This is a genomic window from Dyella sp. SG609 (assembly GCF_012275375.1).
GTDB lineage: Bacteria > Pseudomonadota > Gammaproteobacteria > Xanthomonadales > Rhodanobacteraceae > Dyella_D > Dyella_D marensis.
Genome location: NZ_JAAZQJ010000001.1, coordinates 454,776 through 512,446, shown reverse-complemented (window position 1 = coordinate 512,446; position 57,671 = coordinate 454,776). Strand labels below are relative to the sequence as shown.

The following is a 57,671-nucleotide window of genomic DNA, read 5'->3' as shown; positions in this document are numbered from 1 at the left end:
GAAGCGATGGGCGGCGCGCCGCGCGCGGACGATGGCGGCATCGTGCAGACGCTGGGTCGCCGCTCGTTTCTCGCCACGCGGCTGTTCGCCGGACGCGAGGTGGCGGCGCAGGCGGAAGGGCCGCGCTATCGACTGGAACCGGCCGGCCTGCTGCATGTGGAAGCGGGCAAGCCCGTCGCGCTGTACGTCGAGCAGACCCTGGTGGTCGACAACGCACGCGAACAGCCGCCGCTGGTCGACCACGCCGACGCATGGCGGCGCAACCGCGCACGCTGGGACGGCTACCTCGCCTTCGCCGACAGCGCCCACTTGCCCGGCGTGAGCGACGGCGACGCCCGCCGCGTCGCCGCCAAGGCCGTAGCCACCCTGCTCGCCAACTGGCGCGCCGCACGCGGCGACCTCGGTCACGACGGCGTAATCCCTTCGTATTCCAACCCCGACTTCAACGGCTTCTGGGCCTGGGATTCGTGGAAGCACGCCGCCGCTCTCGCGCGCTTCGCACCGGATCTCGCCCGCGACCAGATCCGCGCCATGTTCGACCGCCAGCGCCCCGACGGCATGGTGCCGGACTGCGTCTACCTGGACACCAAGGACAACAACTGGCGCAACACCAAGCCCCCTCTCGCCACCTGGGCCGTGCTGGCGGTGCACGACGCTACTGCCGACCGCGCCTTCCTCACCGAGATGTACGGCAAGCTCGCCCGCTACCACCGCTGGTGGTGGACCGCCCGCGATCACGACCACGACGGCCTGGCCGAATTCGGCTCCACCGACGGCACCCGCATGGCCGCCGCCTGGGAAAGCGGCATGGACAACGCCGTGCGCTTCGACGGCGCAAAGATGCTGCCGAACGGCCCCGGCGCGTGGTCGCTGGACCAGGCCTCGGTCGACCTCAATGCCTATCTGTATCGCGAAGCCATCGACCTGGCGCGTATCGCCGAAGTGCTCGGCAAGGTGGACGACCACGCCGCGTGGATGAAGGAAGCGGAGCGCATCCAGACCGCGGTGCGCACACGCATGTTCGATCGCGAGCACGGCTATTTCTTCGATATCCACCTGAGCGACCGTTCGCCGGTGCGCGTGTATGGCGCCGAAGGCTGGACGCCGCTATGGGCCGGCCTTGCCGATGCTACGCAGGCGCGTGCGGTGAGCCAGGTGATGCTCGATCCGAAGAAGTTCGCCACGCGCATGCCGTTTCCCACACTGGCGGCGGACGATCCGCACTTCTCGCCGGTCAAGGGTTATTGGCGCGGCCCGGTGTGGCTGGACCAGGCGTATTTCGGCGTGGAAGCGCTGCGGCGTCATGGCTACGCGCAGCAGGCGGATGAGATGGCGCGGCGATTGGTGCTCAATGCACGCGGTTTGACGGCGCAGGCACCGTTTTATGAGAACTACGATCCGTTGACCGGCAACGGCTACCAGTCGCCGAATTTCAGCTGGTCGGCGGCGGCGTATGTGTTGATGCTGACGCCGGCACGGAAAGCGCCGTAAATGCACCTCCAAGCGCACCGTAACGTTGGGGTTCGCCTGCGGCTCACCCCAACCTACGCCTAAGCGCGCCTTTGTAGCTACGTTTCGGCGAGCCCCGGCCCCTCACCCTGCCCTCTCCCCGGAGGGGAGAGGGGTGTAGTGGTGAGGTAGGCAGGAACGAAGAACCAAAGCCGGCCCCAGTCCCTGAACATCCTCTCGGCCACGGCACGTTGAAGCACCCGCTACGTAAACGCACTGCCGTTTCGTGTAGACCCAGGTTAATCCGGTTACCGCAGCCGCCCACCGCTCCTTCTAGTCGCGTCGCGAGCCGTTGCTCTTAGGCCATTCTCTCTTTGGTTACTTTCTCTTTGGGCCAGCAAAGAGAAAGTAACTCGGGCGCCGGCAGGCGTCCGAAATGCCCGCTGCATAAGCGGCCAAGTCGCGACAACCACACCTAGTCGCTACTGGATCCCGGCCTACGCCGGGATGACGAGTAGCGAGGCCCACGCCAGGATGACGAGCAAAGAGTCGCGCCCCGCGAAAAACATCACACCGGCAACGCCGTCGTCCTCTTCACCGTACGCAACGCCAACGTCGACTGCACCCTCACCACCCCAGGCAACTGCGTAAGAATATCCGTATGAATCCGCTCAAAATCCGCGGAATCCGCATACACCACCCTGACCATGTAATCGGCGGCGCCAGCCAACAAACAACACTCCGTCACCTCCGGATGCCGCTGAATCGCCGCCTCGAACGCATCCAGCGCCGCCCGCCCCTGCTGATCCAGCGTCACCAGCACGAACGCCGTCCCGGCCAGCCCCGCGGCCTTCTCATCCAGCAGCATCACGTAGCGCGAAATCAGCCCGCGCTCCTCCAGCAGCTTCACCCGCCGCAGGCAGGCCGAGGGAGAGAGATTGATGCGGGTGGCCAGCTCCAGATTGGTCAGGCGGCCGTCTTCCTGCAGCAGCTTGAGGATGGCGCGGTCGCGGTCGTCGAGGCTTGGATCGAGGCTTGGCATAAATATCCGGACATTTGGCCATTCGTCGAATCAGGTTCGACATCTTAGCGCCAACCCTGCCCAAATGAGCGAGAAATTGCTCATCGCACCGATCATACTGCTGTGCTTCCGGCGCCCGTGCCGGAGCCAGTCGCCACCTCACTCCCAAGAGAGATTCCCAGCCATGCGCATCGGTGTACCGAAAGAGATCAAGAACCACGAATACCGCGTCGGCCTCGTCCCGTCGTCGGTGCAGGAACTGGTACACCACGGGCACGAAGTGCTGATCCAGGCCGGCGCCGGCCTGGGCGCCGGGCTGACCGACGCCGACTACGTCGCCGCCGGCGCCAGGATCGTCGACGGCGCGGACGCGATCTTTGCCGAGGCCGACATGATCGTGAAGGTGAAGGAGCCGCTGGCCGTGGAGCGCAAGAAGCTGCGCAAGGGCCAGATCCTGTTCACCTACCTGCACCTGGCGCCCGATGCCGAGCAGACCCACGACCTGATCGCCTCCGGCGCGGTCTGCATCGCTTATGAAACCGTCACCGCCGCCAATGGCGCGCTGCCGCTGCTGACCCCGATGTCCGAGGTCGCCGGCCGCCTCGCCCCGCAGGTGGGCGCGCATTCGCTGGAGAAGGCCCAGGGCGGCCGCGGCGTGCTGCTCGGCGGCGTGCCGGGCGTGCCGGCGGCGGAAGTGGTGATCCTGGGCGGCGGCGTGTCCGGCACCCATGCGGCCACCATTGCCGTGGGCATGGGCGCCAAGGTCACCGTGGTGGACCGCTCCGCCGACGCGCTCAAGCGCCTGGCCACGCAGTTCGGCACCTCGATCTCCACCGTGTTCTCCACCCGCTCGGCCATCGAGGAACTGGTGCGCCGCGCCGACCTGCTGATCGGCACCGTGCTGGTGCCGGGCGCCGCCGCGCCGAAGCTGGTGACCCACGACATGGTGCGCACCATGAAGCCGGGCTCGGTGATCGTCGACGTGGCGATCGACCAGGGCGGCTGCGTGGAAACCTCGCACGCCACCACCCATTCCGACCCGACCTACGTGGTGGACGGCGTGGTGCACTACTGCGTGGCCAACATGCCGGGCGCCGTGGCGCGCACGTCCACCTTCGCGCTCAACAGCGTGACCCTGCCCTTCACCCTGGCCCTGGCCAACAAGGGCTGGCAGAAGGCGCTGGCCGACGACGCGCACCTGCGCAACGGCCTGAACGTGATCGACGGCAAGGTGGTGTGCGAGCCGGTGGCCCAGGCGCACGGCCTGCCGTATGTGAAGGCGGAGACCGCGCTGGGCCTGTAAGCCGCGCGTTGCACGCAACACCCGAAAGACGGCGCCGCGAGGCGCCGTCTTTTTTTGCGCTGCGCGGCGCTACATGAACGCCCGGCGCGGCGGCGCGGAACCGCCCCTGAACTCCTCCCCCGCAGCGGTCAGCGCGGCGCCTCCCGCGCCGTTCTCATCACCGCAACGACGCCGCTGACGAGGAGTTGCCATGTCCTTCGCATCGAACCGCATTCCGTTCCGCACCCGCCTGTCGCACAGCCTGCTCGGCCTGGCCCTGCTGGCCGGCGGCGCCGCGGCGCTGCCCTCCACCGCGACGGCCGGCGTGTTCGTCTCCGTCAACATTGCCCCGCCGCCGCTGCCGGTCTACGTGCAGCCGCCGATCCCCGCGCCGGGCTATCTGTGGGTGCCGGGCTACTGGGCCTACGACGACGACGGCGGTTATTTCTGGGTGCCGGGCACCTGGGTGGAACCGCCGTACGCCGGCGCGCTGTGGACGCCGGCCTGGTGGGGCTGGAGCGGCGGCGCGTACGTGTTCCATACCGGCTACTGGGGGCCGCGCGTGGGCTTCTACGGCGGCATCAACTACGGCTTCGGCTACACCGGCGTCGGTTATGCCGGCGGCTACTGGAACCGCGACCGCTTCTACTACAACCGCAGCGTCAACAACGTCAGCACGCGCATCACCAACGTCTACAACAAGACGGTGATCAACAACGTCACGGTGAACCGCACCAGCTACAACGGCGGCCCAGGCGGCATCGCCGCGCGCGCCAATGCCCAGGAGCTGCAGGCCGCGCGCATGCAGCACAGCGGGCCGGTGGCGGCGCAGCGCCAGCAGATGAGCATGGCGGCGCAGAACCGCGAGCTGCGCGCGAGTGCGAACCATGGTGCGCCCGCCATCGCAGCGACGCCGCGTGCCGGTGCGTTCGCCGCGCGTGAAGCGATGCCCGCGCATGCGGCGATGGCGCCGGCCAACCTCCAGGCGCACGTGCCGCATGCCGCGCTGCCGTCGGCCTCCTTCGCGCCGCATGCCAACCGTGCGCCGACACCGCAACCGCGTGGCCTCGACATGGCCTCGCCACGGCCGGCGCAGCCGATGCACAACACCGCACCGGCTTATCGCAACGAGGCGCCGCAGCGCGCTTCGTATGCGGGTGAGCGGGAAATGCCGCGCGCGCAGCCGTCACATGCCTATGCGCCGCAGGCGTACCACGCGGCGCCGATGTCGGCTTATCGCCCGCAGCAGGGTGGCGGGCATGCGCAACCGGCGGCGCATGCGCAGGCGCCGCGGGGGCATGAGGAATCGCACGAAAAGCACTGAAGCGCTGAACCCCCTCTCCCCGCTGGGGAGAGGGTTGGGGTGAGGGGGGCCTACGGAGCGATGAAGCAGAAGCGCAAAGCCGAGCGACGCTTCGTAGATATTCTGACGCGAGCACCCGCCCCTCATCTGCCTGCCGGCATCTTCTCCCCGGCGGGGAGAAGAGCTCGAGTTTGAACTTACGCCTTCATCACCGCCCCAAACGACGGCGGCCGATCCCCCGGCGCCGCGCCAAACTGCTTGTTCGGCACCTTCCCCATCTGGAACACCAAGGTACCGCCAGCCGCCAGATCCGCATGCGCGATCCAGCTCTTGCTCCACGGCTTGCCGTTCCACGTGACGGACTGGATATAGGGGCTGTCCGCCGCATTGCCCTTGGCCTCCACCACCAGCTTCTTGCCGGCGATATCCACTTCCGCGCGGTCCAGCACCGGGCTGCCGAATACGTAATGCGTGCTCACCGGGTCCACCGGATACAGGCCCATCGCGCCGAGCACGTACCACGCGCTCATCTGCCCGCAATCCTCGTTGCCGGCCAGGCCGTCGGGGTCGGCGCGGTACATGTCGGTGAGCAGCATGCGCACGCGCGACTGCGTCTTGTAGTGCGCGCCGGTGTAGGCATACAGGTAGGCCATGTGATGCCCCGGCTCGTTGCCGTGCGCGTACTGGCCGACCAGGCCGGCGATATCCGGCGGGGCATCGGCCGGCAGTTCGGAGCTGGTGGTGAACAGTTCGTCCAGCTTGCGCTCGAACGCGGGCTGGCCGCCGAACAGTTCCATGTAGCCGTACAGGTCGTGCTGGTTGAGGAAGGTGGCCTGCCAGGCATTGGACTCGGTGAAGTCGCGCCACTGCTTGCTGTGGCCGATGCTGCGCGGATCGAACGGTTCCAGCCACTGGCCGTTCTCGCCGCGCGGACGCATGAAGGCCACGCTCTTGTCGAACACGTTGCGGTAGTTGCGCGAGCGCTTGCGCAGCGCTTCCGCGTCGTCCTTCGCGCCGGCGGCGTCGGCCAGGTGCGACAGCGCCCAGTCGTCGTAGGCGTATTCCAGCGTCTTGCTGACGGCTTCCCATTCCTTGTCGGCGGGGATGTAGCCGAGCTTGCGGTAATAGGCCAGGCCGCGATAGTCGTCCTCCATCGCGCGCTTGCGGAACAGCGGCCAGGCCTGCTTCGGGTCCACTCCGGCAAAGCCCTTGGCCACCGCCTCGGACACCACCACCGCGGAGTGGTAGCCGATCATGCAACCGGTCTCCACGCCCTGCAGCGGCCATACCGGCGGGCCGTCGGGGCTTTCCGCCGCCATGCGCAGCAGGCCGTTGACCAGGTCGGGCACGCGCTCGGCCTGGAACAGCGTGTACAGCGGATGCGCCGCGCGGTAGGTGTCCCACAGCGAATAGGTGCTGTAGTTGTGGCTGCCCTCGGGCAAGTGGTGGATCTTCAGGTCCATGCCGCGGTAGCGGCCGTCCACGTCGCTGAACAGCGTGGGCGCGAGCATGGTGTGGTACAGCGCGGAGTAGAACACCTTCTTGGTGTCTTCCGATGCGGCATCCACGCGGATGCGGCCCAGTTCCTGCTCCCACGCCGCTTCCGCGGCATGGCGCGCGCCGTCGAAATCCCAGCCCGGCACTTCCGCATCGAGATTGCGCAGCGCGCCGTCGATATCCACGCCGGAAATGCCCACCTTCACCAGCAGCGGCGCCTGCCCCGGCTGCTTGTAGTGCAGCGTGGCCTTCAGATTGGTGCCGCTGGCATCTTTCGCACCGGCCAGCGGCGCATCGTTGTTGTAGAGCACCGCGCTGTCGAACGGACGCGAGACTTTGAGCGCGAAATGGATATAGCGGCCATTCGCCCACTGGTGCACGCGGCGGCTGCCGACCAGGGTGTCCTTGCCGACCAGGCGCAAGCTCGCGTCGCTGACCTTGGTCGGCTTGGCCGGGTCGTCGTGGAAGCCATGCGCGAAGTCGATCAGCAGATGGCCTTCGTCCTTGCCGCGGAAGGTGTAGCGGTGCAGGCCGGCGCGCAGCGTGGCGGTCAGCTCGGCCAGCACGTCGTAATCCTTCAGCTGCACCTGGTAATAGCCGGGATGCGCGTGCTCGGTGGCGACGTCGTAGCGCGAGCGGTAGCCGCGCGTGGCCGGCTGGCCCTGGCGCGACGGCGAGGGCGTATTGGTCGGCGGCACGCCGTCGTAGCGCGAGCGGTAATTGGTGCCGCGGTATTCGCGGTCGCCCGGCTGCAGGCGCACGGGACCGGTGCACGGCATCACCAGCACGTCGAGCATGTCGGCCGCGCCGGTGCCGCTCAGGTGCGTATGCGAGAAGCCCATGATCGAGCCGTCGCCCTGGTGGTAGCCGGACGAGGCGTCCCACTGCGCGTCATAGGTGTCGGGGCTGAGCTGCACCATGCCGAACGGCAGCGACGGTCCGGGAAAAGTATGGCCATGGCCGCCGGTGCCGATAAAGACGTCCACATAGCGCGACACGCCGGTGGCGGCTTCGCCCGCGCCGCCGCCCTTGGCGCCGGCGGCATGCGCCTGGGCGATGCCGTTGAAAGGATCGAGCCGGTTGCCCAGCAGGGCCGCGGCCACTGCGCCTTGCAGGAATCGCCTGCGTGTCACCATGGGGAAAACTCCAGAGGGGGATGGAGGGGGGGGAAAGCAGGATACGCCTCAAGCGCGCAGCAAGGCCGGTTGCCGCTGCGCCAATTCGACGATCAGTTCGCCGAACAGCGTATTGGCCCAGGCAAACCAGGACCGGGTGAAATGCGCCGGATCGTCCTGGTCGAAAGCCTCGTGCATGAAGCCGCTGCCGGCATGCGTGGTCTTCAGCCACTGCAGGCACTGGCGCGTCTGCGCTTCGTCGGTGCTGGTGAAGGCGCGCATCATGATCGACATCGGCCAGATCATGCGCAGGCCTTCATGCGGGCCGCCGACGCCTTCGGCGGCCTTGCCCGAGAAGAAATACGGATTGCGCGTGCTCCACGCCAGCTCGCGCGTGCGGCGATAGCGCGCATCGTCCACCGGACAGCAGCCCAGGTACGCCAGGCTGAGCAGGCCCGGCGCGTTCGCGTCGTCCATGAACAGCTGGTTGCCGTAGCCGTCCACTTCGTAGGCCCAGAACTCCCTGCCCTGCTCGTCGCGCATCACGCCGTACTTTTCGGCGGCCTGCTGCACTTCGTCGGCCAGCGCCTTGCACTCCTGCGCAAAGGCCGCATCGTTGAACAGGCTCTGCGTCATCGCGCCCAGCTCGCGCAGCACGTGCACGGCGAACAGATTGGCGGGAATGAACAGCGGATACAGACAGGCGTCGTCGGAGGGACGGAACATCGAATGGATCAGCCCCACCGGCCTGGCCGGGCTGCCGTAGCCGCCCAGGAACAGGCTTTCGGTGGGAATCAGCGACTGCCGCTGGAAACGGTACGGCCCCGGGCCGTCCTTGCGCTGCTGCTCGCGGAAGGTCTGCACCACCAGCCGCATCGCGGCGCGCCAGTCGTCGTCGAAGGGTTCGCGGTCGCCGGTGGCTTTCCAGTACGCCGTGGCCAGGCGCACCGGATAGCACAGCGAATCGATTTCCCATTTGCGCTCGGCCACGCCGGGGCGCATGTCGGTGACGTCGTGCTGCGCCCAGTCCAGGTTGGTCTTGGCGGTGGGATCGGGCAGGAAGGCGTTGGCGTATGGATCGATCGCGATGCATACGGCCTGGCGGCGGATCAGGCCGCGGAACAGCCGGCGCAGATCGGCGTCCTGCTTCGCCAGCGGCACGTAGGGCCACACCTGCGCCGACGAGTCGCGCAGCCACATCGCGTCGATATCGCCGGTGACCACGAAGGTGTCCGGCTTGCCGCGCAGCGTGCCCAGCTCCACCGTGGTGTCGAGCGTGTTGGGATAGCAGTTCTCGAACAGCCAGGCCAGTTCCGGATCGGCGATCCTGGCCTTGGTGCGCGCGATCACCTGCTCCACCGCCTTGCTGGTGAACTTGCGCCTGGCCAGCGGCGGACGCTTGCTGACGAAACCGCCGGCGGCGGCGCGCGCAGTGGACATCAGGCCCGGGCCGCCGACCGCGGCGGCGCCGAGCGCGAACGACATCATCTTCAATACATCGCGGCGGTTGGCATTCACGGCTTGGCGTCTCCCTTGGTGGCGCCGGCCAGCGAGCGCACGTGCAGCGCGCCGCGCAGGGCATCGATGCCGGCTTCGCTGGTGATGCGCAGTTCGCGCGTCTCGCCGGGCAGCAGGTCGAAGGCGTTGTCTTCCGGCGCGGCGTCGAGCGTGCCGAAATCCACCCACACTTCGCGTGCCAGGCGCCTCGCGCTGACCACCAGCAGGCCGCCCTGCCCGTTGTCGCGCAGCTCGGCCTTCAGGTCCGGATCCGGCAGTTTCAGTTCGATCGGCGGCTTGGCGAACAGCAGGTGGCGCGACAGCAGCCGGCCCTTGTCGTCCACCAGTTCGTACACGGCGAAGCTGCCGGCGGGGTCCGCCTTGCGCAGCAGTTCGGCGTCGGTGGGGCTGGCCACCTTGGCACTGGCCAAGGGCGCCACCTTGAGCGCCTGCTTGCTCTCGCGCAGCACCCTGCCGTCCATGCTCATCACGCGGCTGCGCAAGGTGGCCTGGAACGGCTCGGTGCGATCGGAGACCACGAACACGTCGCTACGCCCGTCGTTATGGACGGCCACCACGCGCACCGGCGCATAGAAGCGGCGGGCGTGGAACTGCAGCGCCTTCCAGCGGCCGAAGTAATCCACGCTGGACCAGGACGCACCCGGCCATACATCGTTCAACTGCCAATACAGCGAACCCATCGCCTGCGGCCGCACGCTGCGCAGATGCTCGGCGGCCAGCTCGATACCCTCGGCCTGCATCACCTGGCTCAGGTACACGAACGATTCGAAATCCTTCGGCTCGCCGTAATACTTGCGGATATACAGCAGCAGGCGGTCGTTGCCGTCGCCGTTGGCGAACTTCTGGTGCGCGCGCATCACCGGCGAGTTCGGCTCCAGGTCGCGCTCTTCGGCGAAAGCGCGCACGGTGGCCATCACCGGGAAGGACTGCAGGCCGTACTCGGACTGGAAGCGCGGCGTTTCGCTCAAGTAATGCTCGATCGGCTTGGAACCGGACCACACGCTCCACGAATGGTAGTCGCCGTCGGTGAGCTGGTTGGCCGGGCCTTCGTAGTCGGTGCTGGGCGAGCTGGCCCAGTACGGCACGTCGGGCGCGTTCTCGCGCACCACGCTGCGCAGGGTCTCGCCGAACAGCGCCTTCATGCCGCTTTCGATGCGCGCCAGTTCGTCCGGCGCCAGCGAGGCCTTGAACTTCTTGCGGTCGTCCCAGGCTTCCCAGCCGGTCTGCACTTCGTTGTTGCCGCACCAGAGCACGATGCTGGGGTGGTCGCGCAGGCGGCGCACCTGCTCCACCGCCTCGATGCGCGTGTTCTCGCGGAAGGCTTCGTCGTAGGGCGGGATGGCGCCGCCGAACATAAAGTCCTGCCAGATCATCAGGCCCAGCCGGTCGGCTTCCTCGTAGAACGCATCGCTCTGGTAATGCCCGCCGCCCCACATGCGCAGCATGTTCATGTTGGCGTCGCGCGCGGAGCGCAGGATCTGCGCCATGCGCTCGGGCGTGGCGCGGTTGGGGAAGCTGTCGAACGGAATCAGGTTGGCGCCCTTGGCGAAGACCGGCACGCCGTTGACCACGAAGGCGAAGCCGCGGCCCCACTGGTCCTTGTCGCGGCGCAGCTCGACGCTGCGCAGGCCGGTGGCGCGGCTGGCGGCGGCCAGGGTGGCGCCGTCGCGACTCAGGGCGACCTCGAAGCGGTACATGTCCTGCGCGCCGTAGCCGACCGGCCACCAGCGGCGCGGATGCTCGATGCGGATCGGCAGGCTGAGCGCGTTGTCGCCCTTGCGCAGTTCGACGTCCTGGCTGGCCTGCTGGCGGCTGCCGTCGGGGTCGGACCAGCTCACGGTGAGTTTCGCCTTGCCGGCCTGGTCGGCCTGCACGTTCGCTTCCGCGTGCAGTTCGGCCACGTCGGCGTCGACGTGCTGCTGGGCGATGTGGACATCGCTCATGCGCACGTCGTCCCAGCTTTCCAGCCGCACCGGCTGCCAGATGCCGAGGGTGACGTAGCGCGGGCCCCAGTCCCAGCCGTACTGGTAGTTGGCCTTGCGGATGTAGTTGGCGCTCTGCTTGCCCTTGGGCTCGTCGCCGAAGGCCGAATCGAACTCGCCAGGCAGCGCATACGGCTGCTTGAGCAGCCACGGCTGCAGGCGCGCGATCGGCGAATGCAGGTGCACTTCGAGCTTGTTCTCGCCGGAGCGCAGTACGCCCTTCACCGGCACGCGCCAGCGGCGGAACATGTTGTCGGCGGCGACCAGCTTGCGGCCGTTGAGGGTGACGTCGGCATAGGTGTCGAGCCCGTCGAACACCAGCTCCACATGGCCCCGCTTGAGCGTGGCCGGGTCGGCCTTGAAGCCCAGCCGGTAATCCCAGTCGGCCAGGCCGATCCACTGCAGGCGCGCCTCGTTGTCGCGATAGAACGGATCGGTGATGACGCCGGCCTTGAGCAGGTCGGTCTGCACGCTGCCCGGTACTTCGGCGGCGCGCCATTCGGCGGCTTCGGGGTGGGCCTTGGCCTCGGCCGATTTCGGCGCGATGTGGAATTGCCAACCCTGGGCGAGGGACTGTGCGCTCAGCTGCGCGGCGGCGGCGGGGCCGGTCAGAAGCAGCGACACCGCCAAGGCGGACCAGTAGGGGAACGTTGCGCTTCTCTGCATGAAAAGTTCCGATGTAGTCGTCAGTTTTCGATCTGGAATCCTTCTCCCCGTTCACCCATTTGTGCACGGGGAGAAGGTGGCGGCAGCCGGATGAGGGTACGGCCGGAGCGGCGCACATCACTCTTGCGCTCCGCCCGTACCCTCACCCCAGCCCCTCTCCCGGAGGGAGAGGGGCTAAAGCACCGGAGCGGTGCGCTTCACGCTTGCGCTCCGGCCGGCCCCTCACCCCAACCCTCTCCCCGGAGGGGAGAGGGGGTTTTAGTGCCGGGCGTCGAACACCTGGAATTCGCGGATGCGCGCGACGCCCGCGCTGGACAGGATATGCAACCGTACCTTCTGTGCCGTGACCGGCGCAAAGGTATCGATCTTCTTATGTCCGATCGCCTCGGCCCGCGCCACCGCCTTCCAGGCCTGGCCGTCCCAGATTTCCACCGCATAGCGGCGCACCGCCTGCCCTTCGTCCAGCCACTCCATCGCCAGCGTGCGGTCGAAGGTCACCGGCTTGCCGAAGTCCACTTCCAGCGTGGCGCTGCGCGCGTCGGCGGGGGCGGACCAGAAGCTGTCGCGGTTGCCGTCGAGCGCGCGCTCGGTATTCTCGTCGGTCTTCGCATGCTTGCGCGCCAGGTTGGCGGCGTCGCCGTAGCGCGCTTCCACCGCCTTGCCGAACTCTTCCAGCCGCTTGACGTCCGCTTGCGGCAGCAGGCCGTGATTGTCCGGCGCGATGCCGAGCATCAGCTGGCCGCCGCGGCCCACGCTGCTCTCCCAGATGTCCATCAGCTCGGGCACGCTCTTGAGCGAGGCCTCGTCGTTGGGGTGCCAGAACCAGTGCAGCTTGTGCAGCGGCGTGTCCACTTCCACCGGGCGCCAGCGCTCGTAGCCGTGGCGGTCGATCACGTTCCAGTTCTCGTAGCGGATATGGCCGTCTTCCTGGCCCACCCAGCGCGCGTCGCCGTATTCGAACAGCGCCATGTCGGCGAATACCACCGCATTGGGCTGGTAGGTGCGCAGCTCCTCGATATAGCGCTTGAAATCGTAGACGTGGCCGGCGCTGCCGGCGCCGTCCAGCCACCACTCGGCGAGCATGCCGTAGTTCTGCACCAGCTCGCCCAGCTGGGCCACGTAGTAGTTGTCGTAGGCCTTGGAGTCGGCATAGCGCGGCTCGTGGCGGTCCCAAGGCGACAGATAGATGCCGAACTCCAGCCCTTCCTTGGCGGCGGCGTCCGAGGCCAGCTTCACCAGGTCGCCCTTGCCGCCCATCCACGGGCTGCTCTTCACCGAGTAGTTGCTCTGCCCGGTGGGCCACAGCGCGAAACCGTCGTGGTGCTTGGCCACCATCACCATGTAGGTGGCGCCGGCCGCGCGGCTGGCGCGCGCCCACTGCACGGGGTCCACCTTGTCCGGATTGAATACCTTCGGGTCGGCCTTGCCGTCGCCCCATTCGCGGTCGAGGAAGGTGTTGGTGCCGAAGTGCACGATCACGCCGAACTCCAGGTCCTGCCAGTGCGACTGCTGCGGCGAGGGAGTGAGGCCGGCGGCGTTCTGCGCGTGGGCGGTGAAGGCCAGGCCCGCGCCGAGCGCAAGGCAGAGGAGACGTTGCGACCACTTCGACATGTGTTGTTCCTGCTTATGTTGTGAGTTACCCGGCCGGGGCAGCCGGACCAACCGGCGGGGCGCCAGCCGGCGCCCCGCCTTCTTGCCTTAGTCGAGTTTGTATTCCACCTGCAGCGAGATCTCGCGGCCGTTGTAGTTGGCGCCCTGCAGCGTCGGGATGAACTCGAAGCCGCCCGCGTAGTACGGGATCTTGCCGACCTTGTCGAACAGATTGGTGACGGTCAGGCCGAGCCGCAGCTTCTCGTCGAAGCGGTAGCCCACGGTGCTGCTGAAGGTCACCCACGGCGAGGTGTAGGCGTGGTAGACCACGCAGGACGGATCGCCCAGCGACGGCGTGATGCCGTTGGCCAGCACCTCGCAACCGCCGTAGTGCGGCGCGCGCACGCCGCCCTGGCGTTCGCCGTACACGGTCACGTCCCACGGGCCGTTCAGCCAGTTCAGGGTGGCGCGGGTGCGCGTGGCGACGCGGTCGTAGCGGGTGTTGAGCAGCGGATCGCTGGCGTACTTGCGCAGCTTGTACGAGAGGTTGTCGGTCCAGTCCAGCGAGAAGTTGAACGCGCCCCAGTTCTGGGTCTTCCAGCGATAGCTGACGTTGGCGTCCACGCCGCTGACGTACAGCTTGTTCTGGTTGATCGGACCGGTGTAGACGGCGGTGATGTTGCCCTGCCCGTCGCGGATCACGTTGGCGATGATCTGCTTGCAGTACTCCGAACCCTGCGGATGCAGGGTGTACGGCGCGCCGCCCACCTGCAGGCCGGTGCGGCAGCCCGCCTCGTCCTTCAGCACGTCGTCCTCGCCGACGTTGTCGATGGCGTTGTCGATGCCCATGTGCCAGTAGTCGGCGGAGATCGACAGGCCCTCGACCCAGTTGACGTCCCACACGAAGCCATAGGTCCAGGCATGGCCTTCTTCCGGCAGCAGGTTCTGGCCGCCGGCGGCGTGCAAGGTGTAGTAGGTGGTGTGCTGGATGGCCGGACAGACCGCCTGGTTGGCGGCGATGCACTGGTAGTAGTCGGAGTAGATGCCCTTGGTCGACAGCGAGTCCTGCTTGTACAGGTACTGCATGTCCGGCGCGTGGAAGTTGGTGCCGTAGGTGCCGCGCAGCAGCAGGCCGGCCACCGGGCGCCACTCGATCGCCGTGCCCCAGGTGCGGGCGATGTCGGCATCGCTGGCGTCGCGGTACTTGTCCAGGCGGCCGGACAGGCTCCAGGTCAGCGTGTCCGACAGCGGCACGCGGAACTCGGTACCCGCCGACAGGCGCATGCGGGTGCCGCCGCCGGCGTTGTAGTCCTGGAAGGGGTCGCCGAAGGTGGTGGTGTTGCCGCGCGCATCGGGCGTCAGCTTGTAGCCCTGGTGGTTGGCTTCCAGCACGCCGGCGAAGCCGACCGGGCCGGCCCAGGTGTTGAACAGGTCGCCGGTGAGGTTCAGCGAGGCCTGGTCCATCCACGACACCGCGGTGTTCTGGCCGGTCACGGCGAACGTGCGGTAGTCGGCCGTGGAGATCGGATTCCAGAAGCGCTGCTGGTTGATCGTGTAGACCGGATACTCCTCGCCGCCCACCGTGGTGGTGCCCTGCTGCGGGCCGAAGAAGTAATTGAACATGCCCTGCTCGTTCAGGCCGGTGTAGCTCTCGCGCACGATGTACTTGGCGTGGCCGACGTTCAAGTCCCAGTTGAAGCGGTTGTCGAACAAGGTGCCGCGCAGGCCGGCATGGATGTCCCAGTTCTTTTCGTCGTCGTGGGTATTGCCGTAGCCGCCCATTTCGCCCGGCGTGAGCTGGCGGAAATAGTTGGTGATCACCTGGCCCGTGCCCTGGTCGTAGAACGAACCGGGGATGCCGCCCATCGGATACAGGAACGGCAGCTCGGTGTTGGACACGCCGTGGGTTTCCCAATAGCCCACCGAGCCGTAGGCCTGCAGGCCGCCGCCGAAGTCGTAGGTGCCGGACACGTAGGCGTCGCGGTCGTCGCGGCCTGGCGTCAGCACCCAGTTGCCGAACAGGTCGTTCTGCGCGCAGTAGCTGCCGAGGTCGGTGATGTTGGTGGGATCGACCGTGTTGCCGTTGGTCGCCACCGTCTGCTTGTGGTACTGGCTGAAGTTGTTCTTGAAGCCGCGCTGGTTGCAGGCGCCGGCCGGCGGCGTGATGTAGTTGCCGTTGCCGTCGGCCAGCATCAGGCCGGTGTAGCGCGGGTAGCCGAACATGCGCGCGTTCTGGTCCCAGGCGCCGTAGCCGGCGTCGGCGTCCGAATCGGTGTAGCGGCGGTCGCGGCCCCACAGCGGCGTGCGGTGGCTGCGCTGCAGGTTGTACACCACGCTCCAGTTGTCGCCCGAACGGCCGCCGACGAAGTTGATGTCGCCGAAGTCGCGTCCGCCGCGGGTGGAACTGCCGACCTGCACCTTGATGTCGTCACCCTGGTAGTTCTTCTTCAGGATGATGTTGACCACGCCGGCGATGGCGTCCGAGCCGTAGATCGCCGAGGCGCCGGTGGCCAGCACCTCGATGCGGTCGATCATGCCGGTGGGGATGTTGTTGTAGTTCTGGAAGTTGGTCTTGCCGTTGGCCGGCATCGGGTAATCGGTGACGCGGTGGCCGTCGATCAGCAGCAGGCTGCGGTTGGAACCCATGTTGCGCAGGTTGAGCTGGCGCGCGTTGACCGAGGTGCTGCCCCAGCTCGGCGGCGTTTCGGCGATGCCGGCCTGGGTGATCGAGTTCATCACCTCGAACACGGTGTTGAAGCCCTGCTTCTGGATGTCCTCGCCCTTGATGATGTTGACCGGCGCCGGTCCTTCCACTTCGGCGCGCGCGATGCGCGAACCGGTGACCACGACCTTGTCCAGCGTCTTGGCCTTCTTTTCCCCTTGCGCGGCCTGGTCCTGCGACTGGGCCTGGTTGGTGCCGGCGTCCTGCGCGTGCAGCGCGAACGTGGGCAGCAGCACCAGCGCGAGTGCGCTGGCGAGTCTGTGACGGCGTAGTGCGATGTGCGACATGGTTTAACTCCTCCCCGTTAGATGGATGCCTTCCCCCGAAGGCGTGGGCACAGCTTGTTGCTCCTGTTGCCCGGCGCGCTCCCTCAGCGCGCCAGGATTTCGTCGACGAACGTCCAGGTATGGCGGTCGTCTTCCGCCGCATGGCGGGTCAATTCGATACGCAGATAGCGTGCGCGGAACGGCCGCGAAGCCGTATAGGCCACACGCTGTATATGGGCCACATGATCGCGTTCGATCGGCTTGATCTTCACGTCGCGCAGGGTGGTCCAGTGCTTGCCGTCCGCCGAGGCGGCGAAGCGCACCTTGCGCGGCCACCAGATCCAGGATTCGTCCTGCTGCAGCACGCCCACGCTCACCTCGTGCAGCTCGGTGACGCTGCCCAGGTCCAGGCTCAGCTTGGGGTCGAGCTCCTCCCAGCCCAGCCAGGCGCCGCTCTTGAACTCGCCGCTGCCCAGCACGCCGTCGGTGAGCGTGGCGGCGCCGTGGCCGCTGTAGGCGGCGTCGGGGGCCGGATCCACGCTGGCCGCCGCGCCGAAACTGGCGCTGCGCTCCAGCTGGAACGCGCGCGGATGGTCGTAGGCGCGGCCGCGGCGGAACGGCACCACGCGCAAGGTGCCGGGCTGTTTCAGGTCCAATACATCGGTGAACGAAGGCGAGGCCGCGGTGGGCTCGCTGCCGTCGGTGGTGTAGTGGGTGACCACGTCGTCGAAGCCGCGCTGCGCGCTGACCTGCCAGCCGTCGCGGGCGGCGTTGGCGGTGACCGTGTAGTCGGCGGTGTTGCGGTCTTCCGGTCCGTACGCCACCTGCCAGGCATCCAGCCGCGGATAGTGCGCGGCCAGGCGCTGGTGGAAATCCGCATAGGCCACCGCATCGGCGCTGCCGCCGCGCCACAGGCGCTCGGCGAAGGCGAGCAGGCGCGGATACAGGCGCTGCTCGGCGTTCAGCGGATCGGCGCGCTCGCTCCACAGCGGCGCCTCGGCGCCGAGCACCAGCTTGCTCTGCGCGTAGTCGGCATCGCCGAGCGGATCGACCAGGTAGAGCTTTTCCACGCTCAGCCGCGACAGCGGCGAGTCGAGGTAGTACGGGCTGGCATTGACGACGCGATTGCCGTTGGCGAACGCCTTGTGGAAGCCGGCATCGCCGCGCCACACCTCGACCACGGCGGCGGCGTCCACCCCGCCTTCCAGGACCTCGTCCCAGCCGATCATGGTCTTGCCCTTGCCGGCCAGGTACACCTGCATGCGGCGGATGAAATAACTCTGCAGGCCCGCTTCGTTTTCCAGGCCTTCGTCGCGGATCAGCTTGTCGCAGGCCTCGCAATGGCTCCACGCGCCGGCCGGCACTTCGTCGCCGCCGATATGCACGTAGGGCGAGGGGAACAGCGGCAGCACTTCGTCCAGCACGTTCTGCAGGAACACGTAGACGTTCTCGTCCGCCGGGCAGAACACGTCGCTGAACACGCCCCAGCCGGTCTGCACGGGAACCGGCTTCTTCGCGCAGGACAGCTCCGGGTAGGCGGCGATCGCCGCCGAGCTGTGGCCCGGCATCTCGATCTCCGGAATCACCATGATGTTGCGCTGGCGCGCGTATTCGACCACTTCGCGGATCTGGTCCTGCGTGTAGAAGCCGCCGTAGCGGCTGCCGTCGGCCTCGGTGCGCCAGGCGCCGACTTCGGTGAGCTTGGGATAGCGCTTGATCTCGATGCGCCAGCCCTGGTCTTCGGTGAGATGCCAGCGGAACACATTGAGCTTGTAGTAGCTCATCAGGTCCAGCTGCTTCTCGATAAAGGACACGGGATAGAAATGCCGGCCCACGTCGAGCATGTGGCCGCGGTAGACGAAGGCCGGCGCATCCTCGATGCGCACCGTTGGTATCGTTACCTTGGCCGATCCGGAAACATCCGCCGGGAGCAGCTGGCGCAGCGTCTGCACGCCCCAGAACAGGCCCTTGTCGGTGGCTGCGCGGATCTCGATGCCGCGCGGCGTGACCTCGAGGCGGTAAGCCTCTTCGCCGGCGATCTGCGGATCGAGCTGCAGCGCGATGCGCCGGCCCCGGCTGCCCATAGGCAGATCGAGGCCCGCCTGCGCCCGCACCGCGTCATGCAGGAAGGCGGCGATCTCCTTCGAGCGCGCATCGGCCGGCGCCTCGATGGCGACCTTCTTGTCCAGCACGAAGCTGCCCTTGCCCTCTTCCACCTGCTTCGGATACGGCAGCAGCGCCAGGCCCGCATGCGCGAACGCGCACCAGGCCAGCGCCAGCGCGCCCAAGCCCAGGCGCAAGGCCTTTTCCTTCCTCATCGCGTCGCCTCCGGCAGTGCATCCCATACCTTCGGATCCTCGGCGCCCAGCACCCAGGAGCAATAGCCCTGCAGGCCATATTGCTTGACCAGGGCCACGCGGTCGGCGAAGGCGCGCGCGTCGGGCAGGAACACCCATTCGCGCATGCCGTCGCGGTAGAACCAGAACCAGCTCTCGTGCTCCACCGGGTCCCACTGGATGGTGGCGCCGTATTGCCGGGCCAGCGGGAAGGACTCGTCCGCGTCGATGTACGAGGCGGCGATGTTCGATTCCTCCTTGCCGTCGTCGCGGCGCGGGTCGGCGGTGTACCAGTGATAGCCGTAGGTGGCGATGCCGACCGAGAGCTTGTCCTTCGGCACCAGGGTGAGCGCGTATTCCAGGTGCTGCACCGTCCACGGCATGCCGCCCACCGGGCCGGGCGTGGTCCAGCGCGTGTGCTGGTCGTAGGTCATCAGGCAGATCAGGTCGGCCGACTGGCCCAGCGCCTTGAGGTCGTAGGCGCCGCGCCAGAACTTCCACATCCACTGCGCGAAACCGCCGCCGCCCGCGTAGCCGGGCGCATTCGGCACCACCGCGATGGACAGCTGCAGGCCGTGCTTGTGCAGCGCTTCCGCGGTCTGCCTGGTCATCAGGCTGAGCGCGTCGCGGTCGTTCCAGTCGATGTTCTCGAAGTCGAACTGGAAGCCGAGATAACCGTGCTTTGTACCCTGCTCCACCAGCGCGGCGATCATCGCCTTCTTCGCCGCCTCGTCGTGCAGCAGCTGGTGGAACTTGTCGCGCACGCCGCCGGCCGAAAGGATCGGCATCACCGGCATGCGATGCTGTCTGGCGATCTGCATCACCAGCGGATTCGGCTCGCCGGAGACCAGGCCGCTTTCGTCCACGTGATACCAGGTGGGCACCACCACGCCGATCTTGCCGGCGTGCGCCTCGAACGAAGCCATCGATTTGGGCGTGTCCATCAGATAGAACATCGCGCCGGGAATGCGCGCACTGGCCAGCGCCGGCAGCAATAACAACAAGGCAAGCAGTAGCAGGCGCCGCATCACGGAGCCCCCAGTTCGATGCGCAGCACGTACGCGTATTCGCCGACCGGCTTGGCCGGCAGAGTCAGGTGCAGGCCGTCGTCCTGCTGCTTGAACGCCACCGCCTTGCCGTTGGCGAGCAGAGTCACCGCCTTCACGCCGTCGCTGGCCTTGACGGCGTGGATCACCGCCTTGCCGTCGGCCGGCCAGGCCAGCTCGATCGCGTAGAGCTTGTCGCCATGTTTGGTGAAGCGGAAATCCTGCGCGGTATTGGCCTTGCTCTTGGTGTCCTGGAACGAGCCGCCGACCACTTCGGTGGGGCCTTCGCCGAACTGGCGCCAGGGCGTGGTGCCGTAGATCGCCTCGCCATTGGTCTTCAGCCAGCGGCCGATGGAGTGCAAGGTGTCCTGCGCGGCCTGCGGAATGCTGCCGTCGGCGCGCGGGCCGATATTCAGCAGCAGGTTGCCGTTCTTGCTCACCACGTCGACCAGCAGCTGGATCAGTTCCTGCGGCTGCTTGTAGGTGTCGTGCTCGACGAAGCCCCAGGAATCGTTGCTGATCGAGGTGTCGGTCTGCCAGTGCGTGGGATTGATGCCGGTGAGGCGGCCGCGCTCCACGTCGTAGGTACCGGCGCCGTCGGCGAACTCGCCGAACTTGTAGTTGACCACCACGCCGCCGCGCGTGGCGCCCTGGTTGTAGTAGTAGGCCAGCATCTTCGGCAGCGAGTTGCGGAAAGTGGGGTGGCCGATCCACCAGTCGAAGTAGATGAGGTCCGGATGGTAGTCGTCGATCAGCTCGGTGGTGCGCGCCAGCCAGTCGTCCAGCCAGGCTTGCGAGACGTAGGTGAAGTCGCCGGAAAGATTGTCGCTGTCCGGGCCGCTCATGCGCAGCTGCGCGGGGCCGTAGAACTCGGCGTACTTGGGATCGTTGACGTCGGAAGCGAACTCGCGGCCGTTGCCCATGAACCAGTCGTGCTCGGCGCGATGCGAGGAGAGACCGAAGTGCAACCCTTCGGCGCGGATCGCCTTGGCCAGCTGGCCGATCACGTCGCGCTTGGGACCCATCTTCACCGCGGTCCAATCACTGAGCTTGGAGTCGTACATGGCGAAGCCGTCGTGATGCTCCGCCACCGGCACCACGTAGCGTGCGCCGGCATCGTGGAACAGCTTGGCCCAGGCGGCGGGATCGAACTTCTCCGCCTTGAACATCGGGATGAAGTCCTTGTAGCCGAACTTCGCCTGCGGGCCGTAGGTGGCCACGTGATGGGCGAATTCCTTGCTGCCCTGCACGTACATGTTGCGCGAGTACCACTCGCTGCCGAAGGCCGGCACCGAGTACACGCCCCAGTGGATGAAGATGCCGAACTTGGCGTCGTCGTACCAGCCGGGCGAACGGTAGCCCTGAAGAGAAGCCCAGTCGGCGCGGAACGGACCGACGGCTTCGCCCCTCTCCACCTCGGCCAGCAGCGCGCGGCGCTGCGGCTCGAACTTGGCGCTGGCCTGCTCCCACAGCTCGCTGTTGCGCCGCGGGCTCTGCGTCTTGGCGGTGGGCGCGGTGGCGTCCTGCGCGTGCGCGGCAAAGCCGGCGCAGGCGCACAGCAGCGCGGCGGCAAGACGGCGGCGCGGGCGGCGCGGCTCAGTGCAGTTCGATGCGATAGGCATAGGCGTGCGGTCCAGTGGGGAGAGTGGGGAGGCGCAGATGCAGGCCGTCGGCCTGCTGCTCGAAGGGAATGTCGGCGCCGCCGGCCAGCAAGGTGACGCGGCGTACGCGCTGATCGGCGCCGATCGAATGGATCACCGCGCGGCCGTCTTTGGGCTGGCCCAGCTCGATCGCATACAGCCGGCCGCCGCGCGTGGTGAAGCGGAAATCCTCGGCGGTGTAGGGCTTGGTCTTGCTGTCCTGCATGGTGCCCGCCGCCACTTGCGTCGGGCCTTCGCCGTAGCGCTGCCAGGGGCGCGTGCCGTAGATCGCCTCGCCGTTGGCATGCAGCCAGCCGCCCACCGCGTGCAGGATCGCCACCGCTTCCGGCGGCATGCTGCCGTCGCCCTTGGGGCCGACGTTCAACAGCAGGTTGCCGTTCTTGCTGACCACGTCGGCCAGCAGGTGCACGATCTCGTCCGGGTCCTTGTAGCTGTCGTGCTCGACATAGCCCCAGGATTCGCGGCTGACCGAGGTTTCGGTCTGCCACGGCTGGGGGCGGATGTCCGCGGCCTGGCCGCGCTCGATATTCAAGGTGCCGCTGCCGGCGCGCATGCCGTCCAGCTTGTAGTTGAGCACCACGCCCTGCCCGCGCGCGGCGGCCTGGTTGTAGTAGAACGCGGCGAAGCGGGCCAGGGCGCCGCGGAAGCGCGGCTGGTCCACCCACCAGTCGAAGTACATCAGGTCGGGCTTGTAGCCTTCGACGATCTCGCCGGAACGCGCCAGCCAGTCGTCGAGATAGGCGTCCGAAACGAAGGTCCAGTCGTGTTCCTTGCCGTCTTCGCCCTTGGCGCCCTGCAGCGGATGCGCGGGGCCGTACAGCGCGGCGTAGCGCGGGTCGTTGACGTCGGCATCGAACTGGCGGCCGAACGAGAAGAACCAGTCGTGCTCGGCGCGGTGCGAGGAAAGGCCGAGCTTCATGCCTTCGGCGCGCACGGCCTTGGCGAGCTGGCCGATCACGTCGCGCTTCGGGCCCATCTTCACCGCGGTCCAGTCGCTCAAGCGCGAGTCGTACATGGCGAAGCCGTCGTGATGCTCCGCCACCGGCACCACGTAGCGCGCGCCGGCTTCGCGGAACAATTTGGCCCACGCGGCGGGGTCGAACTTCTCCGCCGTGAAGCGCGGAATCAGCTCCTTGTAGCCGGCCTGCGCGCCGTAGGTGTCGACCTGGTGCTGGTGGTAATCGGCGTACTTGCCTTCGCGTTCGTACATATGGCGCGGATACCACTCGCCCTTGTACGCGGCCACCGAATACACGCCCCAGTGGATGAACACGCCGAACTTGGCATCGCGGTACCAGTCCGGCGCGCGGTAGTGGGCCAGCGTTTCCCAGTCGGGCGAGAACGGGCCTTGCCAGGCCTGCGCGTCGACGTCCTTCAGCAACGCGGCGCGTGCGCCGTCGTAAGGCCGGTTCGCCTCGCGCCACTGCGCTTCGATGGTGCGCGTATCCGGCGTGCCGGCGGCGGCCGCGAACGAGGCTGCGGTCAGCACCAGCGCCAGCGTTTGCATGGATGCCCGCATCACTGCCGCGCCGGCTGGTCCAGGTACCAGCTGGCGGCGCCGATCACGCCGAGCTGGCCGTGGTCGACCACGCGCACCGGCACGTTGTCCAGGAACGGGCGCATCACGCCCTTGTCGAGAAAACGTTCGACGAAACGGCTGGCGCGCACGTAGCCGGCAATGCGCGAGAGAAAACCGCCGGCGAGGTAGATGCCGCCGGTGGCCTGGTACAGCATGGCCAGGTCGCCGGCGAAGGAACCCAGCCAGCCGCAGAACAGGTCCAGCGTTTCCGTGGCGCGCGGATCGCTGCCGGCGATCGCGGCGGCGGTCACGGCCGCCGGTTCCGCGCACGCCGGCGCCTTGCCCTGCTCGCGGCACAGCGCTTCGTACACGCGCAGCACGCCGGGGCCGGACAGCACGGCTTCGTAGGAGATATGCGTATCGCGCCCGGCCAGCAGGCGCATCACGTCCTGCTCGCGGCCGACGCGCGCGGCGAGTTGCATCTGGCCGGCTTCGCTGGCCAGCACCACCGGCGGCGAACCCGGCAGGCGCACCGCGGCGCCCAGCCCGGTGCCCGGCCCGACCACCACGATGGGGCCGGGCGTGGATGCGGCGCGCGCGGCGGTATGCAGCACCGGCGCACGCGCGGTGTCGATATACGGCGCCGCGTGCGTGAGCGCGACGAAATCGTTGATCAGATGGACCTGGTCCAGCCGCAGCTCGGCGGCCAGCGCCGCCGGCTCGATGCGCCAGGGCAGGCTCTCGTTGATCAGCACGCCTTCGTGCGCGCAGCCGGTGCAGGCCAGCACCAGTTCGCGCGGCCGCATGGCCAGGCCGTCGAGGAAGGCGCGCACGATGGCGGCGAAGCTGGCGTGCTCGCCGCAGCGGAAGATCCGGTACGCCTGCACCACCGGGCCGCCCGCGCCGCTGCCCGGCGCCATCAGCGCCAGGCGTGCATGGGTGCCGCCGACGTCGGCGGCCAGGAACGGAGCGCGGCTGGCGGCCGCGCCGGTCGAGCGCGCACCATCCGGAGCCGCGGTGGGACGGCTGGGGCCGCGCCCTGCCGGAGGCAACGCGCCGAGCACGCTCTCCGCTGGCCAGATGGCCCCAGCGGGCGCTGAAGTGGTTTCGTGCCGGTCCACGCCAAACCTCCCCTTACTTCCCCAGATGCCGTCGCGGCGGCGATTTCACCGGCGAGCGGAACGTCGCCGACTTCACCGGCGAACCGATGGTTCATATTTACTTAGATCGTTTCAAGTCGCGTTGCAACACAAATTTCATCTGTCTTATGCACTGGCCGATTTCCACTTGTAAATACACATTTCATAGGTGCACACTGATTCGATACCCGGCGCGGGCATTTGAGAGGGGACCTGCGCATGGGCCAAAGTCCCCGTCCGAGCCCCCGTCCAGGCCGGTGCCGGGGGCGCCCAGCGAGCGGAGTTTCTGCATGGCCGATCCAGGCATTCCCAACCCGCGAGGCGCCGAGCGGCGCCCGCCCCGGCGAGGTCCCGCGGTGTCGCGGCTCGCCTTCGGCGGTGCCCCCATCGGCAACTTGTACGCGGGAGTGGATGAAGCGAGCGCCCGCCTGGCGGTCGAGCGCGCCTGGCAGCACGGCATCCGCCATTTCGACACGGCGCCTTACTACGGCTACGGCCTGGCCGAGGAACGCCTGGGCGACGCGCTGGCCGGCGTACCGCGCGCCAGCTACACCCTTTCCACCAAGGTCGGCCGCCTGATCGAGGACGCGCCCGGCCGCGACGCGCTGGCCGACGGCTTCGACGTGGCCGGCAAGCGCGCGGTATTCGACTACAGCCGCGACGGCGTGCGCCGCGCGGTGGAAGCCAGCCTGCAGCGCCTCGGCGTCGACCGCGTCGACGTGCTGCTGCTGCACGACATCGGCGCCCTCACCCACGGCGCGCAACACCCGCGCGTGCTGCGCCAGGCGCTGGACGAGGCCCTGCCCGCGCTGGCCGAGCTGCGCGCGCAAGGCGTGTGCGATGCGATCGGGCTGGGCGTGAACGAAGAAGCCGTGTGCCTGGAAGTGATGCCGCGCTTCGAGCTGGACGTGATCATGCTGGCCGGCCGCTACACCTTGTTCGAGCAGGAACACAGCACGCGCGTGATGGCGCAGGCGCTGGAACGCGGCGTGTCGATCTTCGCCGCCGCGCCGTACAACTCCGGCCTGCTCGGCGGCGAACGGCCGGGCGATACCTACAACTACGCGCCGGCCGACGCCGCGGTGCGCGCGCGGGCGCAGCGCTTCTACGACGTCTGCGCCGAAGCCGGCGCCAGCGTCGGCGCCGCCGCCCTGCAGTTCCCGCTGTTCCATCCGGCCGTGGCCACCGTGGTCTGCGGCATGCGCACGCCGGACGAAGCCGATGCCGCCGCCGCGCGCCGCGACGCGGCGCTGCCCGCAGGGCTGTGGCCGCGCCTGCGCGCCGCCGGCCTGCTGGGCGAACATGCCGTGACGCCATGAACGCGATCGACGCCCACCAGCATTACTGGCGCGTGCAGCGCGGCGACTACGGCTGGCTCGACGACGCGCCGCACGTCCTGCGCCGCGACTTCCTGCCGTTCGAACTCAACCCGCACCGCGCCGCCGCCGGCGTGCAGCGCGCGATCCTGGTGCAGGCCGCGCCGACCGAGGCGGAAACGCGCTTCCTGTTCGAGCTGGCGCAGGCGGACCGCGCCGTGGCCGGCGTGGTCGGCTGGGTGGATGTCGAAGCGGCGGACGTCGACGCGCGCATCGCCGCCCTGGTGCGCGATGGCAACGGCCTGCTGCTCGGCCTGCGGCCGATGGCGCAGGACATCGCCGATCCGGACTGGCTCGCGCGCCCCGGACTCGACGCCGCCTTCGCCAGCCTGCAGCGCCACGGCCTGGCCTTCGACGCGCTGGTGCGCCCCGATCAATTGCCCGCGCTGCTCGCGCGCCTGGAACGCGAACCGCAACTGCGCGCCGTGCTCGATCACGGCGGCAAGCCCAGCGTCGACGGCGCCGCAAGCTTCGAAGCCTGGGCCGCGCCGATCGCCGCCCTGGCCGCGCGCACTTCGCTGTACTGCAAGTTCTCCGGCCTGCTCACCCAGCTCGCGCCGAACCTGGCCGAAGCCGCGCTGGCGCCCTACATCGAGCACCTGTTCGCCTGCTTCGGTCCCGCGCGCCTGCTGTGGGGCAGCGACTGGCCGGTGCTCACGCTGCGCGGCGACTACGCGCACTGGTTCGAGCTGGCGCGCGCCTATGTGCAGCGCCTCGCCCCCGGCCACGAGGAAGCGATCTTCGGCGGCAACGCCGCCGCGTTCTATCGCCTCGCGCCGATTACTTATCCGCACCGCAAGGAGACCACGCCATGATCGCCCGCTGCATCGACACCACGCCGGAGCTGCCGGCATGAGCGGCCGCCTCGCCGGCAAGCATGCGCTGGTCACCGCGGCCGGCGCCGGCATCGGCCGCGCCACCGCCCTCGCCTTCGCCCGCGAAGGCGCGCGCGTGCTGGCTACCGACATCGACGAAAAAGCACTGGCCGCGCTTTCCGCCGAAGCGCCGGAGCTGCGCACCGAACGCCTGGACGTGACCGACCCGGCGCAGATCGACCGCCTGGTCGCCAGCCATCCGCCCTTCGACGTACTGTTCAACTGCGCGGGCTTCGTGCACGCCGGCACCATCCTCGATACCGACGACACGGCGTGGAAGCGCTCGTTCGCGATCAACGTCGACAGCATGTTCCACCTGTGCCAGCGCCTGCTGCCGGCCATGCTGGAGCGCGGCGGCGGCAGCATCGTGAACATGTCCTCGGTGGCTTCGAGCATCAAGGGCGTGCCGAACCGCTTCGCCTATTCGACCACCAAGGCGGCGGTGATCGGCCTGACCAAGTCCATCGCCGCCGACTTCGTGTCGCGCGGCATCCGCTGCAACGCGATCTGCCCCGGCACGGTGAAGACGCCCTCGCTCGGCGATCGCGTGCGCGCGCTGGGCGGCGACGAGGACGCGGTATGGCGCGGCTTTATCGAACGCCAGCCGATGGGACGCCTGGGCAGTCCCGAGGAAATCGCCATGCTGGCGCTGTATCTGGCTTCCGACGAAGCAGGCTTCACCACCGGCACCGTGCACATCGTGGACGGCGGCTGGTCCAACTGAGGAATCGAACATGAAACTGGTCCGCTACGGCGCCCATGGCAACGAGAAACCCGGCCTGATCGACAAGGATGGCGTGCTGCGCGACCTGTCCGGGCACGTCGCCGATATCGATCCCTACGTGATCAACCGCGAAGGCCGCGCGCGCCTGGCCGCGCTCGATCCCTCCACCCTGCCCGCGGTCGAAGGCACGCCGCGCTTCGGCGCCCCGGTGGCGCCGGTGAGCAAGATCATCTGCGTCGGCATGAACTACGCGCGCCACGCCGCCGAAACCGGCCAGCCGGTGCCGGCGCAGCCGGTGCTGTTCATGAAGGCCACCACGGCGATCATGGGCCCGAACGACGACGTGGTGATTCCGCGCGGCTCCACCTGCACCGACTGGGAAGTGGAGCTGGGCGTGGTGATCGGCGAGACCGCGCGCGACGTGCCGGTCGACGAGGCGCTGGCGCACGTGGCCGGCTATATCGTGATCAACGATCTCTCGGAGCGCGAGTTCCAGCTGGAGCACGGCGGCCAGTGGGTGAAGGGCAAGAGCTGCGACACCTTCGGCCCGCTCGGCCCCTGGCTGGTCACCACCGACGAAATCGCCGACCCGCAGAACCTGCACCTGTGGCTGGAAGTGAACGGCCACCGCTACCAGGACAGCAACACCAGCGACATGGTGTTCGGCGTGGCCAAGCTGGTCAGCTACATCAGCCGCTACATGACCTTGCTGCCCGGCGACGTGATCAGCACCGGCACGCCCGCCGGCGTGGGCCTGGGCCTGAAGCCCCCGACCTACCTGCGTCCCGGCGATGTGATCGAGCTGGGCATCGACGGCCTCGGCCGCCAGCGCCAGCAAGTGCACGCCCACCCGGCCGACGCGCGCTGAGCGCCGGCCCATCTTTTTCCAACCGGCAGAGGGAGGCCGGCCGCATGGCGACACGTGCTCCGGTGAAAATCACCGCGCTAGATACCTACGACATCCGTTTCCCCACTTCGCGCCAGCTCGACGGCTCCGACGCGATGAACCCGGATCCGGACTACTCCGCCGCCTACGCCGTGCTGCGCACGGACGACCCGGCGGGCCTGGCCGGCTATGCCCTGGCCTTCACCATCGGCCGCGGCAACGACGTGCAGAAGGCCGCGCTCGATGCGCTGCGCCCCCACGTGGTCGGGCTGACGCTGGACGAAGTGACCCATGACCTGGGCGGCTTCGCCGCGCGCATGGTCGGCGACTCGCAGCTGCGCTGGCTGGGGCCGGAAAAAGGCGTGATGCACATGGCCATCGGCGCGGTGATCAACGCCGCCTGGGACCTGGCCGCGCGCCGCGCCGGCAAGCCGCTGTGGCGCTATATCGCCGAACTGTCGCCGGAGCAGGTCGTCGCCGCCATCGACTTCCGCTATCTGAGCGACGCGCTGACCCCGGACGAGGCGCTGCAGATGCTGCGCGCCGCCGAACCGGCCAAGTCCGCGCGCATCCAACAGCTGCTCAAGGAAGGCTATCCCGCCTACACCACCTCGCCCGGCTGGCTCGGTTATACCGACGAGAAAATGCTGCGCTTGGCGCGCGAGGCGGTGGCCGATGGCTTCCGCACCATCAAGCTGAAAGTCGGCCTGAGCGTGGAAGACGACGTGCGCCGCTGCCGCCTGGTACGCGAAGCCGTCGGCCCCGGCGTGGCCATCGCGGTGGATGCCAATCAGCGCTGGGACGTGCACGCCGCGATCGACTGGCTGCGCCGCCTGGAAGGTTTCGACCTGGCCTGGATCGAGGAACCGACCAGCCCCGACGACGTGCTCGGCCATGCCGCGATCCGCCGCGCCGTGTCGGTGCCGGTGTCCACCGGCGAGCACACCCACAACCGCGTGATGTTCAAGCAGCTGTTCCAGGCCGGCGCGGTCGACCTGGTGCAGATCGACGCCGCGCGCGTCGGCGGCGTCAACGAGAACCTGGCGATCCTGCTGATGGCGGCGAAGTTCGGCGTGCGGGTGTTTCCGCATGCCGGCGGCGTCGGCCTGTGCGAGCTGGTGCAGCATCTGGCCATGGCCGACTTCGTGGCGATCACCGGCCGCAAGGACGACCGCGCGATCGAATTCGTCGACCACCTGCACGAGCATTTCGACGACCCGGTGACCGTCCGCGACGGCCATTACCTGGCGCCCACCGCGCCCGGTTTCTCGGCGCGCATGCACGAGCGCACGCTGGAGGAGTACCGCTTCCCCGACGGCCCCGTGTGGCAGGAACCGGCCGCGGCGGCAGCGGGCTGAGCAGGAGCCGACGCATGGCCACGCCCATCACCAACGTACTGGACCTGCGCGAACTCGCCCGCCGCCGCGTGCCGCGGGCGTTCTTCGAGTACGCCGACCGCGGCGCCTACGACGAGCTGACGCTGCGCGACAACCGCGCCGCGTTCGAGCGCATCCGGCTCCGCCAGCGCGTGATGATGGACGTGGACCAGCGCTCGCTCGCCACCACCGTGGTGGGCCAGCCGGTGTCGATGCCGCTGGCCATCGCGCCCACTGGATTGACTGGCCTGCAGCACGGCGCCGGCGAAATCCTCGGTGCGCGCGCGGCCTTGAAGGCGGGCATTCCGTTCTGCCTGAGCACCGTGTCGATCTGCTCGATCGAGCAGGTGCGCGCGGCGGTGAACGCGCCGTTCTGGTTCCAGCTCTACGTGATGCGCGACCGCGGCTTCGCGCGCGACCTGATCCGCCGCGCCAGGGATGCCGGCTGCTCCGCGCTGATGCTCACCGCCGACCTCACCGTGCAAGGCCAGCGCCACCGCGAGATCAAGAACGGCCTGAGCGTGCCGCCCAAGGTCACCCTGCGCAATCTGTTCGACATCATGAGCAAGCCGCGCTGGGCCTGGAGCATGGCGCGCGCGCCGAGCCGTTCGTTCGGCAACCTGGCCGGGCGGATCGAGGGCACGGGCAGCCTCACCACGCTGGCGCAGTGGATCGCCAGCCAGTTCGATCCCACGCTCAACTGGAAGGATCTGGAATGGATCCGCGAGTTGTGGCCGGGGAAGTTGATCCTCAAGGGGATCATGGATGAGGAGGACGCGCGGTTGGCGGCGGCGCATGGGGTCGATGCCATTGTGGTGTCCAACCATGGTGGGCGGCAGCTGGACGGGGCGCCGGCGAGTATCGAGGTGTTGCCGCGGATTGCGGACGCAGTTGGCGATGATCTCGAAGTTTTGTTCGATGGCGGCATTCTTAGTGGGCAGGATGTGTTGAAGGCGCTTGCCTTGGGCGCGCGCGCCGGGTTGATCGGCAAGGCGTTTCTTTATGGGTTGGGGGCCATGGGGGAGGAAGGGGTGGCGCGGACGATCGAGATCATCCGGAAGGAGTTGAGTGTGAGCATGGCGCTTACGGGGCAGACGGATGTGCGCCGTGTTGGGCGCGATGTGATTTGGCGGGATCATGCTGTGGCTGCGAGGCCGATGTTTTTGCCGTTGCCGGTGGGGTGTGGGCCGCAGGGGGCGCTGTAGTCTTTGTCCGCCGTAGTCTTTGCCCGCCGTAGTCCTCCCTACTCGTCATCCCGGCGTAGGCCGGGATCCAGTAGCGACTAGGTGTGGTTGTCGCGACTTGGCCGCTTATGCAGCGGGCATTTCGGACGCCTGCCGGCGCCCGAGTCACTTTCTCTTTGCTGGCCCAAAGAGAAAGTAACCAAAGAGAGAATGGCCTAAGAGCCAAGGCTCGCGACGCGACTAGAAGGAGCGGTGGGCGGCTGCGGTAACCTGATTAACCTGGGTCTACACGAAACGACGGTGCGTTTACGTAGCGGCTGCTTCAACGTGCCGTGGCCGAGAGGATTTTCAGGGGCTGAGGCCGGCTTTGGTTCTTCGTTCCTGCCTACCTCACGCTTTCACCCCTCTCCCCTCCGGGGAGAGGGCAGGGTGAGGGGCGGCTCTAGCGACAGCATTTCTATGAAGCGGAGAAAAGCGCTTCAAGCTTTTCTCGCTCTATCCCGCTCAGCGCGAAACGTAGTTTGGCCAGGCGACGCCATCTTCAAGAGGCGGGCTGTATAGAAAATGCAGCACGCGCCGCTGCCCTACCCCGCTCGCTTTGCCGGATGCATGAACCAGCAGTGGTCGCAGTACAAGCACGCCGCCTTTGGGGACGATGCAGCGGACCCGTGGCGCACCGAACTGCGCTCTTAGTGCCTCCATGGAAAGCCTGCCGCCGCGATGGGAGCCGGGCAACACCTCAAGTGGGCCGGTTGACTGGGCATCGTCGTCCAGTTGCAGCCGCACGGCGAGAAGTTGCTCCAGCAACGCCAGTGGCGGTTGAGCGAATGTTGTGCCCTCCTTGACCGACCAGCCGGACCATCCTGGCGCGTCCACGCGCTGCTGGACCGGCACGCTCAGGTCCTGGTGCGGGGTCACCGACCAGTTGGTGTCGGGAGTCTTGGCGAACAGTGTGCACTGCACGGCGCGCGCAGCTGCGGGCAACAGCGCGGCGATGGATGGGTGTTGTTGCAGTTGCGCCGCCATCTCCGCCACCGCCGGCTCGCGCAGAAGGCGGCGCGAGCCAGCACCGGTGTGTTCGCTGGCGTCAACGATCCCGAGCAGGCGATCGCAGGCCGCCGCGGTTACGGCATCGGGAATGATGACGTAACCCTGGGCGGCGAACTCGCGCTCGCTCAATGCCAACTCAAGCGCACCGCTTCGCGCACCGGGCGTGCTGGCACCGTTGCCGTCGCCACGCCTTCCTTTGCATTCCACTTCCACGCCGGCCCTTGCTTGCCGTCCACCGTCAACGCAGCGGGCTTCTTCGCCGTATGCAGGCGCAGCTCGTATGCGCGCTTCTGCACCTGCCCCTTGAACTCGCCCTGCGCGGCGTCGATCGTCAACTCATGCGTGCCATCCTGGCCGGTGCGGTGATGCATGGTGGTGATGGCGTGGCTGCCCTTGTCGTAATCCAGCGACACGCCGTCATCCTCGTACAGCGAGAAGTTGCCGTCGCCGTCGCCGAATACGTGCAGGATCAGCGTGTCCAGCGGCTTCGCGTCCGAGTAGTCGCTCGGCGGCTGCATCGGCACAATGGCGCCGGCGCGGGCGAATACGGGTATGTCGTCGGTGGCGTAGCGGGCGGTGAAGGTGGTGTCGCCCTGATAGCGCTTGCCTTTGAAGAAATCGACCCACTGACCGGGCGGCAGATAGACCGTGCGCTGGCCGCTGGTGTCGAGCACCGGCGCCACCAGCAGGTCTTCGCCGAAGAAATACTCGTAGGGCTGCTTGTAGGCCTCCTCCAGCTCCGGATGCTGCAGGTACAGCGGGCGCAGCAGCGGCAGTGATTCGGTATGCGCGATCCAGGCGTAGGAATAGATGTAGGGAATCAGCTGGGTGCGCAGGGTGAAGTACTTGCGCATCAGCGCCAGGCCCTTGTCGCCATACATCCACGGCATGCGCACATTGCCTTCGCGCGGATTGGCGTGGGCGCTGTGCATGCGCAGCAGCGGGCTGAAGGTGCCGAACTCGATCCAGCGGGCGTAGAGGTCGAAGTCGATCTTGGCGCCGTGGAAGCCGCCGATATCGTGGCTGATGTAAGGCACCAGCACATTGCCGCCGCGCGCGGTGAACGCCACTTCGTAGGCCAGCACCGGCCATTCCGAATAGGTGTCGCCGGTGAAGAAGCCCGGATAGCGCTGGCTGCCCCAGTCGCCGTAGCGGCCGAGGATAAAACCGCGCTTGCCGGTGGCCTGCGCGCTGAAGTCGTAGAACACCTTGTTGGTCCAGAACTGCGGATTGAGGCCCGGCATGCCGGTAGCCCCGCCACCGCCGTCCACCCACCACAGATCCACGCCCTGGCGCATCAGCGGCTCGTGCAGCCGGCGCATGAAGATCTCCGCTTCGCGCTGGTTGGACAGATCGAACGCGATGGGTTCCGGCGGATGCACGTCGCGCAGCGCCACCGGCCCGCGCAGCAGGCCGCCGCCGCCGCGGCCGGGTTCCACGCGCAGGGCGATATGGATCGTCTCGCCTGGCTTGGCCACCGCGGCGACGTCGGTATAGGTCAGCCGCTGCGGCCACTGGATCTGGCTGTGCTGCAGCTCCTGGCCGTTGACGAAGATGCGGTAGCTCCGGTCCACCTCGCCGAGCACCAGGTACAGCGTCTTGGGCAGATCGGCCGGCAGGCGCACGTCGGCGCGATACCAGGACACGCCCGCATAGTTCGGCTGGCCCTGCACCTGCCAGGAGCGGTCGGTCTGGATGCTCTTCCAGCTGCGCGCATCGAAGTCGGACGCGTACCACTTGGCGTTGATACCCACGTCGCGCGGATCGATCGCGAAACGCCAGCGGCCGGAGAGGTCCAGATCGAACGACGGCCGCACCAGCGGCGGCTTGCCCAGCGCCTCCAGCACGCCGGGCGCATGGCTGTCGTCGAAGGACAGGATGCTTTCCCTGGTATTGGCGTAGCCGGGATGGTCGTTGAGTCCCAGCTTCACGCCGCGCCCGTGCAGCCAGGTGACGAAGCGGTCCGGTTGCGCGATCAGCGGGCTCCAGTCGTAGCCGCCGTCCCAGCCGTAGTTGTGCCAGGCGAAATCCAGCACCAGGGTGTCGAACGGAATACGCGCGGCGCGCAGGCGGGTGACCTCGTCCTCAAGCATCTTCTGGTTGTAGCGCTGGAACGCCGGCTGCTTCGCTTCCGCGGTGCCTGGGAAGTACTCGAAGTTGAAATCGGTGATCCACGGGCCGAGCACGTAGCGCGGGATCATCGGGATCTCGCCGCTGAGCTGCGCATATTCGCCCAGCGCCTTGCGGTAGTCGTTGCCGTAGGCGAACAGATACCAGTCCTGCCCGCTGCGCTCCTTGCGCGGCTCGATCCATTGCGAAGCCTTGTTCCACAGCGGCGTGCCGCTGTCGTCGACGAAGGCGTAGCCGCTGCGGCTGAGCAGGCCGGGCTTGGCTTTTTCCAGCTTTACCTCGATGCCGGGGATGACGTCGTTCACCGGGCTTTCCAGCGGATTGCCGGTGAGGTTGGCCTTGCTGACGTTGTCCAGCGAATAGGTCAGGCCGCCGAGGTTCTGCGCGTCGTCCGCGCCGGGGTGCCACTCGCCCGGCTTGCCGGCGGTCCAGGTCACCTTGAGGTTGTCGGCGTTGAAGGGGCCGGAATTCAGGCGGTAGCGCAGGGTCATGGCGTCGGTGCCGGCCACCAGCCAGCCCTTCTCGCGCGATACGTGCACGGTCACCGGCGCCCAGTCGCGCTTCTGCATCACCGCGGTGGGCGCATCCACGAAGCTGCCGCCGGGCGAGTACTCCATGCGCACCAGGGTCGGCGTAAGAAAAGAGAAGCGCGCATGGTCGGCCACCACCACCGGCTGGCCGGACTTCACCGGCGCCTGGGTACAGGCGGCCAGGCACAGCGAAGCCAGCAGCACCGGCCAGGCGGGCCATCTCGGACGGCGAACGAACATCTTGTACTCCCCCTGCTTCAATGTCGGCGCCCGATGACACGGTCGTAGGCGTCGGCCAGGCGCAACGTCAGGCCGGCGCCGGGGCGCGCGTGGATATCGGGCGGAAGCTAGCGCAATGGCGGCAAGGAGTGGAGAGGCGCGAGCCGCCTTCGCAGGCATCTGCTGGCCTCGTCACATTCCTGGATGCGCGGCGCGGCCTTGGAGGGAGGCCAAAAAAAACCCCCGAGAAATCCGTCTCGGGGGAAGAACGACTGCGGTATGCGTCACCGCAGGAACGCACGGGTGGACGTCACGGACCCGCGCCTCGGAGAGCGCCGCCTTGGGTGCCGGGACAGGTGCAGCATGGACAAGCGCGAAGCCGCGCGCTATGCGGCGAACTCCGAAATTGCGGCTCAGCCGCCCATACCGGGCAGCGCATCGGCGATGCAATCGCGGCTGGCCCAGCCGCCGCCCTCGCCCGCTGCCGCCTGGATGCGCGGCCGCGCGCCATCCGTGGGCGGCATGGCCGAAACGGCGCGGTTGCGCGGATCGCGTGCGCTGCGCTCGTCGATCTTCACCATCAGGCCCGCGGCGATGTCCAGCCGCGCCGCGATACGGCTGCCGTCGGCGAACTGCACCAGCACGCTGACCACCGGGCTGCGCGCGCTGTCGGTCGTGCGCAGATAGGCGAGGCTGCGCCGGGTGATGCCGAGGTCCAGCGGAATCCGGCGCAGGATGTCCGCCTGCACGTAGCCTTCGAAATAGCGGCGCTGGCGCGCGTCCTCCAGCACGTCGTAGACCGAGATGCCGGGATCGGGATAGTCGGAAACCGGAATGACCTGGCGATTGAAATAGTCCACCGCCTCCCTGGCCGAATCGACGATGCGCAGCGTATAGGTCTTCTTCCAGCCCATCGGGGCGGTGTCGTGAAAGCGCAGCAGCTGGGCGAACGCCGATTCGACTTCCGGCTCGGTCCATTTGCGCCGCACGTCGTACGGCAGCGCCTGGCCCCAGCTGCGCGCCACGCCGTACTTGTGCAGGGTGCGCGTGGAGGGATCCCCGACATAGACCTCCGACCATGCCTGGCCGTGCTCGACGCGCCCGAGCATGGCTTTCTCCTGCTCCGGCGTGCATCCGTCGCACCAGTACAGGTCCGCCGCGGGGACCGCGCCGGAAAAACACAGGCAGGCTGCCCAGGCCATCGCCGCTAGCCGGCCGATCCAGAATCTGCTCGTTCCCATGCCGATGGCCTACAACGCTCTTCCTGCTCGCCTACAGCAACGTTCCAACAGCGGTGCGCGGAAAAGCAATCGGCGCGATCCAAAACACTAGGAAATGGATAAGGGACAGCAGATTGGAAAAGCAGGAAAAATCGCAGGAAAACCTAATGTGCGAGCGGCTTTCCGGCAGGACTCATTCAGTCAATTCTGATTTCTTAGGAATATCACGCATGCTTTTCGCCGCCATGGCGGGACGCCGCCTGCCGTGCGATCGCATCCAGCGTGCCGCCCCAGTAAAAGGCCAGGTGGCGGAAGATCACTTCGGTGGGGAAGCTGTGCGCCTCGAAGTCCAGCCGGGTCTGCTCGCCCAGCGCCGTAAGGCGAAACTCGAAGACGGTGTAGCTGGAGGGCTCGTCCGGCAGCCGGGATACGGAGCTCAGGTGCGTATAGCTCAGGCGCCGTTCCGGTTCGAAGGCCAGCACCGTGCCGCGGTTCTCGAAGCGGCCGGTGTGCACGCCGCGCACGCTGACCGCGCCGCCAATGCGCCAGTCCGCGCTTACTTCGAGTTTCATGGCGGGGTCGCCCATCCAGGCGCGCATGAGCTGGGGGTGGGTGAGGGTTTCCCATACGGTGGATGCGGGGGCGTCGATGATGACGGATTCGAGGATTCGGTTTGACATGGAGTGGTCTGATATGTGGTTGAGAAATATCGTAGCGTGCTTGGTGGCATATCAGAGTTCGCCTGATTCGGGGGTGCTCGTTGTGTTTGGTGGTGGTGTCGTTTGGTTGTCGTGTTGATGTCTTCTGGTCTCGCCGTTGGCGAGGGTTTCGCCCCGCTGCCGCGGGGCGAGTTACTTTTTCTCTGCGTGCCCAGAGAAAAAGTAACCAAAAAGAGAGGGCACCCTGCTTGGCGCCCTCAGCAGCAAAGCTGCTGAGGGTCCGTGAGGGCTGGCCGGGCTTTTTGACAGGGCATCCATGCCCTGATCAAAAAGGCGAGGACGTCCTGTCCTCGCCCCCTTCGGGGCCTGATCGTCCAGCCCTCACCGCCGGCGCCAAGGGGACCCGGTAGATCAAGAGCCAAAGCGTGCAAGCGGAACGCTGCGGCTGCGCCGCATGCTCTTCGCTCGATTTTCGCCCCGCCCTCCATCCCCCTCTCCCCTCCGGGGAGAGGGTCGGGGTGAGGGGCCGGTCGGAGCGATGCGCTGAATCTCGCCGCTGCTCGATCTGAAAATTCGAAGCGATCGAAAACAAGCATCGCGCTCCAACTAACACACCGCTCTTTGAAACACCTCACTCACACCACAACTCTTCAATCTCAACGCGATTGCCATTCCCACGCACCACGCGCATCCGCAACACACCTACGCAAATCCCATCCCGCTTGTCGTCCTCACCCGACAGACACTCACACCATGCTTTGCTAGCTTGGCGAAGTTGCGTGTTGCATCACTTCGCACGCGACCATCCTGCTTCCGCCACAAAAAAGCGCGGGCCGGCAGGGCTGCAACCCGGACCGGCCCGCTGACCACAACCAACCCTTACAGGAAAGTCGATCATGGCTAGCCAGGATCATACGGCAGATATCTACACCATCCCTTCCACCGACGATTTGCGAATTAGCAATGCGACTAATCCCCTAGGTCGTCCGATTTATCTCACCGACGAGGTCGAAGATTCTCAAGAACGTTTGCTTACCCGCCTGGCCGGCATCCATATGGCGGTGAATGTCATCAACGATTTGCTCGCCAACAGCGATGCCTTCCGCGAGCGCCAGGCCAGTGGACAGTCGAATGCGCCGGGCGAATGGCCGTTGCCGCCAACCTATGTCGAAGGCTTGTTCGTCGCCGTACGCTTTCTTAGCGAATACGCCGAGTCGCTAAGCCTGGGCGCACTCTCCGAAACCCACGTCGCCGATGTCTGACGACAGGTGCGATCCATCGAGCGACTCGGTGGATCGTCCTTTTCCTATAAGGATTAGTCTGAATTTCCGGATGATCCATCCCGCTGCAGCGATCGAAAAGCCGTTCGCCGATGCGTAAGAGAAAAGCCCCGCAAGGCGGGGCTTTCTCGTACGACATGCAGGCGATCCCTTACACGGGCTCGGACTCCTCCGACTGCCGTGCCGGATCGATATTGCGCAGAAACTTCTCCACGTCGTCGGCATTGCCGACCACCGACTCTTCCGGACAGATAAACGGATAGGCCTTGTTGTCGATGATCGGCTCGATGCCGAAGAAATCGTTCAAGACCGACTCCGAGGTGCAATACGCGCCCTCCACCCAGGCCTGGTCGTTGGAATAAGCCTCGCCGACGATGAAGATGTCGGCATCGGCGCCCTTGATCAGCTGCGAGGGCTTGCGGATCTTGCGCTGCACGTCGCCGATATCGTAATGCGGCGCCCATTCGTGATAGCCGGCATTGAACGGTGGCAGCGACCAGTCCATGTAGGCCGATTCCAGCGGCTCCGGCACGGCCGTGTAGTCCGTGTTCGGGCCGAAGTGCAGCTCCGCCAGCATCTTGCGCAACATCTTCACCATCCGCGCGGGCACCTTGCGCGGCCCTTCCAGGGGCTGGGTGTCCGACGAGCTGGGGATTTCGCGCTGGCGCTTGGGGCCCAGTTCCAGCTCGTGCCAGAACGCGGTGTTGTCCTCGTCGTCATAGCTGGCCAGGATGCCGTAGACCGGCTTCTTCTTCGGCGTGGTCGCGTTGTTGCCGAAGTACACCACCATGCGGATCGGCGAATTGCTGACGCTGGGCCCGATGGTGTCGTTGCGCGAAGCCGCGGTGAGCTGCTTGACCTGCAGAATGGTCAAGGCCTGCTCGGTGATGTTCTCGATCGCCTTCACCATGTCCCCGGCCGACTCGTACGGAACCTCGATCATCGTCGCCATCGCCTTCAGCGCGGCGGCGGGGAATTTCTGCGCGCGCAGCCCGGCGATGGTGTCGGGGGTGATGGTGTAGCCGACCACCATGGCCGGATACGGCGCCGGATTGTCGATGTCGGGCGACCACCACGGCTGGTCGAAGAACATGCCGATCTTGTACGACGGCTGCATGATGGTCGCTTCGAGATAGAGGCTCACCTTCTCGTGGTTGAGCACGTCCACCTCGCCCTTGGCCGGCGCGCGGAAACGTGTGGCCTGCGCCACCAGGTCGATCGCGGCCCGCGGCATCGCCAGCCATGCGGCATCGGCCTCGCCCCCGCCCGCGGCGAGATTGGGATCGGCGCGCAGCGCCGTGGTGTAGACCGCCTTGCCGGACTTCGACAGGATCGAATGCAGGCGCGTGTCGGGGTGGTAGCGGAACTCAACGCCCTTGGCCTTGGCCAGCTTCAGGATCTCCTCGAACAGCGCATTGAACATGCCCGAGTAGCCGATCGACAGCGTGCGGTACTGGCTGCCGGGGGTGAACTCGTTGTTGATGTTGAACGACACGCCGGCATGCGTGTTGATCACGTTGGAACTGTAGCCGTTGCCGTCGGCCGCGTAGTCGTAGCCTTCCGCGCCGAGCTGATCGTAAAGCAGGTTCCAGTAGCCGATGTCCTTCAGGTAATCGCCCTGCTGGAACACGCTGGACTCCGGCAGCTTCGCGGTAATCCGCCCGTGCTGGTAGAACGAGCACCAGTCGCGCCGGGTGAAATCGGCCCATGGCTTGGTGGTGGCCAGGTCCTGCACGATGGTGAAGCCCTGGTCCGGCGTGGTGGCCGCGCCGAAGTTGTTCACCGCATACGGCGCCGGCGTATTCGAGGTGATGCCGTTCAGATAGAAATTGCGCGAGCGCAGATAGAACAGCTGGTTGTTGGTGACATTGAACGGCACCGAATACTTGTCCAGCCCCAGCAGCGAAATGACCGCGGTGACCACGCGGTGGCCCGGCGCCAAGCCGTTGTTCGGGTCCGGGAACTCCTTGGTCGGAATCCGGTTCCAGTGCGAATAGCGCATGCCGCCGAGTTCGACGTAGGAGTTGGTCTTGTCGTTGTTGTAATGCCAGGTGCAGATGCGCGCACCCGCCGCGCGGGTACCCGGATAGCGCTTGGTGAAGTCGTAGCGGCCCCAGTCGTGCAGCGCCAGGATGTCGCCCTTCTTCAGCTGCTTGGCATTGAACTTGGCCTGCTTGCACTGGCCGCTCAGCAACCGCCAGGCCGTGTAGAGGCCGGCGGCGCCGGCGCCGAAGATCGCATAGGTCTTCTGTGTCATGGTGTGTGGCTCCCTGGATGAGAGTGGCTGGCAGCGTTATTCGCTGCCGAGGCGGTACATCTGGCCGGGCAGATCCTTTTGCGGAATGACGACTTCGACGAGCACGGGCTTGTTCTTGATCCTGGCGATGCGCGGCAGCGCGGCATTGAGTTCGTCCACCGTGGTCACGCGGATGCCTTCCGCGCCGAAGGCCTGGGCCAGGGCGAGGTAGTCCCACTTGGGCAGGATGTCGAAGGCATCGAACTTGTGCTTCGGGCCGGGCTTGAACGCGGACATGTCCACGTAGACCTGCTCGATCGCATAAACCTGGTTGCTCATCACGAAGATCACCGCGTTGAGCTGGTTGCGCGCCAGCGTGGACAGCGACTGGCAGACCATCATGAAGCCGCCGTCGCCGGCCACGGTCCAGGCGCGCTTGCCGCTGCCCAGCTGGGCGCCGGAGGCCGCGCCGGTTTCGAAGCCGATGCACTGCCACGCGGCCGAGGCGATGAAGCTGCCCTGCGCCAGGCCGTAGGCATTGGTCGCCACATACATCGCCGAGCTCACGCCGTAGGTCATCACGATGTCCTTCAGCAGGTTCTTGTCCTGCAGGAACTTCATCGTGTTGGCGAAGAAACGGTTGTAGGTGATGATCTGCGGATCGACGTCGTAGACCGGGTCGGAGTTGGCCGCCCAGGGATTGGGGTACTTCGGCTGCGGCGGCGCCTTGGCCTTGATCGGGTAGGCCTTGCTCGCGACGAAGCGCGCCAGCAATGCCTCCATGAAATCCTGCATGGTGACGTCGCCGTACTTGAAATAGCCGGCGCGCACGCCGTCGGTGTCGGCCAGCACCATGCTGCCGTACTTGCTCTCGATGAAGGTGAGGTAGTCGTCGGTGATGATCGCGCCCAAGGTCAGCACGCAATCGGAAGCCATTACGATCTCGCGCACCGCCTCGATCGAGGCCGCGTCCGAGTAGGTGCCGATGAACTTGTCGCCCTGCTCGTCCAGCACGCTCTTGCCCAGGCTGGTGGTGGTGTAGAGAAAGCCGCTGGCGTCGATGATCTTCTGCAGCAGGCCGGAAAGCCCGAAGCGCAGCACCTCGACACCGGCGAAGATCAGCGGCTGCTTGGCCTGGGTGATCTGCATCCAGGCCTGGTCCACCGCATTGCGCAGCGCCAGCTCGGGGCTGCGCGTGACGCGCGGCTTGAGCGGCGTGGCCGGCGGCCGCGCGCAGGGCTGGCCCCACACTTCCTTGTAGCAGGCGATGTAGACGGGGCGCTTCTGGGTGATCGCCTCGACCAGCAGCTCGTCGATCTGTTCGGCCGCGCCCACATTGGTGCTGAGCGTGACCGCCTTGACGGTGACGTATTCGTAGATGGCGCGGTCGGAATTGAGGTCGCCGGTGGAGTGGTGGAACAGCACGTCGTACATGTCGGTGATGTCGCGCATGTCGGCGCCGGGCGTGGCGCTGATCACCACGATCGGGCTGCGCTCGACCCAGGCGCCGGCAATCGCGTTGAGCGCACTGTAGGTGCTGACGCCGAACTGCAGCGACACGGCGGCCAGGCCGCGGGTGCGCGCATAGGCGTCGGCGGCGTAGGCGGCGTCCAGTTCGTTGATGGCGCCGATCGCGGTGACGCCGTCGAAATATTCCAGCGCCTGGGTGAAGTGCTTGACGTAGTCGCCGGGTATCTGGAATACCTCGGTGACCTGCAATTGCTTGAGCCGCGTCAACAGATAATCGGCCACGGTAAAGGTGGCGGTCGAGATCGACGCCGGTGCCGTGCTGATCGAACGGGACTTGTTGGTGGTTCTGCTGCTGTCTGCCATGACGATTCCCCCTGTCTGAAGAATGGAGGCGCGCGACACGAGCCGGCCCGGCCGTGCGCCGCTTCCGTCGTTACCGCAATAAAAAGAAAATGAAACGCTTGCCGGTCGATGCATGCGTGTCGAGGCAGGTGCACTGCACCGCCTCGCGGATGGATGGAGCTATTCCGTGTTGCCCCATTCGGCATGGCTGCGCAGAACGGCCGCTTCGATCCGCTGTGGAATACGCGGAACGGCTGCCCGCAGGCGAACGGTGTCTTTCATAGAGCGCTCCCTGGACCGATCTGCCGGTCCGCCCCACTACGCTTTGAAGTGATGTGCTCCAGCCAACGTCGACGCATGGACGGGCGAGCCGGCTGGACTCCCCGAGGTGCCTCAAGACCACCACAGCACGGGGGCGACAGCCGCATGGGGGCGCCGCGGATACCTACGGACGCCGGCATGCTTTTGTTGCGGAAATCGTGGATTCAGCCCCCTGAAAACGCCCGGAGACTACAACGCTCGGGTGTGAAGCCGATGTCACGGATAAAGTGCGAAGCCGGGCTTGCGCATCGGGCGTCCTACAATGCGTGTCCGGCACAAGGCAGCGGCGCAGATCGATGCACCTGATCCTTGTATCCGCCGTGGCATCACCACCCCTTTCACCTGTCGACCCGGTTGCCATGTCCACCGAAGCCTCCTCGAATCCGCTGCAGTCCTTCACGCATCGGCGGCCGCTGCCCTTCCCCGCCGCCGAACCGCGCAGCGACCGGATGCTGCAGGCGATTCTCGCCGCGGTCGGCACGGTGGCCTCGATCGCCGCCATCGCCGCGCATCGCCATGCCGATGCCGCGCAACCCCAGGATGCCTGGACCGCGATGGCGATCGGCGCCTACGCATGGGTCTGCTTCGCGCTGGCACGCGCGGGCTATTACCGCGGGTCGGCCAGCCTCACGGTGATCGGCAGCCTGCTGCTGATCGGCATCAACTACGCCGTCTACGGACTGCAGGCGCAGCCGGACCTGCTGATGATCCACCTGCTGCCGCTGCTGCTGGCCGGCCTGCTGCTGGGCCGCGCCGCGGTGTGGTGGGTGGCGCTGGGCAGCGTGCTGTCGGTGCTGCTGGGTGCGTGGAGCGACCTGCACGGCGCGACGAATGCCGTAGCCGGCGCGGACACCTGGTCCAGCCTGTTCCTGTCCGGCATGAACTTCCTGGTACTGGCGACCATCCTGGACCGGCTGATTCTTTCCTCGCAGCGCGCCATCGCGCGCAGCCGCGAGCTGGACGCCGCCTACCGCGAACTGCAGCGCACCATGGACGAGAAGGACCAGGCCTATGCGCGGCTGCTGGAATCGCAGCGCATGGAAGCGATCGGCCGCCTCTCCACCGGCGTGGCCCACGACTTCAACCATATCCTCAGCGTGATCCTGGGCCTGGTCGCCGCGCCCGCCTCGAACGGCGGGCCGGACATGGCGCTGTCGCGCATCGAGCGCGCGGCCCGGCGCGGCACCATCCTCACCCGCCGCCTGCTCAGCTTCAGCCGCCCGCAGAGCCGCGACATGGCGGTGTTCGACCTGGGCGAGGCGATCGATGAAATGTCCGCGCTGATCGCCGCGATGTTCCACCCGCGCATCAAGGTGGAATTCGATATCTCCGCCGGCGACCTGCTGGTGCGGGCCGATCGCGACGAACTGGAACTGGCCCTGCTGAACCTGGCCAGCAACGCCTCCGACGCCATGCCGCAGGGCGGGCATTTCAGCATCTCGGCCAAGGTCGACGGCACGCATGCGCTGATCCGCATCGAGGACGGCGGCGTCGGCATGACGCCGGACGTGCTCGCGCATGCGTCCACGCCATTCTTCACCACCAAGCCGCGCGGCGAAGGCACCGGCATCGGGCTGAGCATCGTGCACCGCTTCGTGGCCGACTGCGGCGGCAGCATCGCCATGGACAGCCAGCCCGGCCGCGGCACGCGCATCGAGATACGGCTGCCGCCGACCGGCGGCGGGACGGCGGAAGCCTGAAAGCCGCTAAGAGCGCAGGCGCCGCCAGGCCGTTGCGCCGATCCCGTCCGAACGGCCGCCGGCGACCAGCACCAGCAGGCCGAGCAAGGTGATCAGGGTCCAGATCCACGGCCGCTGATACCAGGGCTGCGGGTGCACGATGGTCAGCACCGCCGGCGCCGACACCCACGGCCCGCCCACCACGCGCGCCTGCACCTCGAGCTGGTGCACGCCCCACGGCACCACCGGATACAGCAGGCTGCGGCTCTGCCCGGCATCGACCCAGTCGCGGTCCACGCCGGCCAGGCGGAAGCGGAACAGGGTTTCCTGAGGGCGCCCGAGATTGACCGCGGTGTAGCGGATTTCCAGGTTGCGCGAGAACGGCGGCAGCACCAGCTGCGGACCGGAAAGATCTAGCGCATGGCCGTTCACCGCCGCGTATTCCACGTGCGAGGTGGGCGGCGCCGGCTCGGCGCCCGGCACCTTGGCCGGATCGAGCACGCCGAAGCCCGATACCAGGGAGAACCACAGCCGGCCCTGCCCGTCGCGATAACAGGTGGCGGAACCGCCGCCGTTGATTTCGGCGGGAATCAGGCCGTCGCGCTCGGCGAAGCGCACCGATTCGATCGAAGCGGCGGCCTGCGCGGGTGAAGGCAGCACCGTGACGCCGAGATTGCCCGCCAGCCACAGGCGCCCGCGCCCGTCGGCCTCGATGCAGGACACGGTGTCGTCGAACAGGCCGTTGCTGCGGTCGTAGTACTGGATCTTGCCGTCCTTGATGCGGTTGAGGCCGCCGCCATAGGTGCCGATCCACAAGCTGCCGTCGGCATCCTCGTGCAGCGCGCGCGCAAAGCGCGAGGACAGTCCGTCGTCGACCGTCCAATGCTCGGCGACCTGCCCGCCCTGCAATCGCCACGCGCCATGGTCGCCCACGAACCAGTAGCCGCCGCGCCGCGCCTTGCTCACGCTGCCGATGCGCATGCCGCGCAGGGCGTCGATGGATTGCCGGCGGACGATGCGTCCATCGGCGCCGATATCGAGCGCGAACGTCGAACCAGCGGTCGAGACCAGATAAGCACCGTCGTCGCGCTGCCACACATTGACCGGCTCCTTGCTCGGCCAGGTGTCGACCCGCCGCACCGCGCCGTTGTCGAACAGGCCCAGCTCCCCGTTCGCGGTACCGATCCACAGGCGGCCCTGGCGATCCAGCAGCAGGCTGAAGACGCAGGAACTGTTCAGCGCAGGCTGCATCGCCACCGCTCGCGCGCGGCCATCGGCTTCCCAATGAAAGAGACCGCCGCAGGCGGAGCCCAGCCACAGCCCGCCCTCGCCATCGTAGGCAATCGCACGGCCAGCCATCGCGGTACCGAGCCTGCGCTCGCCTACCAGCCCGAACAGCGGCGCACGCACCTTGAGCAAACCGTTATGCCCGCTGCCGGCCCACAGATTGCCCTCGTTGTCCCAGGTGAGATTGGCCACGCCCGGCACCGACAGCTCGGGCGCTTCCTGCCATCCACCATGTCCGTCCTGCACCAGCACGCCACCCGTGGCCTGCGCCACCCACCAGCGCCCGTCCGGCGCCTGCGCCGCATCCCTGGGCTGCGCCACGCCCAGCGCCAGCCAGCGCTGCGTGGCCGGCGTATAGCGGTAAAGCTCGGTCTCCGTGCCGACCAGCAAGCTGTCGCCATCCAGCCGCAGCAGCCACACTGTGTGGTCGTTCGCCGGCAACGCAATGTGCTGAAGCACGCCGCCTTCGACCCGGTGCAAGCCGTTATTGCCACCGACAAACAGCGCCCCCGCCCGATCCATGACCAGCTGGTTGTCGCCGACCGGACTGGAATGCTCGCTCCAGCGCACCTCCCCGCTGACCGGATCGAGCTTCAGCAACCCCGCATTGGTCGCCGCCCAGATCCCACCATCCCCCGCCTGCAGCATCCCGTTGACCTGGCAGCTCGCGGCGCAGACCGGCAGATGCCGGAAACCGGAACGGTCGCGGATGCTCAATCCGGCGTCTTCCGTCCCGATCCACAGATTTCCATCGCGGCTTTCGAGCAGCGCGGTGATGCGATCGCTGGCCGGGGCATCGATGCGCCCCGAGCCCGAACGCGAGCGGCCATGGAAGATGGTGAAGGCGGTGCCGTCGAAACGGGCCAGACCGCCAAAGGTGCCGACCCACAGATAACCGTCGCGGGCCTGGACGATGGCGTTCACGTGCGACTGCGGCAGACCGTCGTCGCCGCTGTAGAGGCGGATGCCTACGCGGTAGTCGAAGGCCGGGTTTGCACAGACCGCAGCGCTGATTGCGAGCAAGGCGCAGACGAGCAGCAGCACGGACCAGCAGCGGCCCTGAAGCGTCCGGTGGCGGACGCTGGCGGGCTTGTTCGAGGTGGAGCCGCTGAGGGGGTGAATGTCGGTCACGTACGCGGCTCGGGGCCACTCGTTCGGGGTGAAATTGCTGGGGATAGCGTGGTGGCTCGGGGTATGGCCGTCCAGGTGAAGGGGCGATCTTGTAGCTGATCTCGGGTAAAGGAAAGGGCTTTTGGTTTGCGAACAGTGAGCGGCTGGGCAAGCCCCGGCCCCTCACCCCAACCCTCTCCCCGGAGGGGAGAGGGGGAATGACGGGCGGAGCGAAAATCCAGCGCAGAGCTCGCGGCGCAGCCGCGGCGTTCCGCTTGCACGCTTTTGCTCTTGATCTACCGGGTCCCCTTGGCGCCGGCGGTGAGGGCTGGACGAAAAGGCCCCCGCAGGGGGGCGGGGACACGATGTCCCCGCCTTTTTGATCAGGGCATGGATGCCCTGTCAAAAAGCCCGGCCAGCCCTCACGGACCCTCAGCAGCTGCGCTGCTGAGGGCGCCAAGCAGGGTGCCCTCTCTTTTTGGTTACTTTTTCTCTGGGCACGCAGAGAAAAAGTAACTCGCCCCGCGGCAGCGGGGCGAAACCCTCGCCAAAGGCGAGACACCCCAGCCTCACCCCCCCACACATTGAAGCCCCCACCCCACGGCTAAGCCGCCCCTAATACACCGACCCGATCATTTTCCCGGATACTCCACGCCACCCGCGAGCCTGGTTGCCACCGTGCACATACTTCTTATCGAGGACGATCCGCTCCTCGGCAAAGCCATCCAGCGGGCACTCGAACAGCTCGCCTACACGCTGACCTGGATCCGCGACGGCCGCGAGGCCATGGCCGCGGTGAACGACCCCTCGGTCGACCTGCTCCTGCTCGACCTGGGCCTGCCCAACCGCGACGGCTTCGAGATCCTCACCGAAGCGCGCGGCCGCCGCCTGCGCACGCCGATCATCGTGATGACCGCGCGCGACGACCTGGAATCGCGCATCCGCGGCCTGGACGCCGGCGCCGACGACTACCTGGTCAAGCCCTTCCACCTGGACGAACTGGCCGCGCGCATCCGCTCCACCACGCGCCGCGCCCAGGGCATGGCCGACAACCGCATCGAGGTCGGCCCGCTGGTGCTCAACACCGCGGCGGTGGAAGTCACCTACCAGGGCAAGAAAGTGGAGCTCAGCCGCCGCGAATTCGCCCTGCTGCAATACCTGATGGAACGCGCCGGCCGCGTGGTGCGCCGCGAGCAGCTGGAAAGCTCGCTGTACGGCTGGGACAACGAGGTGGGCTCCGGCGCGCTCGACGTGCTGGTCCACGGCCTGCGCCGCAAGCTGAGCTTCGACGCGATCAAGACGGTGCGCGGCTTCGGCTACACCATCCCGCTGGATCATCCATGAGCGCAGCGCGATGAGCGGATCGGCCCTGCGCTTTCCCAGCCTGCGCGCGCGCCTGCGCTGGATGGTCATCGCCATCCTCGCCGCGGCGATGCTCCTGCTCGGCGCGCTCAGCTACCGCTATACGCTGAAGGAAGTGCACGAGCTGCTCGACGGGCGCCTGGCCCAGTCCGCGCGCACGCTCGACGTGCTGCTGCGCACCGGCGGCATGCCGCCGGACGGACGGCCCGTGGTGGTGCCCACGCCTTCGCGCACGCCCGCCGCACACGGCAAGGGCACCCATTCCTACGAGCCGGAAGTGGGCTACCAGGTATTCGCCGCCGACGGGCGCGTGCTGGCCACCACGGCCAATCTCGACGGCATGCCCGCGCCGCGGGCGGACGACAAGGCCTTCCGCGATGTCTCCTTCGGCACGCGCCGCTGGCGCGTGTTCCAGTTGCCGCGCGGCAGCGACGGCGAATGGATCCGCACCGCCGAGCGCTACGACAGCCGCACCGAAATCAGCCAGGCGCTGTGGGTGCAGTACGGCCTGATGCTGTTCGTCGCGCTGCCGCTGCTGGCCCTGCTGATGGGCTGGGCGATCCGGCGCGGCCTCAAGCCGCTGGACACGCTGGCCCGGCGCCTGCTGCGGCGCGAACCGGGCAGCCATGCGCCGGTGACGCTGGAGAACGCGCCGACCGAGCTGCGTCCGCTGCTGGACGCGCTGAACGAGCAGATCGGCCGCCTGGAGAACGCGCTCGAACGCGAGCGCCGCTTCAGCGCCGACGTCGCGCACGAACTGCGCACGCCGCTGGCCTCCACCATGATCAACCTCGACGCCGCGATCGGCGCCCGCGAACCCGGCGCCGCCGACAGCGCATTGGCCGATGCGCGCGAATGCCTGGTCGCGCTGGCCCGCCGCACCGAACAGCTGCTGGCGCTGGCGCGGCTGGAGTCGGGCGAAGGGCGCCGCGCCATGGCTCCGGTCGATCTGGCGACGCTGGCCGGCGACGTGATCGACGAGATGGTCTCGGTGATCGCGCACAGCCAGGTCGAGCTGGTGCTGGCTCCGCTGCCGCCGCGCCTGGTGGTGCACGGCGACGAGGCGGCGCTCAGGGCCATGCTGCGCAACCTGCTGGAGAACGCGATGCGCCACGTGCCCTCCGGCGGCATGGTGGAACTGGCGCTGTCCCGCGCCGGACGGGTGGCGGTGATCGACGTCGTCGACAACGGGCCGGGCATCCCGCCCGAACGGCGCGCCGCGCTGTTCGAGCGCTTCCACCGCGAGCCGGGCACGCGCGGCGACGGCTACGGCCTGGGGCTGTCGATCGTGCAGCGCGCGGCGCAAATGCATGGCGCGGATATCCAGCTGCTCGATTCGCGCTTCGGCACGGGGCTGCATGTGCGGGTCAGCCTGCTGCTGCATGGCGACGAGGCGGCGCGGGAGCGCTAGCTGCGGCAGGTGCTTCCTGCGGTGGCCCGGTTCGCCGGGCGTGCGGACAGATCTGGCGAGTGGCATGGCCGGCGCTCCGTTGCGGACGAATAAAGCGGTCCCCCCGGAACGGGGGGACCCGCGAGCGCCCGGGGCAGAGGGGAGAACCCGGGCGTCCGCGGCCCGCACCTGCTGGGGAGCCGGTCCGGGCAGGGATAGATTGCTGCGGCGCCGGGCCTGCGTATGTAGGCGGATGCCGGCGTGCTCCGTACGGTCCGAACGCGCGTCGGCGCGCTCCGTGACTGTCATTGCGTAGGCGCGGGCCTCACCGCAGCACAGTCGGTACAACCCCGCATGGATTCGTGCTTAAGTGGCCGCACCCATCGCCCATGCGACGCGCCATGAAGATGCAGGCTCTCGCTCCGCGTATCTATGCGCCCCTGCTGGCGGCGCAGCTCGCCGTGCTGGTGTTCGAACCGCCGCACGTGCTGAGCCTGAGCTACGCGTGCGTGCTGGCGATACTCGCTTTCACCCTCTTGCTGAGCCTGCGCCGCGTGCGCCTGAGCCTGCCGCACAACCGGCCGCTGTGGGCGCTGCTGCTGGCGGCGCTGCTCAGCCAGGCTGCGGCCTTCGTGCTGCTGTTCGCCGATTCGCTGGTCAATCCCCAGGGCACCCTGGTGGCCTTCGATCCCACCTTCTATTTCTGCATGGGCAGCCTGCTGCTCACCCTCGCGGCGACCTACGACCCGGTGCTGCCCGCCTACCGCTGGACGGCATGGGTAGATGCGGCGCTGGCGATCCTGATCGCCTTGATGTTCTACGGCCTGGTGCGCGCCCTGGTGGCCGGCGCCGAAGCGCAGCCGGACAACGCCCGCGCCATCGTCTGGCTGTTCGACGGCATGGGGCTGTTCGTGGCGATATTCGCCACGCTGCGCCTGCTGGGCGCGCGCCGCCGCGACGAGCGGCGCTTCTTCATGGTGCTTACCGCGTTTGCCTGGATCGAGCTGTTCGCGCCGGCGGCGCATAACCGCTTCGTGCTCTCCAGCGAGTCGTATGTGCCGGAGCTGCTGCTGAGCGTGCCCTTCGCCGCGATCGGCCTGCTGCTGAGCCGCCGCTACGGCGACTGGCTGCGCGTCTACCGGCCGCCGGCGCGCGTACGGCACCTTGCCGGCAGCGTCAGTCCCTTCGTGCTGAGCCTGGCGCTGTGCCTGCTCGCTTTCGCCTATCTGCATCGCAGCCCCGTGCTGGCGGCGTGCGCGGTGATCGCCGGCATCGCCTCGTATGCGCTGCGCGCCGCCCTGATGCTGGGCCGGCACCTGTCCTCCGAGGACGAACTCAAGCGACTGCACCACGGCCTGCGCCGCGCGGCCCTGCGCGACGACCTGACCCAGCTGCTGAATCGCCGCGGCTTCTATCGCGCCTTCGACCGCGAATGGGAGCGCGCGCGGCAGTCCCGCACGCCGCTGGCGATAGCGATGCTCGACATCGATCACTTCAAGGCCTTCAACGATACCTATGGGCATCTGGCCGGCGACCAGTGCCTGGCGTCGGTGGCGCAGGCGCTGGCGGGGGAAGCGGCCGCCATGACCGGCGTGACGCTGGCGCGCGCCGGCGGCGAGGAGTTCGTGGTGCTGATGAGCGGCCACATGCCGCATGCGGCCGGCGCCTTGCTGGAAAAGCTGCGCGGGCGGGTCGAGGCCTTGCGCATCCTGCATGTGCGCGGGGTGCGCGGCTTCGTCACGGTGAGCGCGGGGATCGCCTCGAGCGAGCTGGCGCGTTACGAGGACGGCGAGGAAATGCTCGGCGCGGCGGACAAGGCGCTATACACGGCGAAGCGCGCGGGAAGGAATCAGGTGGTGTGGGCGGAGGTGCCGGGGACGGAGGCGATGTCGTGATGCGTCTCTGCGTCACCGCGTCACCGCGTAGGTTGGGGTGAGCCGTAGGCGAACCCCAACATGGCCAGTGCAGAGCGTATCGCATCGTTGGGGTTCGCCTGCGGCTCACCCCAACCTACGGCGGTTTCCTGAGCAAGGATTTCAATCGGCGAAGACGGGGCGCCCGCCGTCATCCCAGCGGAACTTCTGCATATACGGCGCGCGCTTCGCGGTGCATTTCCAATCCGGACCTCCATTGGCGTGGAACACGATCCAATCCGAGCCGTCGGCGCCTTTGAAAAACCCGTTGTGCCCGGTGGCGTAGACGCCATCCTTCGGCGAGCTCTTCACCACCGGCACCGGCGCCTTCGACCATGAGGAAGGCTTGAGCAGGTCAGCGTCCGTATCCGCGCTCAGCATCCCGATCGAATAGCCATCCGACCAGCAGGCGCTGGCCGAATACGTCAGGAACACCTTGCCTTCCGGCCCGGCCAGAAATTCCGGCGCCTCCAGGATCTTCCGCCCGCCCTGCATTTCCCAGGCGAACGTCGGCGCCGCGATATCCACCTGCGGCCCGGCCAGCGTCCATGGATCGCGCATCGGGGCGATCACCAGGTCGCTGTGGTCGCCGACGTAAGCCGAATACACGAAGTACAGCTTGCCGCGATGTTCGAACACCGTCCCATCGATACCGCTGAGCTTCGTCTGCAGCATGCCCTTGTCCGCCCACGCACCTTGCGTGGGATCGGCCGAGGCGTTTTCCAGCACGAACACGTGGCGGTGGGCATCGTCGTTGTGCGCCTTGTCCGCGGCGGAGTAGTACAGGTACCACTTGCCGCCGAGGAAATGCAGCTCCGGCGCCCAGATCGCCGCGGAGTTCGGTCCGCCGGCCGGCGCGCGCCATACCGTCACCGGCCGTGCATCCGCCAGCTTCGCCATGTCGCGCGTCTTCCACAGCGAGATGCGGTCGCCCTGCGTGTGCATGTAGTAGTAGAAGCCGTCGCGCTGCGTCACCCACGGATCGGGGCCGGAAGGCAGCAATGGACCGATCGGCTTGGCGGCCTGCGCGACCGGAGCCGCGAGCAGCAAGGCGAACAGCATGGCATGGCGCATCACTTGCCTTTACCTCCCGGCGACGCCGGCGCATCGCCATCCACCTGCAGATAGTCGATGTCGAGCACGTGGTCGCCGCCTTCGATATCGATCGTGTTGAAACCGGGCAGCAGCGATGCCGATACCGTCGCCAGCTGCCCATCCGTGGCCTTGTCGATCGCCGCAGGCACACGCGCACCGTTGACCATCAGCACCGGCGCGGCAGGCAAGCCGAGATCGCCAAAGCGCACGCTCAAGCGGTGTACGCCACCCGCCGCGTGCACCAGAAAACGCAAGCGCGATTCGCCCTGCCCCAGCCTCGCCTTGCGCTGGTTGGACGCCGCGGGATCGGGTACCACGGCCGCACCGGTCAGCTCGGCGTCCTCGGCCTCATAGCGGTCGAAACGCAGCGGCGCGATCGCCGACAGCATCTCGTTGCGCGACGCCTGCTCCGGCGCATCGGCCGCGGACGACGACGTCACGTGCAGGAACGAACCGTCGCCACGCGCCAGCAAGGCCTGCGTCCAGCCCGCATGGATATTGCCGCTGCGTTTCTGCACCGGCGCCCGCACCTCCCACCACGGACCACGGCCCGAGGCGTTGTTCCAGTACAAGCTGCGCCCGCCCTCGTCGCCACCGCCGCCGGCGCGCTGCGCGGAAACCACGATCACGCCCTCCGGCCCGCCTTGCGGAAACCACTGCAGCACCGGACACGCCGACGGCCAGAAGCCGGACAGCGTCATCACCGGCTCGCCATGCCGCTGCGGATCACCCCAGTCCAGTCCGTCGCGGCTGAACTTGATGAACACCTGTCCGTTGCGCGGGCCGTCGATGTTCTCGTACGTCATCGCATAGCGCTTGTCGGCCAGCCGCGCGACGATGGCCATGCCCGGCCGCTGCACGCCGCCGGGAATCGCCACGTCCCACACTTCCCTGCCCCAGCTGCGCCCGCCATCCGCCGACACCTTGTGCGCCAGCAGCTGGTTGTAGCCCTCGCCCTTGTGCTGCTCGCTGGAGTAATAGGCGACCAGGCGCCCGTCATCCAGCCGATGCACGTTGGGTTCCCACACGCCCTTGTTGTCCTTGTCCTCGGGACGCCCGCCACCTTGCACGATGGAGCTGCGGTAGCGCCAGCTCTTGCCGCCATCCGTGGACACGTACATCTGCAGGTCTTCGACATAAACCCGGCCATGCTCGTCGTTGCGCGTGGCATTGGCCGAAAGCAGCAAGGTGCCGGCCGGCAGATCGCCGGTTGCCTGCGCCAACTCCGTGATGTGCGGTTGCCAACGCAGCTGCCACTGCTTGTCGCCCGCGTGCGGCTGGTCGGTGACGTTCATCAGGAAGCGCCAGTGCGCGCCCTCGTCGCGGCTTTCCCACAGCGGAACGCCGGCCATGCCGTCCTGCTCGAACACCATCAGCAAGCGCCCGCGATCCGGGGCCTGGCCATATCCGGTGCGCACGACCGATGCGTAGCCGGTGCCGTCGGCCATGCGTTCGCCCACCACGCGTTCGTCGGCGTGCGCCGCCATCGCGGCCAGCGCCAACACCAGCGCGAACATCGTTCTTTTCATCACGACCTCCAGGAAAAAAGGCGGGCGGCCACGCCACGACGCCGCCCGCCGGGGAGGAATCACATCTTGAAGCGCACGCCCAGGCCGATGGTGCGGTCCTGGTAGCGGATGTCGCGCGGACGCGTGGTGCCGTCGCCCCACCACTGGTGCAGGTTGGCGCCGAAGATGTTCGTCGCGTTGAGCACCACGGTGAAGTTCTGGTTGACGTCGTAGCCGAGCGAGAAATCCACCTGGTTGGCGGGCTTGATCTCGTCGTTCACGCCCGCGACGGTGGGCTGGTTGAAGCCCTGGATGTAGCGGCTGCGGTAGTTGTAGGCCAGGCGCGCGGACCAGCCGTACTTCTCGTACATCAGCACCGCGTTGTAGTTGTTCTTCGAGACGTTCTGCAGCGGCGAGGCGGTGATCGGGCCGCCGATGAACTGCGGCGAGCGCGTGGAGCCCTCGATATAGGTGTAGTTGAACTGCGCGCCCAGGCCGCTCCACGGACCGGGCAGGAAGTCGAAGAACTGCTGATAAGCGAACTCCGCACCATCCAGATGGCCCGAACCGGCGCTCTGCGGCGAGTTGAGCTGGTAAGGCTGGCCGCCGATGGTGACGTCGGTGATGTAGTTCTGGATATAGCCGTTGATGTCGCGGTAGAACACGCCGCCGCTGACATAGCTGGCCGGGCCGAAATACCACTCCAGCGAGGCGTCGTAGTTGTTGCTGCGGATCGGCTTGAGGTTCGGATTGCCGCTGCTGGCCACGCCGGCGCGGTTGATCGTGCCGGGGTTGAGCGAGATCGACGGATTGAGCTGGCCGAAGCCCGGATAGGTCAGCGTCTTGGCCGCCACCACGCGCAGCTGCAGGTTGTCGCGCAGGTGCAGGTTGAAGCTGAGGTTGGGCAGGTAGACCGGCGCGCTGGTCGAAGCCGACAGCGGCGAATAGATGCCGCTGGAAGCGTCGAACGAATACGCGTCCAGATGGCGCTTCACGCGCTCCACCCGCATGCCCAGCAGGCCGTCGTACGGCAGGCCGAACAGCTCGTTGCCGTAGCCGAACTGCAGGTAGCCGGCGTACGACTTTTCCTGGATGTGATAGAAGCGGCCGGGATTCTCCGCGGCCAGGCCCGCCGGCAGGCCGTACAGCCCGCGGATCGCGTCGGCGTTGTTGACCAGGAAGTTGTAGCAGCCGCTCAGCCACGACACCGGAATCGCGTCGGTGGTCGGCTGGCTGCAGAAGTAGCCGTTCGGGAAGCGCGCCACCACCTGGTTGGCGGGGTTCGGGTTCAGCGCGATCTGGCCGGTGCCGCCCGGCGGCGGCGTGGAGATCTCCACGCTGCCGCGGTATTCGGCCTTGTGGTCGGAATAGCGCAGGCCGAAATCCATGTACTGGAAAAAATCGCCGCCCAGGTCGTAGGTGCCGTCGCCGCGCCACGCCGTCTGTTCGCCGCGCTGGTTGTTCCAGGTCTGGAACAGGCCGTTGAGGTAGTAGTTGGACGGATTGAGCTGCGGATTGCCGCCCAGGCCCCAGTTCTGCGCGCCGTTCCACACCGTGGTGATCGGCCCCTTCAGGAAGGTGTCGACGATAAAGGTCTGGTCGTGGAACGAGCTGGAATTGAAGGACAGGTCGGTGGACAGATTGAGCTTGTCGCCATGCCACTTCATGCCGATCGAGTTCTGGATGTCATGTCCCCACTGCTCGTGCGCCTGCGTGCTGGTGGCGGCATAGGTGTCGCCGGTCCACACGCCGCTGGAGGCATCGCAGATGCGCTGGCCGTAGTACGGCGAGCCGGTCAGCTGGTCGGCATAGCAATGGTTGGTGACGGACAGGCTGGACGGATTGACCACGCCCACCGGGAAGCTGAAATAGTACGGCTGGTTGTAGCGGTCCGAATCCCAGGTGTAGAGGCCTTCGATATAGACCTCGGTGTCCTTGTTCGGCTTCCATTGCAGGGCGTAGTTCGCTTCCTGGCGCTTGCGGCTGCCGATGTTGTAGTCGGCGCCCCAGCCATTGGGCGCGGAGATCAGGTCGCCGCCGGCCGTGCGGATCGGCGCGCCGTTGCCGCCGGTGAGCACCTTGGGGAAATCCGCCCATACCGCGTTGTATTCGTAGCGCTGCTTGTCGTAGCCCACGTTGAGCAGCGCGCCGAATTCGCCGATGTCGGTGTTCCAGCGGTTGCTCAGCAGCAGGCTGCCGTTGGGATCGGTATGGCCGCCGTACTTGCTGTGCGTGCCGGTGAGCGTGGCCGCCACCTTGCTGCCGTCGAAATCCAATGGGCGATACAGCTGCATGTCGACCAGGCCGGCGATGCCGCCGTCCGGCAGGCTGGCTTCGCTGGTCTTGTAGACCTGCACGGTCTTCACCGCGGTGGCCGGCAGGTTCTGGAAGGCGAAGGCGCGGCCGACGCCGCTGAAGATCTCGCGGCCGTTCAAGGTGGTGATTACGTTGGGCAGGCCGCGGATCACCACCGAGCTGGTCTCGCCCTGGAAGCCCTGCGCGATCTGCACGCCGGTGATGCGCTGCATGGCGTCGGCCACGCTGTTGTCGGGCAGCTTGCCGATGTCCTCGGCGACGATGGAATCGACCACCATGCGCGAGTCCTGCTTCAGCGCCTGCGCGCTCTGCAGGCTTTCGCGCAGCGGCGTCACCACCACGCCGGAAAGATTCACCGCGTTCTGGGTGGAGGCCTGGTCGGCGGTGCCGGCTTTCTTTTTGGCCGGCGCCTGGCCCGCGGGTGCGGCGGGTGCCTGGTCGGTGGACTGTTGCGGATCGGCGCTCTGCGCGTCGGGCCTGGTGTCGGCGGCATAGGCCGGCGCCAGCGCGGCGGCAATGGCCATCGCGAGCAGGGACAGCGGGATGCGATAGCGAGTCATGGTATGAACCTCCCCGGTTTACGGAGTCAAAGCGGCGCCGGCGCGTGCCGGCGGCATGCGTTCTGGAAGAAAGAAGGCGGCCCGCTCCAGCGGGCGCGCCGATGTGGCGCGCCTGGGGTCAGCGCGTCTTGAGCAGGCTCCCTGCCGGATACGTTGCCGCGTCCGCCGGCACGACGCCGCGCGGCGCATGCGACAGCGCACGCAGGATGTCGGCTTCGCGCTGGCGATAAGGCGTGCCGTCGCCATGCAGCAGGTCGTGGAACCACAGCGTCGGCGGCTGCAAGGTGTAGGGGCGCTGCCAGGAATCCCACGGCATGATGGTCTGCGCCTTGCCGTCGACGAAGCCCCAGTTGACCATGCCCACGTCGAGCTTCTTGGCCAGCGGCAGCACGCCGTCGATGGTCGAACCGTTGCCGCGCGCCATGTATTCGGTACAGATGAGCGGGCGGCCGTAGCCTTCCAGCTGCTTCACGCGGCGCGCGAACTCTTCCGGCCAGCCGTAGTTGTGGAAGCTGATCACGTCGGACTGCTCGACCTGGGTGCGCTCGACCGCATCGAGCTTGGCCGGATCCGACCAGTCCTCGTGTTCCCACAGGCCGCTGGTCAGCGGCTGCACCGGCGATGCGCTGCGCGCCCAGGCGAACACCTGCGGCAGCAGTTTCGCCACCAGGGCGAACTTGTCCTTCGGTTCCTTGGCGTCGTAATTGCCGCCGCCGGGATTGTTCGGCTCGTTCCACACGTCCCAGGCGAGCACGCGCTGGTCCTTGCCGAAGCTGCCGACGATATCTTTCACGTACTGCTCAAGGCGCGGGTATTGGCTGGGATCGGCCAGCGCCACGCCCGGGCTCTGCACCCAGCCGGAGTTGTGCACGCCGGGAATCGGCGGATGCTGCGGCCCCAGTTTCGGCTCCGGATCCCAGCAGGAATCGAACAGCACGAAGATCGGCTTGATATGGTGCTTGTCGGCGATGGCGAGAAACTGGTCGATGCGCTGCTTGAAACCCGCCGCATCCTGCTGCCACAGCAGGTCGTGCAGGAACACGCGCATGGTGGTCATGCCCAGCTGCTGCGCCCAGCCCAGTTCCTGGTCGATGCGCGCGGCGTCGAAGCTGCCGGCCTGCCACATCTCCAGCTCGTTGATCGCGTTGGACGGCAGATAGTTGCTGCCCAGCGGCCAGGCCTGTTTCGCATACCAGGCCTTGGCTTCGGCAGGCGTCCAGCGCGCGGTGCTTTCCCGCGCGAACGACGCGGGCGCGGCGAGCAAGGCCGCCAGTCCCAGTGCCGTCACCATCAATGCATGTTTCATGTCCAACTCCCCGTTTGCTTGGATGAGCTCCGGTCCCCGCCGGAGGTCTTGAGGTTGATCCGGGCCGCAGCGGGCAAAGCGCTCCCGCGGCGCCCTGCATGGGGGCGCCCTGGTCGGTCGCTGCGGCGGACGGTCAGTCGCCCGTCAGTGCTTGC

Annotated in this window: 37 protein-coding genes (2 of these 37 cut by a window edge); 14 read left to right on the top strand and 23 right to left on the bottom strand. The window is 67.3% G+C overall.

The features are described from left to right. On the top strand, positions 1-1,491 hold the 3' portion of the coding sequence (locus tag FHW85_RS02215) for a trehalase family glycosidase (protein WP_168647161.1). The gene continues 465 nt to the left of window position 1, outside the view; 1,491 of the gene's 1,956 nt are visible here — the last part of the coding sequence; its start codon lies beyond the left edge, outside the window; its stop codon occupies positions 1,489-1,491. Positions 1,492-2,017: 526 nt separating this feature from the next. On the opposite strand, the gene FHW85_RS02210 is transcribed toward FHW85_RS02215, so the two are convergent. Then, positions 2,018-2,491 carry an Lrp/AsnC family transcriptional regulator gene (locus FHW85_RS02210; RefSeq protein ID WP_168647160.1) on the bottom strand — a complete coding sequence of 158 codons (474 nt, stop codon included), beginning with the start codon at positions 2,489-2,491 and terminating at the stop codon, positions 2,018-2,020. A gap of 163 nt (positions 2,492-2,654) precedes the next feature. Here FHW85_RS02210 and ald point away from each other — a divergent pair, with 163 nt between their 5' ends. Both ald and FHW85_RS22160 read left to right on the top strand, forming a co-directional pair. Further along, positions 2,655-3,773 (top strand): alanine dehydrogenase, encoded by a 1,119-nt coding sequence (gene ald, locus FHW85_RS02205; RefSeq protein ID WP_167256805.1) that lies wholly within the window; start codon positions 2,655-2,657, stop codon positions 3,771-3,773. A gap of 190 nt (positions 3,774-3,963) precedes the next feature. After that, a complete protein-coding gene (locus tag FHW85_RS22160) occupies positions 3,964-5,076 on the top strand; it encodes a YXWGXW repeat-containing protein (RefSeq protein WP_210427675.1) in 1,113 nt (370 codons plus the stop codon). A gap of 176 nt (positions 5,077-5,252) precedes the next feature. Here the strand turns inward: FHW85_RS22160 and FHW85_RS02195 are convergent, their stop codons facing one another. From FHW85_RS02195 to FHW85_RS02150, 10 genes are all read right to left on the bottom strand, one after another. Next, positions 5,253-7,688, bottom strand: a complete 2,436-nt coding sequence (locus FHW85_RS02195; RefSeq protein WP_167256803.1) for a GH92 family glycosyl hydrolase — start codon at positions 7,686-7,688, stop codon at positions 5,253-5,255. A gap of 48 nt (positions 7,689-7,736) precedes the next feature. Then, positions 7,737-9,155: a glycoside hydrolase family 125 protein gene (locus tag FHW85_RS02190; RefSeq protein ID WP_168647334.1), complete on the bottom strand. Its 1,419-nt coding sequence runs from the start codon at positions 9,153-9,155 to the stop codon at positions 7,737-7,739. Between the two features lie 26 nt (positions 9,156-9,181). Continuing rightward, on the bottom strand, positions 9,182-11,833 hold the full coding sequence (locus FHW85_RS02185; protein ID WP_168647159.1) for a glycoside hydrolase family 2 protein: 2,652 nt from the start codon (positions 11,831-11,833) through the stop codon (positions 9,182-9,184). Between the two features lie 258 nt (positions 11,834-12,091). Continuing rightward, positions 12,092-13,444, bottom strand: coding sequence for an alpha-L-fucosidase (locus tag FHW85_RS02180; protein WP_167256801.1), 1,353 nt, complete (start codon positions 13,442-13,444; stop codon positions 12,092-12,094). 87 nt (positions 13,445-13,531) lie between these two features. Then, complete coding sequence (locus FHW85_RS02175) at positions 13,532-16,432, bottom strand: TonB-dependent receptor (RefSeq protein WP_167256800.1); 2,901 nt, start codon at positions 16,430-16,432, stop codon at positions 13,532-13,534. An 83-nt stretch (positions 16,433-16,515) separates the two neighbouring features. Then, on the bottom strand, positions 16,516-18,729 hold the full coding sequence (locus FHW85_RS02170; protein WP_168647158.1) for a family 20 glycosylhydrolase: 2,214 nt from the start codon (positions 18,727-18,729) through the stop codon (positions 16,516-16,518). Beyond that, entirely contained in the window at positions 18,726-19,778 is a 1,053-nt protein-coding gene (locus FHW85_RS02165) for a glycosyl hydrolase family 18 protein (protein WP_343203660.1), read from the bottom strand. The genes FHW85_RS02170 and FHW85_RS02165 overlap by 4 nt, the downstream gene beginning before the upstream one ends. Beyond that, positions 19,775-21,415, bottom strand: coding sequence for an alpha-L-fucosidase (locus FHW85_RS02160; protein ID WP_168647156.1), 1,641 nt, complete (start codon positions 21,413-21,415; stop codon positions 19,775-19,777). Before FHW85_RS02160 ends, FHW85_RS02165 begins: the two co-directional genes overlap by 4 nt. Then, positions 21,390-22,961: an alpha-L-fucosidase gene (locus FHW85_RS02155; RefSeq protein ID WP_168647155.1), complete on the bottom strand. Its 1,572-nt coding sequence runs from the start codon at positions 22,959-22,961 to the stop codon at positions 21,390-21,392. Before FHW85_RS02155 ends, FHW85_RS02160 begins: the two co-directional genes overlap by 26 nt. A gap of 11 nt (positions 22,962-22,972) precedes the next feature. Continuing rightward, positions 22,973-24,094 carry a glucokinase gene (locus tag FHW85_RS02150; protein WP_168647154.1) on the bottom strand — a complete coding sequence of 374 codons (1,122 nt, stop codon included), beginning with the start codon at positions 24,092-24,094 and terminating at the stop codon, positions 22,973-22,975. 374 nt (positions 24,095-24,468) lie between these two features. Here FHW85_RS02150 and FHW85_RS02145 point away from each other — a divergent pair, with 374 nt between their 5' ends. Genes FHW85_RS02145 through FHW85_RS02120 form a run of 6 tightly spaced genes read left to right on the top strand, consistent with a single transcriptional unit; the run spans position 24,469 to position 30,554 of the window. Next, on the top strand, positions 24,469-25,431 hold the full coding sequence (locus FHW85_RS02145) for an aldo/keto reductase (protein ID WP_343203659.1): 963 nt from the start codon (positions 24,469-24,471) through the stop codon (positions 25,429-25,431). Beyond that, the gene (locus FHW85_RS02140; protein WP_168647152.1) at positions 25,428-26,303 is read left to right on the top strand and encodes an amidohydrolase family protein; all 876 of its coding nucleotides are present in this window, start codon (positions 25,428-25,430) and stop codon (positions 26,301-26,303) included. The genes FHW85_RS02145 and FHW85_RS02140 overlap by 4 nt, the downstream gene beginning before the upstream one ends. Before the next feature lie 37 nt (positions 26,304-26,340). Further along, on the top strand, positions 26,341-27,087 hold the full coding sequence (locus tag FHW85_RS02135; RefSeq protein ID WP_167256792.1) for an SDR family oxidoreductase: 747 nt from the start codon (positions 26,341-26,343) through the stop codon (positions 27,085-27,087). Positions 27,088-27,097: 10 nt separating this feature from the next. Then, positions 27,098-27,955, top strand: coding sequence for a fumarylacetoacetate hydrolase family protein (locus FHW85_RS02130; RefSeq protein WP_167256791.1), 858 nt, complete (start codon positions 27,098-27,100; stop codon positions 27,953-27,955). Positions 27,956-27,999: 44 nt separating this feature from the next. Next, on the top strand, positions 28,000-29,331 hold the full coding sequence (locus FHW85_RS02125; protein ID WP_168647151.1) for an enolase C-terminal domain-like protein: 1,332 nt from the start codon (positions 28,000-28,002) through the stop codon (positions 29,329-29,331). A gap of 14 nt (positions 29,332-29,345) precedes the next feature. Beyond that, positions 29,346-30,554 (top strand): alpha-hydroxy acid oxidase, encoded by a 1,209-nt coding sequence (locus tag FHW85_RS02120; RefSeq protein WP_167256789.1) that lies wholly within the window; start codon positions 29,346-29,348, stop codon positions 30,552-30,554. 483 nt (positions 30,555-31,037) lie between these two features. Here the strand turns inward: FHW85_RS02120 and FHW85_RS02115 are convergent, their stop codons facing one another. From FHW85_RS02115 to FHW85_RS02100, 4 genes are all read right to left on the bottom strand, one after another. Continuing rightward, positions 31,038-31,712, bottom strand: coding sequence for a phytanoyl-CoA dioxygenase family protein (locus FHW85_RS02115; RefSeq protein WP_168647150.1), 675 nt, complete (start codon positions 31,710-31,712; stop codon positions 31,038-31,040). Beyond that, a complete protein-coding gene (locus FHW85_RS02110) occupies positions 31,709-34,483 on the bottom strand; it encodes a TIM-barrel domain-containing protein (protein ID WP_168647149.1) in 2,775 nt (924 codons plus the stop codon). Before FHW85_RS02110 ends, FHW85_RS02115 begins: the two co-directional genes overlap by 4 nt. Positions 34,484-34,875: 392 nt before the next feature. Beyond that, positions 34,876-35,703: a hypothetical protein gene (locus tag FHW85_RS02105; RefSeq protein WP_168647148.1), complete on the bottom strand. Its 828-nt coding sequence runs from the start codon at positions 35,701-35,703 to the stop codon at positions 34,876-34,878. A 203-nt stretch (positions 35,704-35,906) separates the two neighbouring features. After that, the gene (locus FHW85_RS02100; RefSeq protein WP_168647147.1) at positions 35,907-36,362 is read right to left on the bottom strand and encodes an SRPBCC domain-containing protein; all 456 of its coding nucleotides are present in this window, start codon (positions 36,360-36,362) and stop codon (positions 35,907-35,909) included. An 875-nt stretch (positions 36,363-37,237) separates the two neighbouring features. On the opposite strand from FHW85_RS02100, the gene FHW85_RS02095 reads away from it, so the two are divergent. Further along, positions 37,238-37,603 (top strand): hypothetical protein, encoded by a 366-nt coding sequence (locus tag FHW85_RS02095; protein WP_168647146.1) that lies wholly within the window; start codon positions 37,238-37,240, stop codon positions 37,601-37,603. Between the two features lie 169 nt (positions 37,604-37,772). Here the strand turns inward: FHW85_RS02095 and FHW85_RS02090 are convergent, their stop codons facing one another. Beyond that, a complete protein-coding gene (locus FHW85_RS02090; protein ID WP_210427674.1) occupies positions 37,773-39,878 on the bottom strand; it encodes a hypothetical protein in 2,106 nt (701 codons plus the stop codon). Positions 39,879-39,914: 36 nt separating this feature from the next. Continuing rightward, positions 39,915-41,690 carry a thiamine pyrophosphate-dependent enzyme gene (locus FHW85_RS02085; RefSeq protein WP_168647145.1) on the bottom strand — a complete coding sequence of 592 codons (1,776 nt, stop codon included), beginning with the start codon at positions 41,688-41,690 and terminating at the stop codon, positions 39,915-39,917. Positions 41,691-42,349: 659 nt separating this feature from the next. Here FHW85_RS02085 and FHW85_RS02080 point away from each other — a divergent pair. Further along, positions 42,350-43,690, top strand: coding sequence for an ATP-binding protein (locus tag FHW85_RS02080; RefSeq protein ID WP_167258649.1), 1,341 nt, complete (start codon positions 42,350-42,352; stop codon positions 43,688-43,690). Between the two features lie 6 nt (positions 43,691-43,696). On the opposite strand, the gene FHW85_RS02075 is transcribed toward FHW85_RS02080, so the two are convergent. Beyond that, positions 43,697-46,087, bottom strand: coding sequence for a two-component regulator propeller domain-containing protein (locus FHW85_RS02075; protein WP_168647144.1), 2,391 nt, complete (start codon positions 46,085-46,087; stop codon positions 43,697-43,699). A gap of 657 nt (positions 46,088-46,744) precedes the next feature. Here FHW85_RS02075 and FHW85_RS02070 point away from each other — a divergent pair. From FHW85_RS02070 to FHW85_RS02060, 3 genes are all read left to right on the top strand, one after another. Beyond that, positions 46,745-47,410 carry a response regulator gene (locus FHW85_RS02070; protein WP_168647143.1) on the top strand — a complete coding sequence of 222 codons (666 nt, stop codon included), beginning with the start codon at positions 46,745-46,747 and terminating at the stop codon, positions 47,408-47,410. Between the two features lie 10 nt (positions 47,411-47,420). Next, entirely contained in the window at positions 47,421-48,839 is a 1,419-nt protein-coding gene (locus FHW85_RS02065; protein ID WP_168647142.1) for an ATP-binding protein, read from the top strand. Positions 48,840-49,219: 380 nt separating this feature from the next. Further along, positions 49,220-50,713 carry a GGDEF domain-containing protein gene (locus FHW85_RS02060; protein WP_168647141.1) on the top strand — a complete coding sequence of 498 codons (1,494 nt, stop codon included), beginning with the start codon at positions 49,220-49,222 and terminating at the stop codon, positions 50,711-50,713. Positions 50,714-50,854: 141 nt separating this feature from the next. On the opposite strand, the gene FHW85_RS02055 is transcribed toward FHW85_RS02060, so the two are convergent. From FHW85_RS02055 to FHW85_RS02035, 5 genes are all read right to left on the bottom strand, one after another. Next, positions 50,855-51,805: a glycoside hydrolase family 43 protein gene (locus tag FHW85_RS02055; protein ID WP_168647140.1), complete on the bottom strand. Its 951-nt coding sequence runs from the start codon at positions 51,803-51,805 to the stop codon at positions 50,855-50,857. Then, the gene (locus tag FHW85_RS02050; protein ID WP_168647139.1) at positions 51,805-53,355 is read right to left on the bottom strand and encodes an exo-alpha-sialidase; all 1,551 of its coding nucleotides are present in this window, start codon (positions 53,353-53,355) and stop codon (positions 51,805-51,807) included. The genes FHW85_RS02055 and FHW85_RS02050 overlap by 1 nt, the downstream gene beginning before the upstream one ends. Positions 53,356-53,414: 59 nt before the next feature. Beyond that, the gene (locus FHW85_RS02045; RefSeq protein ID WP_167258670.1) at positions 53,415-56,210 is read right to left on the bottom strand and encodes a TonB-dependent receptor; all 2,796 of its coding nucleotides are present in this window, start codon (positions 56,208-56,210) and stop codon (positions 53,415-53,417) included. Positions 56,211-56,328: 118 nt separating this feature from the next. After that, positions 56,329-57,516 (bottom strand): 1,4-beta-xylanase, encoded by a 1,188-nt coding sequence (locus FHW85_RS02040; RefSeq protein ID WP_246866611.1) that lies wholly within the window; start codon positions 57,514-57,516, stop codon positions 56,329-56,331. Positions 57,517-57,660: 144 nt separating this feature from the next. Then, positions 57,661-57,671, bottom strand: the end of a protein-coding gene (locus tag FHW85_RS02035; RefSeq protein ID WP_246866610.1) for an aldose epimerase family protein. The gene runs 1,093 nt beyond the window's last position; only the last 11 of its 1,104 coding nucleotides appear in the window; the start codon falls outside the window, past its right edge; the stop codon is at positions 57,661-57,663.

Bases quoted from the DNA above. Each gene is read 5' to 3' on its own strand.
- FHW85_RS02210 (WP_168647160.1), bottom strand. From the start codon at position 2,491: ATGCCAAGCCTCGATCCAAGCCTCGACGACCGCGACCGCGCCATCCTC.
- ald (WP_167256805.1), top strand. From the start codon at position 2,655: ATGCGCATCGGTGTACCGAAAGAGATCAAGAACCACGAATACCGCGTC.
- FHW85_RS22160 (WP_210427675.1), top strand. From the start codon at position 3,964: ATGTCCTTCGCATCGAACCGCATTCCGTTCCGCACCCGCCTGTCGCAC.
- FHW85_RS02195 (WP_167256803.1), bottom strand. From the start codon at position 7,688: ATGGTGACACGCAGGCGATTCCTGCAAGGCGCAGTGGCCGCGGCCCTG.
- FHW85_RS02190 (WP_168647334.1), bottom strand. From the start codon at position 9,155: ATGATGTCGTTCGCGCTCGGCGCCGCCGCGGTCGGCGGCCCGGGCCTG.
- FHW85_RS02185 (WP_168647159.1), bottom strand. From the start codon at position 11,833: ATGCAGAGAAGCGCAACGTTCCCCTACTGGTCCGCCTTGGCGGTGTCG.
- FHW85_RS02180 (WP_167256801.1), bottom strand. From the start codon at position 13,444: ATGTCGAAGTGGTCGCAACGTCTCCTCTGCCTTGCGCTCGGCGCGGGC.
- FHW85_RS02175 (WP_167256800.1), bottom strand. From the start codon at position 16,432: ATGTCGCACATCGCACTACGCCGTCACAGACTCGCCAGCGCACTCGCG.
- FHW85_RS02170 (WP_168647158.1), bottom strand. From the start codon at position 18,729: ATGAGGAAGGAAAAGGCCTTGCGCCTGGGCTTGGGCGCGCTGGCGCTG.
- FHW85_RS02160 (WP_168647156.1), bottom strand. From the start codon at position 21,415: ATGCCTATCGCATCGAACTGCACTGAGCCGCGCCGCCCGCGCCGCCGT.
- FHW85_RS02155 (WP_168647155.1), bottom strand. From the start codon at position 22,961: ATGCAAACGCTGGCGCTGGTGCTGACCGCAGCCTCGTTCGCGGCCGCC.
- FHW85_RS02140 (WP_168647152.1), top strand. From the start codon at position 25,428: ATGAACGCGATCGACGCCCACCAGCATTACTGGCGCGTGCAGCGCGGC.
- FHW85_RS02135 (WP_167256792.1), top strand. From the start codon at position 26,341: ATGAGCGGCCGCCTCGCCGGCAAGCATGCGCTGGTCACCGCGGCCGGC.
- FHW85_RS02130 (WP_167256791.1), top strand. From the start codon at position 27,098: ATGAAACTGGTCCGCTACGGCGCCCATGGCAACGAGAAACCCGGCCTG.
- FHW85_RS02125 (WP_168647151.1), top strand. From the start codon at position 28,000: ATGGCGACACGTGCTCCGGTGAAAATCACCGCGCTAGATACCTACGAC.
- FHW85_RS02120 (WP_167256789.1), top strand. From the start codon at position 29,346: ATGGCCACGCCCATCACCAACGTACTGGACCTGCGCGAACTCGCCCGC.
- FHW85_RS02110 (WP_168647149.1), bottom strand. From the start codon at position 34,483: ATGTTCGTTCGCCGTCCGAGATGGCCCGCCTGGCCGGTGCTGCTGGCT.
- FHW85_RS02105 (WP_168647148.1), bottom strand. From the start codon at position 35,703: ATGGGAACGAGCAGATTCTGGATCGGCCGGCTAGCGGCGATGGCCTGG.
- FHW85_RS02100 (WP_168647147.1), bottom strand. From the start codon at position 36,362: ATGTCAAACCGAATCCTCGAATCCGTCATCATCGACGCCCCCGCATCC.
- FHW85_RS02095 (WP_168647146.1), top strand. From the start codon at position 37,238: ATGGCTAGCCAGGATCATACGGCAGATATCTACACCATCCCTTCCACC.
- FHW85_RS02090 (WP_210427674.1), bottom strand. From the start codon at position 39,878: ATGACACAGAAGACCTATGCGATCTTCGGCGCCGGCGCCGCCGGCCTC.
- FHW85_RS02085 (WP_168647145.1), bottom strand. From the start codon at position 41,690: ATGGCAGACAGCAGCAGAACCACCAACAAGTCCCGTTCGATCAGCACG.
- FHW85_RS02080 (WP_167258649.1), top strand. From the start codon at position 42,350: ATGTCCACCGAAGCCTCCTCGAATCCGCTGCAGTCCTTCACGCATCGG.
- FHW85_RS02065 (WP_168647142.1), top strand. From the start codon at position 47,421: ATGAGCGGATCGGCCCTGCGCTTTCCCAGCCTGCGCGCGCGCCTGCGC.
- FHW85_RS02060 (WP_168647141.1), top strand. From the start codon at position 49,220: ATGAAGATGCAGGCTCTCGCTCCGCGTATCTATGCGCCCCTGCTGGCG.
- FHW85_RS02055 (WP_168647140.1), bottom strand. From the start codon at position 51,805: ATGCGCCATGCCATGCTGTTCGCCTTGCTGCTCGCGGCTCCGGTCGCG.
- FHW85_RS02050 (WP_168647139.1), bottom strand. From the start codon at position 53,355: ATGAAAAGAACGATGTTCGCGCTGGTGTTGGCGCTGGCCGCGATGGCG.
- FHW85_RS02045 (WP_167258670.1), bottom strand. From the start codon at position 56,210: ATGACTCGCTATCGCATCCCGCTGTCCCTGCTCGCGATGGCCATTGCC.
- FHW85_RS02040 (WP_246866611.1), bottom strand. From the start codon at position 57,516: ATGAAACATGCATTGATGGTGACGGCACTGGGACTGGCGGCCTTGCTC.